At 33.5% G+C, this 57,671-nt stretch carries 39 protein-coding genes and 1 pseudogene (2 of these 40 running past the window's edge); 1 reads left to right on the top strand and 39 read right to left on the bottom strand.

The window, feature by feature from the left end; genetic code table 11:
• From ACN0TY_RS08685 to ACN0TY_RS08515, 35 genes and pseudogenes are all read right to left on the bottom strand, one after another.
• Positions 1 to 332, bottom strand: the 5' portion of a protein-coding gene (locus ACN0TY_RS08685) for a response regulator (protein ID WP_417444174.1). It extends 355 nt beyond the left edge of the window; the window shows 332 of its 687 coding nt (coding positions 1–332); the start codon lies at positions 330 to 332; its stop codon lies off the left edge, out of view.
• Positions 329 to 1,012: a sensor histidine kinase gene (locus ACN0TY_RS08680; RefSeq protein WP_417444173.1), complete on the bottom strand. Its 684-nt coding sequence runs from the start codon at positions 1,010 to 1,012 to the stop codon at positions 329 to 331. The genes ACN0TY_RS08685 and ACN0TY_RS08680 overlap by 4 nt, the downstream gene beginning before the upstream one ends.
• A 708-nt stretch (positions 1,013 to 1,720) precedes the next feature.
• Positions 1,721 to 2,509 carry a hypothetical protein gene (locus ACN0TY_RS08675; protein ID WP_417444172.1) on the bottom strand — a complete coding sequence of 263 codons (789 nt, stop codon included), beginning with the start codon at positions 2,507 to 2,509 and terminating at the stop codon, positions 1,721 to 1,723.
• Positions 2,510 to 3,203: 694 nt separating this feature from the next.
• A complete protein-coding gene (locus ACN0TY_RS08670) occupies positions 3,204 to 3,581 on the bottom strand; it encodes a nuclear transport factor 2 family protein (protein WP_417444171.1) in 378 nt (125 codons plus the stop codon).
• A gap of 18 nt (positions 3,582 to 3,599) precedes the next feature.
• Positions 3,600 to 4,016, bottom strand: a complete 417-nt coding sequence (locus ACN0TY_RS08665; protein ID WP_417444170.1) for a VOC family protein — start codon at positions 4,014 to 4,016, stop codon at positions 3,600 to 3,602.
• Between the two features lie 301 nt (positions 4,017 to 4,317).
• Positions 4,318 to 5,040, bottom strand: coding sequence for an alpha/beta fold hydrolase (locus ACN0TY_RS08660; protein ID WP_417444169.1), 723 nt, complete (start codon positions 5,038 to 5,040; stop codon positions 4,318 to 4,320).
• A 31-nt stretch (positions 5,041 to 5,071) separates the two neighbouring features.
• Complete coding sequence (locus tag ACN0TY_RS08655) at positions 5,072 to 5,470, bottom strand: VOC family protein (RefSeq protein ID WP_417444168.1); 399 nt, start codon at positions 5,468 to 5,470, stop codon at positions 5,072 to 5,074.
• Positions 5,471 to 5,489: 19 nt separating this feature from the next.
• Positions 5,490 to 5,885 carry an SRPBCC family protein gene (locus ACN0TY_RS08650; RefSeq protein ID WP_236960649.1) on the bottom strand — a complete coding sequence of 132 codons (396 nt, stop codon included), beginning with the start codon at positions 5,883 to 5,885 and terminating at the stop codon, positions 5,490 to 5,492.
• A gap of 12 nt (positions 5,886 to 5,897) precedes the next feature.
• The gene (locus tag ACN0TY_RS08645) at positions 5,898 to 6,281 is read right to left on the bottom strand and encodes a VOC family protein (RefSeq protein ID WP_417444167.1); all 384 of its coding nucleotides are present in this window, start codon (positions 6,279 to 6,281) and stop codon (positions 5,898 to 5,900) included.
• Positions 6,282 to 6,357: 76 nt separating this feature from the next.
• Positions 6,358 to 6,939 (bottom strand): Crp/Fnr family transcriptional regulator, encoded by a 582-nt coding sequence (locus ACN0TY_RS08640; protein WP_417444166.1) that lies wholly within the window; start codon positions 6,937 to 6,939, stop codon positions 6,358 to 6,360.
• Between the two features lie 648 nt (positions 6,940 to 7,587).
• Positions 7,588 to 9,006, bottom strand: coding sequence for a purine-cytosine permease family protein (locus tag ACN0TY_RS08635; RefSeq protein WP_417444165.1), 1,419 nt, complete (start codon positions 9,004 to 9,006; stop codon positions 7,588 to 7,590).
• 59 nt (positions 9,007 to 9,065) lie between these two features.
• Complete coding sequence (gene aldA, locus ACN0TY_RS08630) at positions 9,066 to 10,505, bottom strand: aldehyde dehydrogenase (RefSeq protein ID WP_417444164.1); 1,440 nt, start codon at positions 10,503 to 10,505, stop codon at positions 9,066 to 9,068.
• A gap of 21 nt (positions 10,506 to 10,526) precedes the next feature.
• Positions 10,527 to 11,675 carry an alpha-hydroxy acid oxidase gene (locus ACN0TY_RS08625; protein WP_417444163.1) on the bottom strand — a complete coding sequence of 383 codons (1,149 nt, stop codon included), beginning with the start codon at positions 11,673 to 11,675 and terminating at the stop codon, positions 10,527 to 10,529.
• A gap of 10 nt (positions 11,676 to 11,685) precedes the next feature.
• On the bottom strand, positions 11,686 to 12,975 hold the full coding sequence (locus ACN0TY_RS08620; RefSeq protein WP_417444162.1) for a class II aldolase/adducin family protein: 1,290 nt from the start codon (positions 12,973 to 12,975) through the stop codon (positions 11,686 to 11,688).
• 53 nt (positions 12,976 to 13,028) lie between these two features.
• Complete coding sequence (locus ACN0TY_RS08615) at positions 13,029 to 14,402, bottom strand: FGGY-family carbohydrate kinase (RefSeq protein ID WP_417444161.1); 1,374 nt, start codon at positions 14,400 to 14,402, stop codon at positions 13,029 to 13,031.
• 5 nt (positions 14,403 to 14,407) lie between these two features.
• The gene (locus ACN0TY_RS08610; protein ID WP_417444160.1) at positions 14,408 to 15,688 is read right to left on the bottom strand and encodes a sugar isomerase; all 1,281 of its coding nucleotides are present in this window, start codon (positions 15,686 to 15,688) and stop codon (positions 14,408 to 14,410) included.
• Positions 15,689 to 15,819: 131 nt separating this feature from the next.
• The gene (locus ACN0TY_RS08605) at positions 15,820 to 17,925 is read right to left on the bottom strand and encodes a bifunctional aldolase/short-chain dehydrogenase (protein WP_417444159.1); all 2,106 of its coding nucleotides are present in this window, start codon (positions 17,923 to 17,925) and stop codon (positions 15,820 to 15,822) included.
• A 242-nt stretch (positions 17,926 to 18,167) separates the two neighbouring features.
• Positions 18,168 to 18,446: pseudogene (locus ACN0TY_RS08600) on the bottom strand (DUF2264 domain-containing protein); the annotation flags it as partial.
• A gap of 276 nt (positions 18,447 to 18,722) precedes the next feature.
• Positions 18,723 to 20,945: a glycosyl hydrolase gene (locus ACN0TY_RS08595; RefSeq protein ID WP_417444158.1), complete on the bottom strand. Its 2,223-nt coding sequence runs from the start codon at positions 20,943 to 20,945 to the stop codon at positions 18,723 to 18,725.
• A 497-nt stretch (positions 20,946 to 21,442) separates the two neighbouring features.
• Positions 21,443 to 23,899, bottom strand: coding sequence for a hypothetical protein (locus ACN0TY_RS08590; RefSeq protein ID WP_417444157.1), 2,457 nt, complete (start codon positions 23,897 to 23,899; stop codon positions 21,443 to 21,445).
• Positions 23,889 to 25,340 (bottom strand): sulfatase, encoded by a 1,452-nt coding sequence (locus ACN0TY_RS08585; RefSeq protein ID WP_417444156.1) that lies wholly within the window; start codon positions 25,338 to 25,340, stop codon positions 23,889 to 23,891. Before ACN0TY_RS08585 ends, ACN0TY_RS08590 begins: the two co-directional genes overlap by 11 nt.
• A gap of 8 nt (positions 25,341 to 25,348) precedes the next feature.
• Positions 25,349 to 26,797, bottom strand: a complete 1,449-nt coding sequence (locus tag ACN0TY_RS08580) for a sulfatase (protein WP_417444155.1) — start codon at positions 26,795 to 26,797, stop codon at positions 25,349 to 25,351.
• A gap of 47 nt (positions 26,798 to 26,844) precedes the next feature.
• Complete coding sequence (locus ACN0TY_RS08575; RefSeq protein WP_417444154.1) at positions 26,845 to 28,362, bottom strand: sulfatase; 1,518 nt, start codon at positions 28,360 to 28,362, stop codon at positions 26,845 to 26,847.
• Between the two features lie 156 nt (positions 28,363 to 28,518).
• Entirely contained in the window at positions 28,519 to 30,009 is a 1,491-nt protein-coding gene (locus ACN0TY_RS08570) for a sulfatase (RefSeq protein ID WP_417444153.1), read from the bottom strand.
• Between the two features lie 13 nt (positions 30,010 to 30,022).
• Positions 30,023 to 32,713 carry a family 78 glycoside hydrolase catalytic domain gene (locus tag ACN0TY_RS08565; protein ID WP_417444152.1) on the bottom strand — a complete coding sequence of 897 codons (2,691 nt, stop codon included), beginning with the start codon at positions 32,711 to 32,713 and terminating at the stop codon, positions 30,023 to 30,025.
• 383 nt (positions 32,714 to 33,096) lie between these two features.
• On the bottom strand, positions 33,097 to 33,411 hold the full coding sequence (gene rhaM / locus ACN0TY_RS08560; protein WP_417444151.1) for an L-rhamnose mutarotase: 315 nt from the start codon (positions 33,409 to 33,411) through the stop codon (positions 33,097 to 33,099).
• Positions 33,412 to 33,428: 17 nt separating this feature from the next.
• Positions 33,429 to 34,271 carry a hypothetical protein gene (locus ACN0TY_RS08555; RefSeq protein ID WP_417444150.1) on the bottom strand — a complete coding sequence of 281 codons (843 nt, stop codon included), beginning with the start codon at positions 34,269 to 34,271 and terminating at the stop codon, positions 33,429 to 33,431.
• A 73-nt stretch (positions 34,272 to 34,344) separates the two neighbouring features.
• Entirely contained in the window at positions 34,345 to 35,076 is a 732-nt protein-coding gene (locus ACN0TY_RS08550; RefSeq protein ID WP_417444149.1) for a hypothetical protein, read from the bottom strand.
• Between the two features lie 3 nt (positions 35,077 to 35,079).
• Entirely contained in the window at positions 35,080 to 37,236 is a 2,157-nt protein-coding gene (locus tag ACN0TY_RS08545; protein WP_417444148.1) for a beta-xylosidase, read from the bottom strand.
• A gap of 16 nt (positions 37,237 to 37,252) precedes the next feature.
• Positions 37,253 to 38,644, bottom strand: coding sequence for a cellulase family glycosylhydrolase (locus ACN0TY_RS08540; RefSeq protein WP_417444147.1), 1,392 nt, complete (start codon positions 38,642 to 38,644; stop codon positions 37,253 to 37,255).
• Between the two features lie 82 nt (positions 38,645 to 38,726).
• Positions 38,727 to 40,310 carry a RagB/SusD family nutrient uptake outer membrane protein gene (locus ACN0TY_RS08535; RefSeq protein ID WP_417444146.1) on the bottom strand — a complete coding sequence of 528 codons (1,584 nt, stop codon included), beginning with the start codon at positions 40,308 to 40,310 and terminating at the stop codon, positions 38,727 to 38,729.
• A gap of 12 nt (positions 40,311 to 40,322) precedes the next feature.
• Entirely contained in the window at positions 40,323 to 43,298 is a 2,976-nt protein-coding gene (locus tag ACN0TY_RS08530) for a SusC/RagA family TonB-linked outer membrane protein (RefSeq protein WP_417444145.1), read from the bottom strand.
• Between the two features lie 271 nt (positions 43,299 to 43,569).
• A complete protein-coding gene (locus ACN0TY_RS08525) occupies positions 43,570 to 45,168 on the bottom strand; it encodes a GH39 family glycosyl hydrolase (protein WP_417444144.1) in 1,599 nt (532 codons plus the stop codon).
• A gap of 187 nt (positions 45,169 to 45,355) precedes the next feature.
• Entirely contained in the window at positions 45,356 to 47,137 is a 1,782-nt protein-coding gene (locus ACN0TY_RS08520) for a glycoside hydrolase 43 family protein (RefSeq protein ID WP_417444143.1), read from the bottom strand.
• A 14-nt stretch (positions 47,138 to 47,151) separates the two neighbouring features.
• Positions 47,152 to 50,022 carry an alpha-L-rhamnosidase gene (locus tag ACN0TY_RS08515; RefSeq protein ID WP_417444142.1) on the bottom strand — a complete coding sequence of 957 codons (2,871 nt, stop codon included), beginning with the start codon at positions 50,020 to 50,022 and terminating at the stop codon, positions 47,152 to 47,154.
• 414 nt (positions 50,023 to 50,436) lie between these two features.
• Here ACN0TY_RS08515 and ACN0TY_RS08510 point away from each other — a divergent pair, with 414 nt between their 5' ends.
• The gene (locus tag ACN0TY_RS08510) at positions 50,437 to 51,369 is read left to right on the top strand and encodes a hypothetical protein (protein ID WP_417444141.1); all 933 of its coding nucleotides are present in this window, start codon (positions 50,437 to 50,439) and stop codon (positions 51,367 to 51,369) included.
• A gap of 90 nt (positions 51,370 to 51,459) precedes the next feature.
• Here ACN0TY_RS08510 and rhaT read toward each other — a convergent pair whose 3' ends face one another.
• From rhaT to ACN0TY_RS08490, 4 genes are all read right to left on the bottom strand, one after another.
• Positions 51,460 to 52,512: an L-rhamnose/proton symporter RhaT gene (gene rhaT, locus ACN0TY_RS08505; protein ID WP_417444140.1), complete on the bottom strand. Its 1,053-nt coding sequence runs from the start codon at positions 52,510 to 52,512 to the stop codon at positions 51,460 to 51,462.
• Between the two features lie 27 nt (positions 52,513 to 52,539).
• Positions 52,540 to 53,931 carry a sulfatase gene (locus ACN0TY_RS08500; RefSeq protein ID WP_417444139.1) on the bottom strand — a complete coding sequence of 464 codons (1,392 nt, stop codon included), beginning with the start codon at positions 53,929 to 53,931 and terminating at the stop codon, positions 52,540 to 52,542.
• A 98-nt stretch (positions 53,932 to 54,029) separates the two neighbouring features.
• Positions 54,030 to 55,442, bottom strand: coding sequence for a hypothetical protein (locus ACN0TY_RS08495; protein WP_417444138.1), 1,413 nt, complete (start codon positions 55,440 to 55,442; stop codon positions 54,030 to 54,032).
• A 24-nt stretch (positions 55,443 to 55,466) separates the two neighbouring features.
• Positions 55,467 to 57,671: the 3' portion of a hypothetical protein gene (locus ACN0TY_RS08490; RefSeq protein WP_417444137.1), read on the bottom strand. It continues 261 nt past the right edge of the window; only the last 2,205 of its 2,466 coding nucleotides appear in the window; its start codon lies beyond the right edge, outside the window — the gene reads right to left on this strand; it ends in the stop codon at positions 55,467 to 55,469.

The raw sequence follows: 57,671 nt of genomic DNA, 5'->3' as shown, positions 1-57,671 counted from the left end.
TTGGGTAAAAATGCGGAAACTCCCATCTTTATCATATGACCAAAAACATTCTGTTTATAATGGGACGAAAGAATTATAATCTTTAGATGCTCATATATCTTTTTTATTTCTTCTACAAGTTCAAAACCATCCATAGGCTCCATTTGAAGATCAATTAAAACTATATCAGGATGCTCTTCTATGGGTAATTTTGAAAGTCTCTTAAGAAACCTTGTAGCATCAGTTTCAGCAATAGTTACCGAAATATTTTTATGCTCAGAGAATAAGAGTGTAATCCCTTCCACAAAGAGAGATTCATCATCAACAATTGCTATATTTATTAAATCTTTCATGAGTTATAAATCAGTATTATTAAACGTGTTCCTTTTCTTGAATCACTTTTCCATTTCCAGGTTGCTTCAATTGACTTTAATCTTGTCTCTATATTGTTTATTCCCATTCCTCTCTTAATTTCACTTAAGTTAAAGCCTATTCCATTATCCGCTAATACAATTGAAAAGGCGTTCGCTGAATCACGCAGATACAATTTTACTTCAGAGGCTTGAGCATGCTTTACGACATTTGAAATAAATTCTTGAACTATACGATAAATTTGAATTTCAATTAACCGTTCTTTTTTTTGATATGGATATGCTAAAAAAAACTGAATCTTAAAAAATAATTCAATATTTGATAACAGTTCTTCTATGGTAAGTATAAGTCCAAACCTTTCAAGTGATACTGGATAGAGTTCATGTGATATACTTCTTGTTTCGTTTATTAATTTCGGAACTAGATTCTCTATTACTGCTCTAGAATTTTTATTGCTCCAGGTGTCTTCATTGTCAATCCAAAGTGATAAAATATTTAATTTACTACCTATATGATCGTGTAAGAGATTAGCAATTTGTTTACGCTCATTTTCCTGAACTAAACTATATTGAATTCTAAGGTTTTTCTGATGATCCAATTCACTTTGGAACAACTTATTTTTTTCTTTTACAATCCTCCTTAGAAAAACTCTGTATATCAAAAAAAATAATATTAAAACAATTGATAATACTAAAATCAATATGACTAGATGGACTATATTTAGTTCTATTTGTTTAATTTGTAAAAGGCATAAAAGGATGACACATATAATATTGAACTCAATAGATTATTTATACTCCATAGAACATATGAACTATCACCATCGAGTGATGGCAATTGATTTAATACTAGAAATAAAAATAAAGATACAATGTAATAAAACAACAGGGCTTCATATACCAATAAAATTGGATTAGGCGTATTCCTCTTCGCTATTTCTTTCAATAGGATATAACCGCTCCCAATAATAAAAAACATTCGTGAAAAAATAAGGCTAAAACTAGGGCCAAATACCTTATCATATCTCCAAAGTAGTATGCCTTCAACGAAAAATAAAATACAGATTCCTATCAAAATCTTTCTCCAAATTCTAGACAATTTTAATTCCGCGGCTAGCATTTGAGAAAGCGTAAAAAATTCAAGTGCTATATAAAAAGGATATGTAAAACTGGTATCCTGACTTTTAAGAATATAAATTGAAAACTTATTAACTACTTCAACACATAACACGACTGCTAAATATGCTAGTAACCATTTCAAAATAACGCATTCATTCCTTTTATTGCTATAAATCCCATAGACAAAGGACACGAATAGTAGTATATTCGATAAAGTCAGGGAAATGAAAAAAAAATTTCGCATTTTAAAGTTAACTAAACAACCCAAAATCGTCAGATTCTCTACAAAATGGAGGGCATGGTTGTGAGTAATCTTGAGTATTCATTACCTCTGGTGTATCAACAGATATTCCCCGAATGATTCTTGAATCCTTTTTACCAGAACTGTGTGTAGCTACAAAAATTAAGTTAGGAAGTGATTTTTGGTATACTATAGAAAACTTTAATCCAAATAGTATCTTTATTTCATTATATTTACTATCATTAATTAGCATATCTGCATCAGAAAAAGGCACTTTAAAAGCTTTGAAAATGTTTTCTCCATTAGCTTTTTCACATTCATAATAAAACCAATCCATACAGTTATTTTTCCATAATTCAATGTCATTTACGGATGCTCTTTGGCTTATACGTGGTTCATTATTGATTGGTAGATTGTTGTTTTCACAATAACTAATAACATTTAGGTTTTTATCCAAAACTGTTTTTTTAGTAGTCACAAAAGTATCCTCTTCAACCAGTGTCAAATTATTTGCTATTGGTCCATAACTTGAATAGATGAAAAAATCTAACTTCTTTTCTTTTCCTTGGTTATTTAAAGGCACGCTAATTAAAATAAGCTTACTATTATGAATACCTACATAGATATGAAAAAAACTATAATCATTCTTATTCTTGAGCCATAAATAATCCTCCAAACTGAAGCTAAAACTAGAAAATGGAGCTATTAATTTACTTATTTTGGAATAATCGCATCTGGCTTCATTCCAGATTTGAATCGCTTTAATACAATTCTCCTTATTGAGTTTATTTAATGGCATATCGGTAGCTAGATTTGGTTAAACAACAGGTTTTTATATGTATAAAATTAAGAAAAGAAATTTATAGATATGACAGAATCGCCAATTTCTTTTCCACTAAAGCCCATATAAATTCTAATTTAGCTTACTCTCATCTACTTTACCCTATTTATACTATTGATCCTTGTAAAGCTTCATATGTACTTCTATTTAATAACAATTCTTCTTTTATTTAATGGATTGCGCCATTTAATTCTTATTTACTTGCGATACATACGATTTTAATACTTGGATTCTCACCAAAAAAATGTACTTTGTTGGAGTAATACAATTACAATTTGGAACAAGCTTTTGGTAACTAACAATAGTATCCCATACTATAAAAACATTGACAATTTACAATTCAACTTAACATTTTACAAGATAAAGAAGGAGTAGGATACCCTTCTAATAATTCATAATAAAAAATAAAGTTTTGTTTACCACTAATATGATAAAGGTCATAATAAATAATAAAGTAACAGTTATAACATGATTACTATTTAACTATTTTCAAAACTTCCTCTAAAATTTTCACTGTAAACTCAATAAACCTAGGGGAAACTTAAAATGTCGTTTAATCTACAAATAAGTGCAAATTCTTTCATTATGATCATTTTTAATATTCATGTTAAAGACGATTAGGTTTTCAATATGGGTACATAATGAAACGCTTTTATATTTTTATACAATAGGATGTAATAGCTTTTATTTTTTCGCCCTTTACACTTTGAAAAATATAAAAATCTGAAAATGCATAATCCTCTCCATTTTCCATTATCCTTATACCATTTGCCGCTCCTCCTTTGCCGTGAGATAAGATCTGGTCCAATATCAATTCAGCGGTTTTCACACATGGCACTTCTTCTAAAGCCTTTATAAAATTTGCCTTCCCTTCAATTTTTTGGCCTCCAATAATACTCCAAACGATATCATCTGTCACATTTTTAATTAAAAATATAAGATTCACTTCAGCAAAGGCTATGCTAAACTTTTTTAGGAATTCCATTTTGGGCGAATTACCACAATAAGGGCTTGCTATTACTTTGGTCATTTTTTATCATTATTAGCATTACATATTTTCATTATAGAGAAGATTAAATTTATGCCCGTCTGGGTCGACAAAAACACAAACGAAAAATCCATTTTCATCATAGAATTCTTTTCTGTCTACGTTTGAATCGAATAAAATACTGCCGCCTGCCTTACTTATTTGAGTCACCCAACGGTTGTATTCGTCTTTGCTCTCTGCTGCCATGGAAAACATCACTTCATTCCCAATATTTAAGTCAGCAGATTTACCTTCTAGACTCGATTCTAACTTTTCTTTTTTAAAGAAGTGAATTACAAAATTATCTGCTCCAAAAAAGAAACTAACTAAATCATCTGATGGGTTTCCATTTAACTCAAAGCCCAAGGATTGATAAAAAGTTTTAGTGCGGACGATATTTTCCACACCTAAGTTTGCCCATATTTTTTTTGTCAGCATATTATTTTATTTATCTATCTAATTTCATACAACCAAGAATTCTTTTCTAACAAATGTTCTTAATATACTAGAATATTCCAATATCTACATTTCATTCATTGTTTTTGCTATAGTCAGATCGTCTGGTTTGGCTAATATTGAACCATTCATTAATAGTTTTTTCTTACACTTAATCCATCTAGCTGAGCTACTACAAACGCATTTAGTTCAAGATTTACCATCTCTCAGTGAAATCGTGATTTTCTACTTCAACGAATCCATTCAGCGACAACAGATTATAAAAAATCTAAGTATGGCATAACTAGTCATTGCTACTTTTATTCCTTTTTGATATCAATATTTCTACTAGAACAGTTGCCAATTCTTTCGGCTTGGTAAGCATGGGCCAATGTCCCCCATCTAATTTTTCAAAGGTTATTTTCTCAAAATTAGAATTAGTTTTAATACTTTTAGTTAAGAATCCTCCTATATAATAGACAGGCATACTCCTAAGAACATCATTATGTATTTGCACCTTATCCGTTACCGTTCTTCCAGGATGACTCATCATACTATTGACTAAGTAATCTATTTGATCTTTCGATAAATATGATTGAGATTGCAATTCTTTTTTAGTAGGGAATGGCCACCAGCCATTATTTTCCTCAATTGACTTAGTTTCTGATGCCACATCCAGTCCTGCCACTTCTAGCAAGGACTTATTATTTTCAGGCAAAAAAGCTTCAATAAAAACTAAACCTACAACTTTATCTGGAATGCGCTCTGCTGCCAAGTAAGCAACAAATCCTGAATAGCTGTGCCCTACTAAATAAAATTGATCAGTTTTATGAGTTTCAATAAAATTTACAACATTTTGTATGTGAGTCTCTAAATCAATGTGCTTTTCAGTAATCTCTTTATTAAGTCCATCCAAAGTTATCGAATGTGATTCGATCCCTAAATTGTAGAGTTCATTAACGAAAAGCTTCCAAATAGATGCATCTGACCAAGCTCCGGGAATTAAAATGAGTCTTGTATTTTCCATTTCTATCATATGATATCAGAAGTAAAAAGAGCTATGACCAATTCAATTGCCAAGAAACTCCGAACCTATCCTCTACAAAAGTAAATTGTTTACTAAACCCATAGTTATCCATAGGCATTTTTACAACTCCATTTTCTGATAGTCTCACAAAGAGATGTTCAATTTCTTCTTTTGAATTACATTCTACCCAATTCGATACCGCAGGTGTAAAAGTCCATTCGTGTTGAATAAAACTATCGCTACACATAAATTGTTTCCCGTTTAATTCAAAAATTGCTCTAATGATTGTTCCTTTTGTACCAGGGCCATCTTTTCCGTAGCGTTGTATCTCTATTATTTCTGAATTATAGAATAAATCGACATAAAAATTCATTGCTTCTTCAGCGTTGTTTTTTTGGAATGTTAGAAAAGTTGAGATTTGTTGTTTCATAACTTTGCTACTTGTTAATTTATCTTTCGCAGTAGTTCTTTAATCTTAGTAAAAACATGGCCCAATTATAATTGCACCAACCGTAAAACTCCGTGCGAGCTCTCCAGTCAAAATGTTTCAATTTAATGGTTGTGACCTTATTTCTTTCACTAAGTTCAAAAGATACTTTAGTGCCTATCCATTCTTCATCTGATGCAATACATTCCCAAACAATTTTACTGTTTTGAACTAGTTCTACAATCTTAAACTTTGTAAGATAACCTTCATCAAAATCAAACTCATTAACAAAACCTACTTCAGGTTTTACTTTTAGTTTTGTTGTCCAAATATTTCCTAAGCCTTCTTCATGAATAAGTGTTTTATAGACCTTAAAAACAGGAACATTGACGTAATTGATGTGTTCGATGCTTTCCATAAAAATTTATTCTTATTGCAAGGAATGAAATCCAATGGAGTTGCCTTCCGTATCTTTGACTATTGAAACAAAACCGTGTTCACCTATCCCCATTTTTGCTTGAATGATTTCTGCTCCATTTTCTGTTGCTCTATTCTCTAGAACTTTACAATCTTCACAGCCAAAATAAACCAAACTTCCATTAGTAGAAGGCTTTGTAGATTCCATTTTCACCAAAGCACCAGCAGCACCGTAACTTTCCATATCACTCGGGAAGCTTTTCATTTCTACAGAATTATTTGTTGGGTCACTTATATTTTGCATTGTTATTTGAAATACGTTTTCATAAAACTTTGCAGCTCTATCTATATCGTTCACATAAATTTCGAACCACACCACTGGATTAAAATCCTTCATCTTTTATATTCTTTTAATTGTTAGTATCACAAAATTGAAAAAAGAAAATCAATAAAATCTTGTCTTATGGCAAGTTCTATGTTTCAGACAATACTTCTTTTCTTATTCTACTCAAAGAGGTATCAGTAACTCCTAAATAAGTAGCAATGTGTTTTAAGGGTGCCTCTTTAATGATTTGAGGTTTTTCTTGTACTAAGTTTATATAGCGTTGTGAAGCACTTTGTATATGCATATTAACAGCACGGTGTTTTGCCAAAAAAAGTTGGTGAGACATCCAATTACGACCCCACTCAGTAAAACCTTCTATAGTTGTATATAACTTTTGGAAATCGTTGAATGTAATTTTATAAACCTCGCAGTCTGTTAATGCCTGAATGGTTTCTTTTGATGGTATTCGAAGGAATAGTGAAGCTACTTCAATGAGAATATCATTAGGACCAAAAAAATCGGTGGTAATTTCATTTCCTTTATAATCGATCACATATGAACGAAATAAACCTTTTTTTATCAAATAATAAGCATTACTTATTTTATGTTCATTCAGTACAATTTCATTTTTTGAAAATGTAACTTTTATATGGGATTCAATAATGTTCTTGTAATCCCCTTTTTTAATGTTCTGATGATTGTATATATTTTCGAAAAAGGAAGCTTTCATAGACTTATACATTTAGATAAAAATATAATTTATTTTTTATTTAATTTAATTGCTCATGAAATATCAGATTCAAAAATGTCGTCTGTAAATTCTGCACCAAATGCTTAACCTATTTTTAGAAATTTATTACTCACTCATTCCAGAAGTTAAGACTTGTCTATAAATTCATTTTCATTAATGAATGAAAATGACTTCCTTAATGGGATAGACTAATGCTTATAAGTAATTATATTATAGCTTTATACAGGAAAACCATTAAAATATTAAGTTCTCATCGCAAAGAAAAACCATTACGAAAGTTATGTTTTTTTTCGATTCTATATATTTTTTGAATTAAGACTACTTCAAGGATCAGAACATCCCTAATAGGGGTTACGGAATACTTATTTGGATCGTTTTATAGCCAAGTCCCCCTTTCAAACCACTCCATAACCTTATCTACTCCCCCTTTATCTATTTGAGAATTCAATTTACTTAATTGATGTAAAACATAAACTTTTACTAAAAATAGATTAACGGCAAGAAATGTTTTAGCTCCTAGTGTGTAATCTAAGCAGTTGCGAGTGAAAAACTTTAGCCCATTAAAACCCCTAGCTTTTTCTAACTAGGGGTTATTTTATAATTATTTACTAAACACAATTAAGATTTTTATGCAATCGCTTTATTTTGATATATTTTACTAAACATTAAGTAGAGTATCCCACATAAAATCCATGCTGGTAAAGTAACAAAAGATAAAAACACATCAAACTGAATAGAAATAAAATAAAATATTCCAAAGCTTATAGCCCATGCTAAAAAAACAGATTTATTAAATGCTAGGTTCGCAACCTCTGCATAATTTTTAATAATACCTGCCTTTTTATAAAAGAAATGTTCAAAAACTATGATGGCGCCAAATGGTGCTAATATAAATCCATATATTGCTACAAAATCTAGGAGTTTCATTGCAAAAGCTGGAAATAAACCTGCAATTGTAGCTATACTCCCTGCTAAGATGGTAACTTTTGCTGTTGACATCTTGGGTAAAATAGCTTGAAATGCTAATCCAGCTCGATATATTGTAGGATTTGCAGTAGTCCATCCTGCTAAAACTACAGCTATAATACCTAAAATACCAATAGCATTATTAGCTAAAGGTCCTGGTGCTACTGGGGGAGCTTCTCCATTAGAAAGAAAAGATTGCGCTTCAGGTGATTTCAAATAAACTGCATATAATAAAGCTGCAGCTATCCATGCCATATAATGACCTACATACATTCCTGCTGCTGTTGCCCATCCTGCTTTCGCTTCTTTTGCAAATCTAAATACTGATAAATCCGACATTCCAATATGCATGGCGCCATTTGCAAACCATGACCAAAGAACTACATGCCAAAAGGTAAATTTGATCTGACCTGGAAAAGGTTCAGAACCTTCACCCCATATATTCCAAAAATCTGAAAAACTACTAACACCTAATTGATTAAGCGCTACGATACCACTTACAAAAAAAGCTATTACAATTACAGGCGACATCCAATTTGCTGCTTTTGTAACCGTATCATATCCTCTTGCAGCAATTATAGATATTACAGCCCCTATTAAGATTACTATGATAACCCAAGTTAAACCATTTGGCATAGTGTCAGTAAGTTTTGGCATGGGCATATCAAATGGAATCCCAACAGCAGTAGCGGAAACTGTTATCATTGATCCTGCTAAAAAACAAAATAAAATTCCGTTTGCTAAATTGTAACCTGTGACTAATTTCCTGCCACATATTTTTTCTAACTGAAAGTATAAAGTAAATCTATTTTTAACAGCTATTTCCGCTGTAAGATATCGCCAACTTAAAACTGCTAATATATTTCCGATTAATAAGCCAATAATTAAATCAAAGGCACTCACTCCAGCTGTTAAGAATAATGGACCTATCATAAACTCAGTACCAGCAGCATGTTCTCCAGCATACATCCCTATAAAACTCTTCCATCCTTTAAGCTTAGATTCTGGTACCCGTGTTCTTTCAAATTCTCCTCCTGATAATTTTTCAATTACCTCTAGTTCTTGTTGGTTTTGAGACATAATATATTAAGTTAGTTAACAGTCAATAGTATTTTTAATATTACAATCAGTGTAAAATTCTAGTAGTATTTTGCATAAACTACACGGGTTTGCAAGTATTCTTCCATTCCATGTTTTCCATCTGCGCCACCGATTCCAGATTTTTTCCACCCTGCATGAAAACCTTGAATAGCCTCGAAATGCTCTCTATTTACATACGTTTCCCCAAATTGTAAGTTATTGGTAGCTTGCATAATATTGTTGAAGTTTTCCGAAAAGATAGAAGAAGTTAATCCATATTGGCAATCATTAGACATTGCGATAGCTTCATCTAAGGTATTAAACTTCATTACTGGTAAGACTGGTCCAAAAACTTCCTCCTGAATGATTTGCATATCTTGGGTACAGTTGGTCAACAATGTAGGTTCATAAAAGTATCCTTTTGCGAACTTTTCATGACGTTTCCCTCCCACTAAAACTTCTGCTCCTTCTTTTTTTGCAAACGCTACCATTTCAGAAATTTTATCTATTTGCGACTTTGATACTAAGCTACTCATATCAGCATCAATTCCTGTTAATGCATCTTCTACAGTAACTTGTTGCATTTTCACGGTTAGTTTTTCTACAAATTCATCATAGATACTGTCTTCCACATATACACGTTCTGCACAATTACAAACTTGACCGCTAAATATAACTTTGGATGCAACTATAGAATTTAAAGCTAAATCCATATTTGCATCAGCACAAACAATAGCTGGTGCTTTTCCTCCTAATTCCAACGATACTTTAGTAATATTTTCTGCGGCAGCACTAATTATTTGTTGCCCTGCTCCTACACTTCCTGTTAAACTTATAATACCAGTAATAGGGCTTTTACAAAGTGCATTTCCCACCGTTCTACCCGAACCACAAACAAAATTTAAAACTCCAGCAGGTAATTCTATCTTTTGTATGAGATCTGCAAACTCCATAATTGTATTTGGAGCTTCCGAACTTGGTTTTATCACACATGTATTTCCTGTTACAAGAGATGCGGCAACCTTTCTCGCCATTACAAAAAACGGAAAATTCCAAGGACATATCCCCACTGCTACTCCAATAGGAACTTTATGTAAGTAAATATGCTCCTTCTCTCTATCACTCTGAATAATTTCTCCTTCAATACGTCGTGCCCAACCAGCATTATAATCAAAGTAATCCGCTGTCACATCAATTTCTATTTGTGCTAACCCAATTACTTTTGCTTGCTCTTTTGATAAGGTCTCAGCTAAGAAAACTCTATTTTTTCTAATAACAGTAGCCATATTATGTAAAAAAGAAGCTCTTTTAATAGCTGGCAAAGACGCCCATGCAGGTTGTGCTGACTTGGCGGATTCAAGAGCATTATTAGCATCCTCTTCTGTTCCTGTAGGTATGGTACTAATAATTTCTTCGGTACATGGATTTAATATTTCTATTCCTGATGTTGATTTAGAATCTACAAATTGTCCGTTTATAAATTGCTTATAGTGTTTCATTATCTTAAAATTGGTGTATTATTATTTAATTAAGTGATTTTTAAAGTCACTAGTCTTTTCACAACAAAGCTGTTCCATTACTTGTTGTAATTCTGTTTTTAAAAGTGAAATGGTATGATTTCCTCCTTTATGTCCTAATGCAGAGACTCCATACATGAAAGAACGTCCCATGAAAGTGAATTTAGCACCAGTAGCCATTGCCCGAGCCACATCCGGACCAGAACGAATGCCACTATCCATCATTACCTCGATTTGATCACCATACTTGTTAGCAATAGTAGATAAGGGTTTTATAGTGGACTCTCCGGCATCTAGTTGTCGACCTCCATGGTTTGATACTATTATTCCATCTAAGCCTAATTTTATTGCTTCTTCTGCGTCATATTCTGAAGCTACTCCCTTTAGCACAAGTTTCCCCTTCCACATGTCTCTAATGGGCTTTATTTTCTCTTCATTTAATCGTCCATTAAATGTTTGATCCATAAATTTCCCCAATTGTTTTAAATCTAAACCTTTTGGCATATATGGTTTGAGTGTTTCAAAATTCGGCTGTCCATGCTTAAGAGTTTGTAAAGCCCAGTGCGGACTTCCTAAAACCTGTAAGATATTTTGAAGAGACATTTTAGGAGGCATAGCCAGTCCATTACGTATATCTCGAGGCCTAAATCCAAAAGTAGGAACATCGCATAGTATAACTAATACTGGACATTCTGCTGCTGCTGCCCTATTTATAATATCATCTCGTAATCTATTCTCGGTTGGGTGATAAAGTTGAAACCAAGCTTTTCCCTCTGTTAATTTACTTGCACGTTCTATACTAGTGGTGGTAACTGTACTTAAAATAAAAGGAATATTGTGTTGATGTGCTGCTTTGGCTAATATTTCTGGCGAATTTGGCCACATCAGTCCTTGTAAACCCACGGGAGCTATTCCAAAAGGGGCATCATACTCTATCCCAAAAAGATTCGTTTTCAAACTCGATCCCTGATGAGTTCTTAAATAATTAGGCTTCAACTGGACTTCTCTTAATTCAGATGTATTTCTAATTATATTAACATCCTCATTACAACCGCCATCTAAATATTCAAAAGCAAATTTTGGTATTTTCTTTTGAGCTTTAGTTCTTAAGTCGTCAATAGATGGATATCGTGTATCAAAATTCATTGCCATTGTATACTTATTATGCTAAAAACTTTTTTCTTAAGTCTTCCACTTGATTATCATTTATAGGAACCATCTCTCCTAAGGAATTCCCGAGTACTATGGATTTTGCACTAAATTCCGCCACCTCCAAATAATCAAAAGTTTGAAGTAATTTATCACCCGTAATAATAACTGAGTCATTTTCAATTATTAATGCCGTAGCACAATTATCTACTATTTCGGAATTATTACTGTTCCTTAAATGAGATCCATATTTTATAGCGTTAATATCTTGTAAAAAAATCCAACTCTCTGGTATTGTTCTCACATTTAAATAGGTCCCTGTTACTCCAAATGCCATTAAATAAGGTGATTGAGTCATAATAATAGAATTGACATTGGGGTTACGATTATAAATCTCTTGATGAATCCAAGCGGCTCTACTAGGAGTTTTACCTTTTTCGCGATGTCCATCTTTAATTTGCACAATGTCTTCAATACCTAAATCCCATCTATTCATACCCGTTGGGGTTATAAGAAAGTCATTTTCGTTCCATCGCATAGAAACTGTTCCGTAGGTACTTATCATTAACCCTTGTTGACAAGCGCGTTGGACAATATTACATATTTCCAAACGCTTTTCTACTTCATCGGATGGAAACACTGTTTCTTCCATTTCTGGCAAAACTCCAGTGGCTTGGGCTTCAAAATCATTTATCTGCTGATCTGATAAATATTTTGGAGTTCCTATTTGAGATCCATATAGAATAGTCCGTGCACAAAATTCCAAAGTTTCAAAACGTTCAAAAGCATCTGTTAAATCACTACCTCCAAGCACGGTACCATGATTTTCCATAATTACAGCTTTATATCCCTTTTTAAATTCATCTGCAATCACAGCTCCTAACGCTTCACTTCCAGGTAATTTATACTCAGCATATCCAATTGGCCCACATACATGCCTAGCCTGTGAAATAATATTAGTATTAGGAATTTTTCTTACAATACTGAAAGAAACTAATGCTGGTGGATGGGCATGAATTACAGATTTTATATCTGGCCTTGCCTCATAAATTGCTTTATGAAAAGGAAACTCTGATGATGGTTTATGCTTACCAAGTATGGTTCCATCCTTTTTGACACAAATAATATCCGAAGCTCTTAATGAACCTTTATCAATGGCTGAAGGAGTAACCCAAATATCTCCATTATTATCAATTACAGAAATATTTCCTCCAGAGGTAGTTGTCATTCCTCGCTTATATATCCTACTAATAATGGTAGTTATTTCATCTCGAGGATGTATTAATTTTGTTTTTCTTGGCATTTTTTTTGAATGAAAATTTTAAATAAAATAGCTTCAGATTCTAAATGATTGTTTTAAGTTACTATAAATGGTACATGCTTTTTAAGTGCATAATTTCTTTTTAAAAATTTAGAATTTAATTTTGCATCCGATATAGAGATAGCAGCTCCTAAAGCAGAACCTAAAGAAGAATCGGTGGTTCTTAACTTCATACCTCTAAAATAATGTGCTAATAACTTAATATATACATCATTATCACTAAAACCACCATCGACATAAATTCTAGAGATATCATCTGCTCCTATTGCTTTTTTTATACTTTGAATTTGTAGTAAAACTAATTCTGTCATTAATTGATGATATGCCTCTTCATAATTTTCAAAAATCATTTCCGTTTTAACTGGCATATCAACATCATGGATACCTTCCCATTTAAAACAGTATTTAAAATCATCTATAATTTTTAAATACAAATCATAATCAAATCTCACATGACGGTGATATTCATCGGGAACATCAAAAAAGGCATCCAGTTTTTTTACTTGTAGCTTATATTCATTCCCCAAAAATAAACGTGTAGCCTTAACTGGCTTCCCATTTATTCTCATATAATTTATTGCTTCATTATCATTTACCTCAGTAGTTATTGGGTTTTCTGTAAACGGATTAAAAACGATGCTCCAAGTTCCTGTAGAAACCAAAACGAATTTTTTCTTTATACTCCTTACATAAGGTAATAATGCAGCAGAGCTATCGTGAATACCCACTCCTATTTTGATTCGTTTACCGTTATAATTCATATTAATACTTGTTTCAGTTGAAACAATTGGAGGTAAAATCTTATCTAAACCTTCTTGATACACCCAACTATGGTAATCTTTCTGGTTAAAATCCCAAAGAGCAGTATGGCAACCTATACTTGTATATTCACTTAAGGGTATGCCTGTAAAAATATAACTAAGGTATTGTGGGAGATGCAAAGAGTACTTTATCTTGTTGTATATTTCTGGTTTTGTCTTTTTAATCCAATATAACTGTAAACCTGAATTCAACAAACTTAAGTCTGAGCAACCGGTTATTTTTAGAAAATCCTCTTTAGGTCCATATGCTTCAAAAAAAGAATTTATTATCGATTCAGGTAAAGGTTTAGTATAATTAAATAAAGGTGTTAATGGATTTCCATCCTTATCTAAATGAACTAAACTAGCTCCATAAGTAGAGAAGTTTATTGCTTTCACATCAAACTCATCTGCTTTTAGTATACGATTAAAAACCTCTTTCAGCCATTTATGTAATGCTGGAAGATTTTCGGTTGGATGTCCATCTTCATCCAGAATTTCATCAAAAGAGATATACTCTTTATGAACTTCCTTAAAATTCTTATCAAATAAGAAAAACTTCTTATTGGTTTTACCAATATCAAATACTGCTGTTACTTTTTGTTTCATGTATATTATAAACCTGTAGCAATTGTATGCTTTCCTCTTTCTTCAATTAATGTATCTCGTAAATTTAAGGCTCTATACATAGCTAATGGATCTATTGCTCCCCCTGCTACTTTTCTTGCCTGAGCTATTAGTGGGCGTACATCTGTTCTATATGCATTTTGTAAAATCTCTTGGCAAGCAACAACGTCATGAGCGAATTGAGCTTCTTTTAATTTACTTTGATCCACTAGCAAAGCCTTAGCATATGCTTCTTGTATAGCTTCTAAAGACTGAATTAAATCCTCTAATGGATCTTTTATATTATGACTAGCATCAATCATCCATGATAATTCAGGATTTTGAGGATTGTTTTGCATTCCATAAACCAATTCATTAAAAATTAAGAATAAGGCATAGGGCTTAATGCTTCCAACTGTAATATCATCATCTCCATACTTACTATCATTAAAATGGAATCCTCCTAATTTACCCTTATACATCAATGTAGATACAATTTGCTCTATATTGGTATTTGGTAAATGATGTCCTAAGTCTACAAGGGTATAAGCCTTATCCCCACAAGCATTAGCCAACATAAAAGAGGTTCCCCAATCTTGAATTACAGTACTGTAAAAATTAGGTTCATAAGGCTTATACTCAATAAACATTTTCCAATCATCTGGAAGTGTTTTATAAATGGATTTTAAGCTACTTTCTGTATTGGCAAGGGCTGTTTGAAAATTATTTTGACCTGGAAAATTTGCTCCATCAGCTAGCCAAACTGTAAGACTTTTTGACCCCAATCTTTCGCCGATTTTTATAACTTCTTGATTATGCGCAATAGCCTGTTCTCTAACTTCTTTACTAGTGTTACAAAGCGATCCATGTTTATAACTTTCCCTTGATCCCGACTGATCCTGAAAAGTGTTAGAATTTACTGCATCAAATTTTAAACTTAAAGAAGCAGCTTGTTCTTTTATTGCATTATAATCTTCAGGAACATCCCATGGAATATGTAATGATATTGCTCCAGCTGTTTGTGTAAGCGCATGTAGTAAGCCGACGTCTTCCAACTTTTGTGAAAGACTTGCAGGTTCCCCATAGAATGAAAAGCGGCCAAACCGCGTTCCTCCAGCTCCTAAGGCCCAGCTTGGAATCGCTACTTGAAAATTAGAAAGGTTTTTTACAACACTTTCTGTATCTATATTTTTTTTATCCAATGTAGTTGCTAAAAAATCAAATTGATTTTTTAACTCTTCATCAGATTTTTTATTAAAATCGGATATATGTGATTGTGATAATTTCATATTAATTTTGTTTTTTAAGAAAACCTTTCATTGATATATTTCAACCTATGAAAGGTTTTTGCTACAACTACTAAATAACAACTCAAACATGAGTAATAAACTAACCTATTGACTCTTTTTTTAAATTCTACTTATCGAACAAATGCATTAGCCATACCGCCATCTACATTAATTATGTTTCCTGTAGATTTGTCTAATATTCCCACTAATGAGAAAACACCATTCGCAATGTCCTCAGGATAAATAATCTCATTTAATAAATTACGCTTCGCGTAAAAAGCTGGAAGTTCCTCTACCGTAATTCCATTAGCCTTAGCTCTTCCTTCTGCCCAATCTCCTTCCCAGATTTTACTACCTACAATAACACCATCAGGATTAACTGTGTTTACTTTAATTTTATCTTTTGCCAATTCTGCAGCCAATAATCTTGACATATGTTGTTGAGATGCTTTGGCTGTACCATAAGCTACATTATTTGGCCCAGCAACAAGTCCATTTTTACTAGCAATATTTACGATATCTCCTCCTAAATTTTGACTTTTCAAAATAGAAACTCCATGTTGCGCCATTAAAAATTGACCTTTAACCAAGATATTCTGTAATAAGTCCCAATCTTTCTGCGTAGTATTTTCTAATGATTTAGATATTGCTAAACCTGCAGAATGAACAATTATATCTACACCACCAAAAGCAAGAGAAGCTGCTTTATATGCTGCTATTATAGAAGTTTCATTTGTCACATCACAAATAGCTGTCTCAATTTGATCTTTCTTGTAAGTTTTTTTTGCCTCCTCTAAAGACTCTTCACTAATATCGGTTAAAACTACATTAGCTCCTTCTGCTACTAGTTTATCGGCAATCGCTTTTCCTATCCCTCCACCTGCGCCAGTAACAATAGCTACTTTTCTTGATAGTGGTTGTTCAGCTGGCATACGTTGTAACTTTGCTTCTTCTAGCAACCAATATTCAATATCAAATGCTTCCTGTCTAGGCAATGAAGTATATGCTGAAATAGCCTCTGCACCACGCATAACGTTTATCGCATTGATATAAAACTCACTAGCCACTCGCGTAGTTTGCTTATTTTTTGCAAAACTGAACATTCCAACACCTGGATAAATGATTATAACTGGGTTAGGATCTCTCATAGCAGGACTATTATCATGTTTGCATGTGTTATAATAATCTGCATATTCTTGCCTATAAGCTTCAAAAGCAGGCTCTAATTTTTCTAGGACAGCTTTTGATTCCGATAAATCTTCATTAACATCTAAATTAAGAACTAAGGGCTGTATTTTAGTACGTAAGAAATGATCAGGGCAAGAGGTCCCCATGGGCGCTAAACGCTCTAGATCATTACTATTTATATATTCTAAAACTACCTCACTATCTGAGAAATGACCAATCATTCTATTTTCAGAAGAACACAATCCTCGAAGTAGTGGCATTAACTGCGCAGCCTTATCCGATCGTACAGTTTTCGGCAAACTCTTTAGTTTCTGACCTCCAAAAACATTTCCTTTTTCTTTTATTTTCTGTTCTATAAATTCGGAGGCTTTTTCAATAACTTCCAAACTGTTTATATAACAATCGTAAGAAGTATCTCCCCAAGTAAATAAACCATGGCTTCCTAGCACAATTCCTCTAATTCCTGGATTTTCTTTTAAGCATTTTTCTAATTGTAAACCTAAATCAAAACCTGGACGTTGCCAAGGCACCCATGCCATGGTATCACCCCAGATCTCTTTGGTAACTTTCTCACTATCTTTTGCTGCTGCTACAGCAATAAGAGCGTCAGGATGCAAATGATCTATATGCTTAAATGGCAACAAACCGTGTAATGGTGTATCTATAGAAGGAGCTTTACTATTTAAGTCATAAATACAGTGATTAAACAATCCAACCATACGGTCCTCATCTTCTAACCCTCCATAGACTTTTTTTAGGTTTCTTAAGCGTTCTGTATATAGGCCCGCAATACCTTTTCTGGTTAAAGTTCCAATATCCCCTCCAGAACCTTTTACCCACATTACCTCCACATCTTCTCCTGTTAGCGGGTCTTTTTCAATTGTTTTACAACTTGTGTTACCACCTCCGTAATTAGTAATTCTTAAATCTGCTCCTAAAATATTAGAACGATATAAAAATAAAGCAACTTGATCATCACCTAATTCAGCAGCTTTTTCATTATCCCAGAGGTAATCTACATGACTAAATTGTTTAACAGGACTATCCATATCTTTTTTTTATAATTATTTTACGATTGTAAATCTATATTACAAATCATTTTTATCTATCCTGTATTACACTGTATTATAAAAAAAATGCTTTTTAAGCTCGTATTTATATTATTAAAATAATGACATTTTCTCGTTTCAAACTATTCAATGACAAGTATGTAACTAAATAGAAAACCTTAGTACTATGCACTCGAGAGGTACAAAAACTTATTGACTCCATATTTATCTCTGACTCCAACCTACCGACACCTCACACCAAAATGATTATCGGGCTTTAGTCCTAGCACCAAAAAAACTGCTGTATATATGTACAAATTTCCTGTAGATAAATATCGTTCTCCAATCCCTTGTTGATGACCATAGAGGCTTATTTGCAACCATCCATCTGGCGTAAACATTCCTTTTGCTTTCAAATGCGCCTCAATAACTGCTTTTAAAGCACCACGTGCTTGGTTCGGTCTAATGCTCGCAGGAAATTCTTCAAAAAGAGCAATTTGTGATAGAAATTGAAAAGCACCTAAACGATATGCTTAAGAACGTCCTATTAGAGGATAAGTACCATCAGGAGAATATTATGTATTTCTCGCGTAAAACACCCTCCTAATAATTATTAGCCCCTAGTTCTAACCAAGGAGCTATCCCTATAAGGTTCTTCCGAAAGTCTGCAAATAAGTGTATTTAGACTCTATCATTAACACGACTAAAAGAAACTTTTACTGGCATTGTTTTCTTAAGTTTGCTTTTACTTTATTAGTCGAAATCATTATGGGTAATTTTTATTTGACTATTTAAAATCATTTCTCAACATAAAAAGTACTACTAACAGCTTTTAAATTTAAACTGAACTTAGTATAAATATCATTCCCTAATTTATTATTTCCAATAGCTTTTAAAGAAGAAGTTAAGCCACTAGATGGGTTCCATACTTCGATCTGTTTTTTTCCTTTGATATAAACAGTAGTATTTATTTCTTGATCACTAGAGTTTGCAAAATAATAAATATTCTTTCCATTTTTTTCTTTCTGAAGATATGAAAACAGCCCCAATTCACTAGTAACAATAGGATTTTCTTCAAAATAAACTGTTGGGTTTGGAAGGAAACTAGCTAATGCTTTCCTTAAATTTTCTTCTGTAGGATTACTGATAAAAATAGCCTTACCCCCTTTTTTATTTGTTTGTAGCGTAGGATTATCATTAGCATTTTCTCCAAATAATTCTTGAATCAACGCTTTAACTTCTTGATCCCTCCCTAATTCTGAAGATTTTGAAGCTAATAGAGTCGTCGCAATAACCTTTCCTCCTTTGGCATAAAAATCTTTAATTTTCTGAAGTGCATGCAAAGATATAACACTACCCCCAGGGATAATCATTACTTTATATTCTTGATAATTATCATCATTATCCAATACTAATTTATCCCCTCTTATTTTATATTTATCTGTGATTAAAAACTCAGGGTGGATAAATGTAAAATCGTTACGAATCTCATTTGTTAATATCCTACCTACTTCTTGATAATCGGCTTCTGGGTATGCCCAAGTACCCGCACGTTTAGTATTTTCGGGAGCATCAAAATAATAACCTGCCTGTAAACTTGCAATAGGATATAATATTCCTATTTCTGAAATTCGCCTTCCTCCTTGCAACATATAGCAAGAGCGACCAATAAAATCACTAAAATCTGGTAATTCTGGTGCTAGTTTATCGCTTTTTGCTGAAATTAAAGGTGGAATACCTATTTTATCAATATCGTACCACATACCATGAGGCACCATAAAATTCACACCTCGAACCAAAAGCTCCATTGTTGTTCTATACAACATATTGGTGTCTACGATATCTTCTTTAAAGGCGCCAAATACTTCTGTAGCGACTATAGGTCTATCATAATAATCTGCTGCAGAACTTATTAATTTATATCCATCTCTCCCATGACCATAATCAATAATAGCATCCGTTAAAGGATAATCGGTATATCTAAAAAACTTAAATATATCGCCATGCATATCTACTGGTTGGATAGCATAATTTCCTGGGGGATGTCCTGTATTCTTAAGACCATGTTTTTTAGTCCATTCTGTTACTTTTTTCGGATACCCTTCAGCGAGTAACTCAGATCGTGTATTAAAAAAAGCCACTCTTGCCGCCTCTGTGTCTGGTCCTATATCATACCATAATGCAGGATAAAACAACGTAGGAGCATATCCATTTACTGCCTCAAATTTTTCATTGAATTTACCTGTCCATGTACGCTCTCTCCTTAAAAAGCCTACATCATCAAAAAAAGTTAGCTGTATGGTATTTTTAAAATACGATTCGAAACGCTTAGCATATTCTTCATAGGTAAGGTCCATAAAGATATTTACAGCCTCCTCATCTAAATAATCTACTGGCATATGACTTTTCCAAAATGTTCCGGGTCTACACATATAAAATTGCACATGCCAGTCTCCCCGTTTAGGAACACTCCATGACAATAACTTATTCTCTATAAACGGAGCTAAATCTATTCGTTCTTTCGTTTCCATATTCATGGCAACTGCAGAAAGTAAGATACCATCAGGAACAAAACTCTTGAAATATGGCCGTTGTTTTATAGGGATTTCAATTTTCTCTAAGCTTTTACGAACATGTTGCGGATAGTCTTTTTCTATTTTCCCACCAGCATTACCACTTGGAAACCCTGTATCATCATACATAATAATATTCATGTCCAACTCTCTGGCGGTTTCTAATATAAATTTATATCTCTCGAAATAGGAATCACTTAAAAATTCTGGTTCAGTATTATGAACCGGTAAAATTGCCAATCCACTGAAATTCATCTCATGGGCATCTTTCATCTGATTGACAATTTCAGAATTTTTCATCATTCCATTCATATGCCAAAAAGGCATTGGTTTGTATTGTGAGTATGGAGTTTTAAAATCCCCCTTATCAATTATATCTTCAGATTGCGCTAATGATGAAAAGCAAATAAGCACAATAATTATTAAAAGTAGTGTTGTTTTTTTCATTTTATAGATACTGGATTGGTTATTAAGAGAAGTAAATACAAATCTGTGCGTAAAGATTGATTACTAAAACGTATATCACATAGATATGAATTCACTAATTATTAGTTAAAGAGTGCTGCTATTGTAATCTTTAAAATTTATTCTTTTTAAACTATGTACACCTTAGTTACTAGAATTGCCATAGTCAATTATTAATATTGAAATAATTCTAAATTTTATAGATTCAAAATAAATGTAGAAAGTCTACCTTTCCAATTTGGAATAATTCCTATACCTTCAAAGACAAACTGCCCATTTACCAGTTATTGATCAAATAATTCATTCCTTTTTTTACTATTTCATTATCTGTACTTCTCATACGTATAACGAGTGTCTATCTATTAAAAGGAAACTTCATTCGTTGAAACAATAATAAAAAATTTGTAATATTATCATTTTTATAAAATTCATTCTATGTGGTTCTTAAGCTTTATATATTAATTATAAGTTAATTTATTTTAATATTCTTTAAAGACCTTATCGTTATTATCAGCCGCAAGAACGTAAGATTTATATTTTAAAATTTTACCTTCTCCTATATAGATGCTAACTTTCTTCTTTTCATTTTCTTCTACTACCCTAACAATACCTAAACGCCCTTTAAATTCTATTTTTAATTTTTTGTTAGAATAAGAAGCATCTTTATCATCAAGTGATATAATATGATCAGTAATTACCTTTCCATCGGCTTTGGATATAACACTAGCTCCTACCGTTTTTTCTCCATCCTTAAGTGGGCTTACTTTAAGTACACTTGATTGAGATTTAATTGATGGTTCATATACTGTAATAAAAGGTCTATCCCAAGCCTCCCCATTTTGTCTTATTACTAAAACCTTAGTTGGCTTACTATCATAACCGTTTTTAGCTTCTCGAGTAGCTGGAGCTTCAGCAATAGTATAACTACGTTCAATTCCTTTAGGAACAAACATGTTCATGAATTTATTATCATATGTTATCTGAAACTTTGCTGTAATTGCATCTGTTATGAATTCGGTTGCACTTGTGTTTTCAAAGTAACGCCAACCAGGAGACTGTACTGCATCTCCAATATCATTTTGATATCGACTAGTAAAGTGGGTTTGAATCGGTTTATGATTTCCTTTTTCAAGTAGTAACGTATCTCCTAAATTATGATATATGTAATCATGAAATTTATTTTCATCTAATGATTTAGAACGAAAAACGTCCAAATAATAGCCTGTTCTCTCACTAGTTCTAATTGTACTCAACGTACGTTCTTGAATACAATTATTCACAGTATCTCTTAAAAATTGTGTAGCAAAATTAAAATTTTCAGTAATGGGATCTTCTAAGTGTTTTGGCTCTGAGGCGACATTGACTACCCTATTTTGCCAAACATAAGCACCATCTTTCCATGAACCTGGTTGATTACCATGTGAACTCCCATTTACAATTACTGTATTGTTACCTGCGTACAGTCTAAAATAATTTTCGTGTAATGGTATTCTTCGTTCTTTCACTGTGGGTGGTAAACCTGCATTTGGAGCCATTACATAACCTGCTCCATAAAGCTCCATTGTTATTCCTGTTACATGGGAATGAACATAATGGGCTCCTCCAATAATCCCACATAAACCGTATAATTCATTATCCTTTTCAACGTAATTTCTTTGAAGTGCTATACCTGCATGTTCTACTACCACAGTTGGTTTTTTAAAATCTATTTGAGAATTAGTTTCAATAGTAACTGGAACTCCCCAAAACAGTTGTAATGGATCAAAATTATCAAAACCTGAAACTCGTAACTTTGGATTATAGCCGCCTTCTGCGTCATAAGCTTGTCTTAATGCCACTTGAGCTTGGTTCTTTAATTGCTCATACCCTCTACGTTGTGCCATTTCTAATGTATAACGGTACAATTCCTGAGTGCCATCGTGGTTTCTTTTGGAATCTCCGTAACGTACAAATCTGCCATCAGGCATTCTTAGATTATCAAATAAAAAATTCCCATTAAAAACCTTCTTATAATCTTTAGTAACATCCATTTCTGGATAGACACGATCAATAACATTTAAAATTAAGGTTACTATTGGCATAAAACTATAACTTGTAGATTCTGGCCAAACACCTTGTTTTCCAAACATTGGAAGTATTGTGTTTTTAAATGAATTTTGGTGGGCGGTACCTTGCTCCCAAAAAATATTAAACAATCGATTCCGCTCCTGATCGTCTTCAACACATAATATACCAAATAAAACTCCCGGGGCTGTTAAAATAGGGTGGTTTGACACAAACTTTCCATGTTGATCTGGTGGTCCATATTCTTGTAATGTGCTGCCAATCATATTCAAAATTACTTTTTGAAAAACCTCATTATCAACAGGAACTCTTCTTTTTATAGCACTTTTATATACCTTTGTTTTCTTCTCTTTTAAAAAATTATAAATGAAATCGTATGTAATAGCAAACTTAGCATACGTAGTACGTGGATCATAAAATTTATTACCACAAATGGTGGTCATTTTCACATTTCTTTTAACTAAAACATCTGTATAATACCATAATATATCTGCCGAAAATTGTGCGTACTTTTCTTTTTCGGTTAAAAAATATAAAATAGCAGCATATGAAGCTTCTGTTAAAACTTTTGTATGCTGTTCTACTGTTTTTGCCTGAAACTCTGTTAAATTACTATCATCAGAAATTTGTGGTATGGTAAATAAAATAGCATCTGGATCATTTATATGTTTATCAACTTTTTCATCTACAGCCTTATGTAAGTCTTTCACCAAAGAATTAGCCCAATCATATTGATCAATTAACGCTAATACATGTTGCTTTTCGTCTTGGGTAACCCAAATAACTGGGTGCTCTAAAGATTGCGAAAAAGATAAATGTTTCCATAAAAAAAACATTATAACAATTGTTATTCTACCATAGCTACTGCTCATCTGTTATGTATTTTTGAGTTAAGTAATCACTTCCCCACTTCTGTCTTAATTCTGTTGCTAGTTCTTTAACTAACTCTTTATTTTCAGGATTTTCAGCCATATTATTTAATTCAAGAGCGTCTACTTTATGATCAAACAACATACGCTCGTAGGCAACACCTTTATCATCAGTCCATTCCGTATAAAACAAATCACCTTTTATTAACGTAACACCATCTTTAAACTTACTAACAGCCCAATTTTTAGTATTCTCCTCACCATTAATAATGGGTAAAAAACTCACACCTTCAGTCGTATTTGGTACTTCTAATCCTGTCAAATCACATAGAGTTGGATATATATCAATAAATTCGGTAATAGCGTTACTATGCTTTCCATGGGTTTTACCTGGTACTTTAACCACTAAAGGAGCTCTAAGAGCTGTTTCAAAATTAACATGTTTACACCATAGCTTATGATCTCCTAAATTCCACCCATGATCTCCCCATAAAACCACAATTGTATTTTCTGCTAAACCTGTTTTTTCTAATTCATCGAGCACAAGACCAATTTGTGCATCTACATAACTCACACAGGCATAATAACCATGTATTAATTCTTTTGCTAAACCTTCTGGAAGATCTCCTTTTCTGGGAATATTTCCATAATTACGTAATTCTCCATAATTAGGAAATGCTTTGTTAGGAGTAGACTTTGGTTGCAAATAAGTTTTTGGTAAATCTATTTTACTTCTATCATATAAATCCCAATACTTTTTAGGAGCATTAAATGGTAAATGAGGCTTCATAAAACCCATGGCCAAAAAAAATGGTTCCTTGGAGTTTTTAAGCTTTTTCAAGTCTTCTATTCCTTTTCTAGCAATTTCTCCATCAAAATAAGCTTCGTCACTTACTTGTGCCATTTCAAAAGCGCTTGCACCTCCCATAGCTAAATCTGCATTACCATTTTGTTTAATATTCTTTTCTAATTGATAATTTCGAATATTTCCTTTTGGGAACCATATTTTATCCCAAGCTAAGCTATCATCATCTATATTATGGTATATTTTACCATTTGAAATGGTTTTATATCCATTTTTTTTAAACGTCATGGGCAAAGAAATGGCATTCGGAGCATCTGTATCGGCTCTTGCTTTATAATCAAAAAAGCGATGTCGTGAAGGCCGTGTTCCTGTTAATAAACTTGCTCTCGATGCACCACATACGGGAACATTACAATATGCACGTTCAAAAACTAAACTTTGGCTAGCTAATTTATCTAAGTTTGGTGATTTTATATGGGTAGCTCCGTAAAAATTAAGTTCAGGACGTAAATCATCTACAGCTATAAACAAAACATTCATTGGTTTTTTCTCCGGTCTAACTGTTGATTTTTCCTTCACTTCTTGACAGGATGATAAAGCTGTTAATAAACCCAAGGTGTATATACATAGTCTTTTCATGTTCTAATTTATTTCCAATGTTCAATAACAATATAATCGTCAGTTGTTAATGTGTTTTTTCTATCTTCTGGTATTTTTCGTCTTGGTGTATCTTGATCTAATTCAAATCCTCTATTTCCTTTTGGAGTAATAATAGGAATTCCAACCATATTTTCACTTAAAATATCTCCTTGCCTTTTCATCCAGCTGAACATATCTTTTGTTAACTTTTCTTTGATTGATTTATAAACTGGATTCTTAGCTAAATTATGTTGTTCAAAAGGATCGTTTTGAATGTCGTATAATTCTTCAAAAGGCACATTTTCATAAGCATTTGCTCCTCTTTCTATAAAATAATCCACATTTGGTTTTCCAGTTAAATTTTTTTCAACAATTTCTTTTGAATTAAAATTCCTAATATATTTATAACGCTTATCCCGAATCATTCTAGAAGGAAATATTTCAGAATATAGAATATTCTGATTGGTACTTACCCCATATACATATTTATTTACTTCAACATCTTTCCCTTCAAACAAGGGGAAAAGACTTTTTCCATCCATATCTTCTGTGTCTTTAGCTCCCGCAATAGCCATAAATGTGGGCAATACATCTGTATAATGAATTAATTGGTTAGAAATAGTTCCTGGTTTTATTACTTTTGGCCATCGCGCTACAAAAGGCACTTTTAGTCCTATATCTTTTACAGTAAACTTTCCTGAAACACCATGATCCGCACTATAAATGAAAAGCGTATTGTCTGTTAAATAAGTATCAACTAGTTTTAAAACTTCTTCTAATTGTGTATTATCTTCTTCGATACTTCTATAATAACCTGCCTTTGTTTTCACATAAGCCTTGTCATTCTTTTTACTCTCATTAAAGGGATAAAATTTGATATCTTCAGCTTGTGGATTTTCAATATCAAAATACTCACTATGTGGGTACTTTGATGTGATAAACATACAAAACGGCTTTTTTGCATTTTCTAAATAAGTTGCAATACTATCTAAGGGAATATAATCTCGAGGCACCCCTTTTATAGGTATAGGCTCCCATTCTCTATCCCATTGGTACACACTATGAGGTTTTACATGACTTTTCCCTGCCAATACAACCTCGTATCCTAATTTTTTCATGTGTGTGGTGATACTCTCTATATCGGTTTTGGTGGCTGTATGATTAGCAAAACAGCCATTCTTTAAAGGGTATTTACCTGTAAAAAGTTGAGATCTACTTGGAGCACAGATCGCTTGTGCGGTAAATGCATTTGTAAATAACATTCCATCTTCCGCCAAACGATCTACCGCTGGTGTAGCTACTTTTTCATTACCATAACAACCATAATCATACACATCTTGATCATCTGCTAAGTAGAATATGATATTAGGTTTTACTTCTTCATATTTAATTTGAGCACAAGCATATGATGTTGTTAATAACAAACAAAATAGTACTATTTCTGAAATTAATTTCATTTTTTATTTATATTATTGAATACTATTACCTTAAAAATATCCATTCATTATTCTGAATCAATTACTTCTAGATCTTTAACAGATTTACCATTTACACGAACTTTTTGCTCCACAAAATAGGGTTGAAAAGTATAGTTAGTTTCTAAATCCCACTCTGAATTTACTTTTGGCAACAACTTCTTTAATCTCTTCTTTTTTTCCTTATAAATTGGATTGTCTGCTTCATTATACCATTCATTTGGATCTGATTCATGATCGTAAAATTCTTCAGTACCATCTTCATATTGAATATACCTGTAACCATCTACTTTAACTGCATGATTGTTCATTCCATAGGTAGTAATAGCATAGGACTCTTTTAAACCTTGGTTATTTAGCATCAACTTGACCAAACTCTTACCTTCATTTTTAGAGTATTCTGGTAATCCACTCAACTCTAACAAGGTTGGGTAGATAGATAACATCTCTACAGGAACATCTATTTTTTTCCCTTTTGGCAAATTTGATCCAGCAAACATTAGCGGTGCCTTTGTAGCCGTTTCCCATAGCGCATGTTTAGCAAAAGTTCCCTTTTCACCTAAACGATATCCATGGTCGGACCACAACACGATAATCGTATTTTCTGAATGTTTACTATTTTCTAAGGCATCTAATACGCGCCCTAATTGATAATCTACAAAACTGATACACGCCAAATACGCCTGTACTATATTTTTCCACTCTCCCGTTTTAATTGCCCATTCTGTTGAAGGCATCATGGGTAAATCGTTTATTTTTAAACCAACGGGCGGAATATCCTCTAAATCATCTGCATAATATGGCGGCGTTTGTATACTTTCAATTGGATATAGGTCGAACCATTTTTGAGGTACATATAAAGGTACATGTGGCCTTTGAAAGCCTAAGGCTAAGAAGAAAGGTTGTTGGTAATTTTTAGTTAAGCGCTCTATAACCCAATTAACCGACTGATGATCGGGCATAAGAGAATCTTGTTCTGGAAAAGCACCCCAATCGGTATTAGTTCTACCATGGATACCTTTAACACCTTTTCCAAATCCATCCCAAACAAATCGCTTGTCGGGATATGGACCAAAACCTTTTCTACGGCCTCCAGATTCATCAAAAACACTATCTGGTGCATGATGGTGAAAAAGTTTCCCAATTCCCATTGTATGGTACCCATTATCTTTGAAGTACTCCGGTAAAAAGACTATATCTTTTGTAGCTAAATTTTCCTCACGACGAATTTTATTATCGGGTATCATTCCGTAGATACCTGTTGTTGAAGGGCGCAATCCAGTCATTACTGAAGCTCTAGACGGTCCACATAATGGCGCTTGAACATGAGCATTTGTAAATGTGACTCCCATAGCAGCCAATCTATCAAAGTTAGGCGTTTTAGCATTTGAAAAACCTTCAATGTTTGATACCCAGTTATTTAAATCATCAACCGATATAAATAAGATATTGGGCTTAGCTAGCTCTTCTTTATCAACTTTTTTCTTAGCATTACACGAAAAAATAACTATTGAAATCCCTAGTAAAATAAAATATCTTGCTTTCATGTTTTTAGTTAAAAGGCCTTATTTACGTCAAATAAACAATTACTTAACGAGGTTAAAACCTTGATTGACTTCTCTCTAAATATCCACTTCACTTACACTGACATGATAACTTTTAACATCTTTCAAAAAGGGCTATATAACAATTTCTATAAATTATTATTTATTGATAGGCTTTGGAGACTGTACTACTCCTTTTCCTTGGTCAAATTTCCAATAAGGAACAGCAGGTTTATCATTATCAAAAACATAATTATACTTTTTAAGATAATATTCCCTAGGCTTAAACTCATCTCCTATTGATGCTAGCTGCTTAATTAATTTATTTTCTAATTCCTTTTGAATGGTACTATACTCTGGTATATCTAATAAATTATTCATTTGGTATGGATCTGAGATATTATCAAAAAACATACTAGCCCCATCTATTGTTCGTATATAGGAATACTGCTTAGTTCGAATAGCGCGATAAGGTAAATTATGATAACTCCCCGCAAAAGGAGCAACATTCATAACTAATGCGGTTCTGTCGACATTTGGATCCGGATTTTTCATTAATTCTGATAAATCATCCCCTTCGATTCCTTCTGGAATTTTAATATTGGATAAACTAAGTAGCGATGGCAATATATCAGGGGTATTCAAAGGCGCATTTACAACTGTCCCCTTTTGATGACTCATTCCGGGATATTTCACTAAAAATGGTACTCGAATAGATTCATCCCAAGCAACCTGCTTTTGAAAAGGCTTTACATCATGTGCTCCCATCATTTCACCATGGTCTGAAGAAAAGACTACTATGGTATTATCTGACAAGCCTAAATCGTCTATTTTTTTTAACAATTTCCCTATGGCTTCATCGGTAGCAGTTGCATGCGCATAATAACCTTGTAATTCTTTTCTAACACGATTTTCTAAACTTGAATTGACATTTGGATTAAGCGATAAAGATTCTGGTGGATACATATCCTTATATCTTTGGGGGGCAGAATTATGAGGGAAATGTGGTGTAGCAATGGATACTACTGCTAAAAAAGGCTGTTGTTCTTTTGCATGAGATTCAATATACTTATTAGCATCCTCCACAATAGCAAATGGGGAATATTGATCCCAAAATTTTAATTCAGGATTGTCATTATCGTAATAGGGCATTTTATTATAATCGTGTGAACATTCTAATGCTTTCCAATATTCAAATCCTTGACGTCTTTCTTTAGGAATATATGTAGAACGTCCATGACCATCTAAATGCCATTTTCCCCAATAAGCAGTATTATAACCTTCTGCCTTAAAAATTTCAGCCATGGTTAATTCTTCTTCTGGTAAATACACATCATTGACAATCATTCCTGTTGTTGTTGGGTACTTACCAGTAAATAATGCAGCACGGTGTGGAGTACAAACGGGTGTAACAGAAACTGCATTAGTAAAGTTGACTGACTCCTTTGCGAATGCATCTAAGTATGGTGTTTTTACATCTGAATTACCAGCATAGCCAAGGGCAGAACCTCTCCACTGATCGGTAAGTATGTATACTATATTAGGTTTATTTTGATGTACTTCGTTACGCTTAATTGACTGCTCTTTTTTGCAACCAATAAAGATAAAACAAGTAATTAGGCCTAAATAAATTGTATTTTTGGTTTTCATCTTCCTATTATATTTACTTTTCTATATAGTTAGTCTCAAATTTATAAGTCCCTGCTTCTACATGAATTTCAAAAGAACTGGAAGTAGTATTTACTAATTTGACTTTTGAACTATCCTTAAAAACCTGTCCATTTAACACTAATCCTTTAGAAGAATTAGCAGGAATAATTACATTCCCTGAAGTATTTGGAGGAATAACAACTTCAAGTATAAAGTTGTCGTTTTTAATCTCCCATGCACTAGAAACCTCACCGTAAGGGGTATTTAATTTAGCTGAAGCTGAGGTTAATGGTTGATGAGGCTGTGGAGCTATTTTTATTACTTTATACCCTGCTTCTAACGGTGCAATTCCTGCAATACGTTCATACATCCATTGGCCTATAGCTCCATATGCGTAATGGTTTAAACTATTCATATTTTGAGGATTAAATCCTTCCTCTTTGCTATAACTATTCCAACGCTCCCAAATAGTAGTGGCTCCTTGATTAATTGAATAAAACCAGGAAGGATACGTTTCATTAAATAGTAATTTATACATCAAATCAATCTCTCCCATTTCATCTAAAACTTTAGATAATAATGGTGTTCCTAAAAACCCAGTACGTAAATGATCGTCTGCCTCATGAATTTTTTCTAGAAGATGCTTTTGGGCATTTGGTTTAATTTCGTCGTTTATTAAATCAAAGGCTAAGGCTAATAAATAGGAAGTTTGCGTTTCCGTTACATTTTTTACTTTACCAGTTTCATCAAAATATTCATTCTCAAATGCTTTTGCTACATCTTTGTAAAGTTGCTCATATTTCTTGGCTTCGCCCATTTTCCCTATAACTTCTGCACTTAAAGCAGTAAGTTTTGCTGAGCGCGCAAAAAAAGCAGTTCCTATTAAATTTCGGGAGGTATCTCCTCTAGTATTATCATTTTTTGAAAATGGTTGAAGCCAATCGGAAAATGACATCATATTTGAAATATAATTCTCAGACATCTGTTTATGATGAGCTACCCAACGCTTCATCATTTCATAATTATCCTCTAAAAATCCACTATCACCAGTTCGCCTATATATTTCCCAGGGTATGATAACGCATACATCACCCCATCCTGAACTGGCTATTTTGTTCTTAGTTGCATCGGGTACAGTCCAAGGAATCGCTCCATTTTCTAATTGAGCCTCCCGAACACTTTGCATCCAACTTGCCCAAAATTTATATACATCTGCATTAAACATAGAAGTAGGCCCAAAAACTTGAGCATCTCCTGTCCATCCCAATCTTTCATCACGTTGAGGACAATCTGTAGGAATATCAAAAAAGTTCCCCCTCAATCCCCAAACAATATTACTTTGCAGTTGGTTTAATTTGTCGTGAGAAGAAACGAAAGTACCATTATCATCAAAATCTGAATATTGAACTATACCTGTAACCCAGTTCTTTCTCGGTTCCTGTGTACTGTCAAACCCACTAAGCTCAACATATCTAAATCCATGAAATGTAAACTTGGGCATATAAGAAACAACTCCATCTTTTGAGGCTATATAATAATCTGTAGACCTGGCCGAACGGTAATTTTTTGTATAAAATGAACCATCTGGTGCAAGCATTTCAGCAAATCTTATTTTAAGCGTATCCCCTTTTTTCATAGGTACGTTAACCAAAGGAACTCCAACCATGTTTTGTTCTAAATCAAAAATTAAAGTTTCCTCTCGTTTTATTATTTCTTTTGGTGATAGTTTAATTTTATCCTTAACAGTATTATGTCGCTTCGGTTCTAAATTAACTTTCTCTTCTAGATTTTCAACCTGAACTACTTTCCAAGCACTATCATTGAAACTATTAGTGGCCCAGTTTGGCATTTCTAAATTTGCATTATATATCTCACCATCATATATTTCTGAAAATTGAAGTGGTCCATTAGTCATTGCCTTCCAAGATTTATCAGTTACAATAAATTTCCTTGAACCATCTTCCATTATCATTTCTAACTGACATAAAACTTTAGGAGAAACAGTATTATTCCATGGAGTGTTACCCCATAACAATCTACCTGAATGCCAACCAGAAGCTAGTTCTATACCAATGGTGGTTTCTTCAGGTTCTATTAAATTGGTAACATCATAAGTAATAGTTTCGATACGTTTATCATAGGTAGTAAAACCTGGGGGCATTACGTCATCACTAACATCTTGCCCATTTATGGATACATCAAATACTCCTTTAGCAGTTATATATAACCTGGCGGAAACAACATCATTTGAAAGTTTAAACTTTTTCCTTAAATACTGAGGTTTATGAATAAGTGTTCCCCCTTTACCTTTAATACTATCTTTTGCAGTATCTAAACCAATCCATTGTGCTTTCCAATCAGAATTATTCAAAAGACCTAGTTCAAATGAATTTACTTCACTCCATTGTGAAACTTTACCATCTTGATTCCAAAACCTAACTTGCCAATATACTTTTTGACGCGATTCTAGTGCTTTTCCTTGATACTTAATCCAGTTAGAAGTATCTGTATCTTGTTTACCTGAATCCCATAAATCTCCTTGATTTGGTAAATTATCTTTTCTACTAGCTACCACCACTTGATATGCGGACTGCTTTTTAATATTTTCAGAAACTGGTAGTTTCCATGAAAATGTAGGTTCAGGATTATAAAACCCTAATGGATTTTTAAAACCTTCAGAAATAGTTAAATCAACTGCTGGCATCAATTGTTGTTTATTAGAACAGGAAACCTGGCTTGAAAAAACAAAACAAACTAATAATAGTGAGAGATATTTCAGTGTATTTTTCTTTAACATTTGTTAGAAATTAATATTGATATTGCTTTTAAGAAACAACTATAAAAACTATTATAATTTTAAATCATTGACTAAAATTCGTATCATAATACCACGTATCATATAGAATACTGTACCAATGAATTTTTGAAACTTTACGTGGAATTTAAGCATAAGTAGTTGAAAGTCGTCAACTAATAGCTTTAATCCGGATGCTAAATTTAGTTAATGAATATTTTGTTTTTATACTGCTTTGTAGGGGTGTTATTAAAAACTGTAAATAAGAATATAATAATTAAATTTAACGTTATCTATTCCATATAAAACACTTCTTCTAAAGGGATGGAAACGGGTGAATTATCCAAATTTACTTCCATTATATCTGCCATATAATCCCACCATTTTCTTACAATATCTACATTAGATAAATTTTGAGAACTTCCACTACCTTGAACTTTTTGATATCCGAAAAGGGTATTTGTTTCCTCATCAAGAAATATAGAATACTCGCTTACACCATTATCTTTTAATAATTTTTTAAGTTCGGGCCATATCTTGTCATGACGGTCTTTATAAGCTTGTTTTTGATCCTCTTTTAGTTTCATTTTAAAGGCTATTCGTTGCATAAAACTATTTTTTTAATCTAATTATTATGTATATAATTTTCTAATAAAGCTTTCACTTCATTTACACTTCCATTTTTAAGTCCGCCACTGGTTGCCCCTGTAATCCAATAAAGTACCATTCCTGCATCTGAGCAATCCCATTTTCCTTTTTGGAAATTAACGACATCATCTATTTCAGCCATCTTTCCCATTAACCAAACAAATTTTATACGGTCATCAGAATGATTCTTTGCCCAATCCCATTGATGCTCATCAACTTTTAAATTAATGTTTTGGTCTGGAATACGCACTTCCTCAACACCAAAATCTATTATTTCTTTCCATTTATAAAAATCTCCCGCATCATCGTTAGCTGGGTGGTGGGTTATGACTTTAACAAATTGATGTTTTTGCTTATTAGAAGCTTCCAAAGCAAAACCTATAATGTCTGGTTCTCCTGCCTCAATAATCCATAAAGGGTCTTCTTTTGATGAATTATTTATTGCTTTACTCAAATCTTTGATTGTTTCATCTAATTGCCATTTGGCATCATAAAAAGTTAAGTTCTCAAAACCACCCCATCGCCTTGCTGTACCATTACAGGCAGTTTGCATCATAGCATGTCTTTCATATTCTGCTGCTTCAGATATTCTATTTACACGAACTAAATCACAACTATGTGAATAATGCACTAATCTATTTTCTAATCCTACAGCACGAAGTAATGCAATAGAAATGGCAGTACCTCCCAAATCATCTGGATCTGGAGAATTCCCATCAGCAATAATTGCTATTCTCCCTTTTGGTGCATTAACTTTTGATTGAGCTCCTGTTATATTAAAAACCATACAAACAGCAACTGTATATATTAAATTTTTCATCATCATTTATTTTTAAAAAAACATTTGATTTTATACTAAAATCGGATTTTAAATTTTTTATAGTTATAGAAAGTTACTTATCACTGCGAAAGTTGATTTCTTTTGGTCCCATAGCAACTGGAGTATAATTAATGTCTTTTGTTAATATGAATTTATCAAATTCAAAACCGTCCTCTCTCATACTAAATTGTACATCATGAAATCCTTTATTTTTAACATCTAAATATATAAAATGAGGTACTCCACAATGCTGATCTCTTGTTCGTTGCCTACTTGCCCAAGTCCATTTATTTTTTCCGTCGCACCATTGCATTCTATTACCGTGTTCAGGCCAAGAATTATTTAAACCTACATGAATACCATTATCCTCACTCCCTGCACTAAAGGCACGTACCCATACATAATAACGTCCAGGTGAATTAAACTTTACGCTGTAACTCACAATTGCAACTTTTCCCGCTTCATTAGAGAAATTTTGACCATGAATTAATGTATCTGAATGTGTAACCCTAGTATCTGGCAGTACCTTTAGGTAAGAATCATTACTAGCTCCAGAACAGTGCTTTTCAATAGTACCTAACTCTAAAGGCACTGTTTGATCTTTGACAATTTTGTACCATTGTCTTACCTCTGAATTTGTTTGTTTATAAAAATTTTCAGCTTCTACTACTACTAAACCTTGTTTTTCTTCAAAATAAAACTCTTTAGAAACTTCTGATTCAACTAAACTGCTGGTTTGGGCAGTCATATGTAAGCTTAGAAACAATATAAAACTTCCCCATAGATAACTTATTCCAATATCCATACATTAGGGTTTTACTCTCAAGGTCACTGTCTTTAAATCTTCTTTTTTAGAAGATGTCCCTATAGAAATAGTAAAAGTTCCGGGCTCTATTACCTTTTTCAAATCTTGATTTAAAATATTAAGCTCCTCAAACCCTAATTTAAATGTCACCGTTTTAGTTTCTCCAGGTTTTAAAGAAACGCGTTCAAACCCTTTAAGCATTTTAAGATAACGTCCTACGGAGGCATAGTCATCACGAACATACATTTGTACTATTTCATCTCCATATCGATTTCCCGTGTTTGTGACTTCTACAGAAATGGTTGTTTCTTCCCCAACTTTGATATTAGCTTTTTCTAATTTTGGAGCACCATATTCAAAAGTGGTATAACTTAAACCATAACCAAAAGGAAATAATGGACTTTTATCTTCATCTTTATATAGTCCCTTTCCAGATCCTATAAAGTCAGGGCGTTCTAAATATGTTACAGGAAGTTGATTGACAGATCTTGGAAAAGAAACAGTTAATTTCGCCCCTGGGTTGATATCTCCAAAAATAGCATCTGCTATTGCATCTCCAGAATGCATTCCTAAATACCATGTTTCTAAAATGGAAGGAATATTTTCAACCATGTAATTAATAGCTAATGGACGTCCATTAATTAGAACAACGATAACGGGTTTTCCTGTATTATGAATAGCTTCCACTAATTCTTTTTGTACACCATACAGATCCAAACTGGCACGGTCGGCACCTTCTCCACCTGTACGACGTGACCCTCCAACCACCAGTACAACTGCATCAGATTTGTTTGCCATAGCGACAGCTTCTGGAATAGATTCTTTTGAATCATTTAATAGATCGCATCCTTTAGCATAGTTTATTTTAATATCATTCCCTACTTTATTTTTAATACCATCTAGTACAGAAACATAAAATGGTGGTAGTCCTGAATAACCTCCAAGCAAAGAATAAGAACCTTTATTTGGTCGTGTCTCGTGAGCATTAGGCCCAATTATAGCCAACGAATTAATCTTAGCTTTTTCTAAGGGTAATAAATCATTATCATTTTTTAATAAGATGATTGCTTTTTGAGCCATCTCATGAGCAAATCTTTGATGTTCCTTTCTGCTAACAATAGTATCTGCTTTAACATCTTTCAAATTAGAACCAAAAAGCCCCAACTTATATTTTGCTTTTAAAATACGTGAGGTAGCCTTATCTATATACTTTACTAATTCTGGATTTTTAGTAATTGTATCTTTTAAAACATTTTCGTGATAGGTATAAAGGTCTAATGGCTTCCCTAAAACCAAGTCCATATCTACTCCTGCTTGTAGTCCTAATAATGCAGCTTCAGCTCTCGTTTCAGTAATATAATGCATCGTCTGCAATCGTCCAACATCATTATTATCTGACACAATAAATCCGTTAAAACCTAACTCTTCCCTTAAAACATCCTGCAATAACCACTTATTCATATGGCATGGTACACCATTAAAATCTTGATGACCTGGCATAATACAGGCTACTTCGGCTTCTTTGACTGCAGCTTCAAAGGGAGGTAAAAAAACTTCTCTTAATCTACGTTCAGACATATCACTGAAACCCCCATTAATTCCTCTTCGATTTTCGGGATATCCAACAAAATGTTTTGCAGTAGCCATCACATGATTTTCATCAAACTGTTCTTCTCCCATGCCTTGCATCCCTTGAATAAAGGCAACCCCCATCCTAGATACTAAATATGGGTCTTCTCCATAAGACTCTTCTACTCTTCCATATCTAGGATCTCCAGAAATAACATCTAAATTAGGAGAATAAATATGAGTGATGTTTAAAGCTCGGGCTTCTATTGCTGTTTGCGCTGCCATTTTTTTTATTAATGCAGGTTCCCACGTGGACCCAGCTGCTATTGCCTGCGGATAAACAGTAACACCATCGTACCATAAACCATGTAGCCCTTCTCCAAATTTCATGAAAGGGATGCCTAATCGATCATTTGCAGGAGCATCTTGCGTCATTTCAGCAATCTTCTCTTCTAAGGCCATTTTATTAATTAAACTTGATACCTTTTTATCAATTTCTTTATCTGATAAAGGTTTTGAGTGTTCATTATTTTGTGCTTCAACATTGAAGTAAGAGATAATTAATACACTTATTAACCATAGTTTTTTCATCAATAATAAATTTTTGTTATTTATAATTACGTAATCCGGGAAGTACTTTAACAGATAATTCATGATTATCTTTAGGCCATCGTAAAATTGTTAATTTCTGAGTATTTGAATCCCAAATAAAATCTGATGGAGTAACGTTTTGTGGACACTTATAGGTTTCTAGTCCTACATTTTTCAATGGATTATAAAATAGTACTACATCATTCTCTATAATTACCGAAAAACCGTCGGGATAATGTCGATTAGCGCCGATAAAAATTTTAGATGCTCCTTTACTGTTATCACTTTGAACCTTTAAATTTAAAGTTCTAGTAGCATGATTAAATAAAAAGTTTTGGATGTCTCCCGCAATTATTTGAGGATACGGACGTGCTATAACATCGGTTATATATTTTCTTTCAACTGTACCCACAGCAGTACTATCACTATAAATCGCCCAGGTGGATGGGCCACCAGGTAAAAAATTTTGCATACTACGATTCCCTAAAAACCATGCTTTTATTGACCCAACACCCATCTTATCGAATACCTCTGCTGTTCTAATATATAATTCTTGATATGATAATTGCCCAAGTTTGCCATCTATAATGGTATCAGTAGTAGCAAAAGTAGGAAAGCCCCACTCACCTATTAAAATTGGAGCATTTAGCATGGCAGATTCTTTATCAAACCTATCCATCACAGGTTTTATAAAATCAATGTTATTTTGATAAATGTGGGGTGCAAAAACAATATTTTTCCTATTTATCGGTGAAGTTATTTCGGCATATTGATTGTTATCAATTCCTTCCCCCTTGTTCATAAAAATGGATTGAACAAGAATCTTTTTGTTTGGATTTATTTTTTGACTTTCATCTATTATCTTTTGATAAAGTGGAATAAGATAATCTTTTGTTAATCTTGAGTATGATATTTCCATTGTTAACTTTCTTGGTTCATTAACAATATCATAGCCCAAAACAGAAGGATAATCAGAAAATCTTTTCCAAATAACTTTCCAAGCGTTAATATAAGTTAGATATTCATTATTACTATTACGCCAGAATTCCTCCCATTTAAAATCTTTAACCCCATAAACAGTCATTTTAAAAACCGTTTTTATTCCAACATTTTTTCCTAAATTAACTAATGTATCTAATTTTCTAAGGTAATTTTCATCCAATTTCCCTCCAGGAAAAGTACTAAGCTTCCCCAATTCTAATCTAATAACTTGAGTATTTGCTCCCAATCTTACCATTCTAAAATAATCGTCACTATCAAAATAAACTTCACCTTTATGGTCATTTGTATTTACAACAAATCCCCTTGGAATTATATGCCTCCCTTGTTCGTCTCTTAACCCATGTTTAATCTGAGAAAAAATGGCTGAATGTATTATTACAAAAAAAAGTAACGTAATTATTTTCATAGTAAACTGTTTGAAGGAATTAAAAATATTAAGGTCGAAATGAAGATGTTTCGACCTTAATAAAAGCTAACTAAAAACTAAACTACCTATATCCATTATTTGTTGGATCTGACTCTAATAAATTAGGATTGGTTTGTAACTCTTGAAGTGGTATAGGCAACTTAACATGCCATGGTTTGATATTTTTATCAGGATTCCAAAATCTATACTCTAGGTTCTGAACTACGTCAAGTAAAATCCCCCATCTTATTAAGTCGTAACGTCTCATACACTCTCCTGCCAACTCCCATTTACGCTCATCGTATATTGCTTCTCTAAATTGCTGCTGACTAAGTCCTGAAAGTTCTGCTTCTGCAGTGGTTTCAAAAGCACGCTCACGTACTTCATTGATATATTGATATGCATTACCTGGTCCATTAATTTCATTTTCACACTCTGCTGCCATTAAGTATACATCGGCTAAACGAAATATCAACCTATTATCACTATGATTAAATCGCGGAGAATCATCTACATCTAGATTCCAAACTTTCCCCATGTATGGGAAATTTAATTCAAAACCTAAATAATTATCAACTATATTTATTGATCTTCTTAAATCATTTTCTGGAAATTTTTCTGCAAAATCTTTAGATGCTACTTGCAAACCTGTTCCATTAAATGCCTCTCCTCTTTCTGAAAGTGCATTTTCTAAAGCACTTCTCTCACTAGAATTTTTAGGTTCATCTCTCAAGCGCGGGGCAAACATACTTGGTCTCCAGTTACCATTTCCAAATACAGTTGGATAACTCCCATCCGCACCTAACGTACCTTCTTCAAACTGCCCTCTGATATCTTTAGCAAAGTCTAAAGACCATATAATTTCATCATTATATTCGTTTTTCGGATCAAAGACATCCGCATAATTTGATAATAGCCTATGCGGAGATTCATTTATTATCTCTAGACATTTATCTAACGCAGATTGCCATTGTTGCTCCTGCATATATACTTTAGCCTCTACAATTGCTGCTGCCCATTTAGAAGCTCTCCCTCTTTGTTCTTCAGAATAGGTAGATTTCAAATATTTTTGTGCAAATTGTAAATCAGTTAGAACAGTAGCTATAATTAGGTCTTCATCTGTTCTATCTAAAATTCGAATCTCTTCTAATTCTAGATCTTCTGTATAAAATGGCGCATCTCCCCATAGGTTTACAATATGCCAATAACACAAAGCACGGATAAATCGAACTTCACCTATTATTTCTAGTTGAGCATCTGCAGCTATTGCATCATTACCATCTACCCGGTTTATAATAATATTAGCGTTATAAATAACTCGGTATAAATCTCTCCAAGTATCAGAAACACTCATTTTTTGCGCTGAAACATCAGCAATAGCCTCGTTCAAAGAATAATTGCCTATCGGTTCTATAATGTCCGCAGCCCTATTTGGTTCTAAAATATCAGCTCCGTTGTCATAAAAAAGATCTAAACCTAACTGTCCGTAAATAGAGTTATTCTTTAAAATACTATATAAACCAACCACAGCTTGACGTACATCTGACTCTGATTCATAAAATGTTTCTGGAGCAATTAATGCTTTAGGATCTTCCTCTAAAAAACTCTCACAACTAATGCATGAGCAAATTGCAAAAACGTATAGAAATATATTTTTAATTTTCATTGTTGTAAATTTTTAAAATGTTACGTTTAAACCAAGGGTTATAGTTCTAGGGTTTGGATAAGCACCATCATTATACCCTTGTGCTATGTTCCCTAAACCACTTCTACCAAACTTGCTACCTTCAGGATCAATTAGTCTAAAATCTGACCATAGGAATAAGTTTGTTCCGGTTAAATAAATGGATGCATTTTTTAAACCATCAAGTCCCATTTTCTCTACTGGCATATTGTAAGTCAATCTTACATTTTTAAGCCTTATATGAGAACCGTCTTCTACATATGCTGAGTTAGGTGGTGTTGAAGTTACAGCGTCACCGCCTGCTCGTGGAATGTCTGAGGTAGGGTTATCTGGAGTCCAACGGTCTGCAACTTCAGCGAATTTTGTAGTTTCTCCACGATTAAAAAAATGATTTTGCATTCTTAAATTATATACTTCATTTCCTTCTGTTCCTTGCAAGTAGATTGAAAAATCGAAGTTTTTATAACTAAAGGTATTTTCAAATCCAAAGATGATATCTGGCAAAGGACTTCCTAATACTACTGCATCTTCTCTTGAGATAATCCCATCTCCATTTTCATCATGATATTTAGCACCACCAACAACCTGTGGATCCGTTAATCCTGAGGCATCTATCTCTTCTTGACTTTTCCATGTTCCTAAGAATTTAACTCCTGTAAATACGGGTACCGATTCACCGACCATAAGTCTTGTATTTCCTGAACCCAATATTTCATCTACTACTACGTCAATATAGTCTACATCCCCTAAATCTAGAATCTTGTTTTTATTGGAAGACAACATAAGGGTTGATTTCCAGTTAAAGTTCTCATTAGTTATATTGATCGTATTTAAACTAAATTCCCATCCTTTATTTTCTAAGGATCCAACATTTTGTAATTGGCTCGTAAAACCTGTTTGTTTTGGAATGGTCACATCCAATAGTAAATCATTCGTTTTTTTATAGTAATAATTCAACTCGGTGAATATTCTACCATTGAATAACGAAGCTTCTAATGCGATATCCAATGAATTTGTTGTTTCCCATTTTAAATTAGGATTGGAAGGTCTTCCTAATGTTAAACCTGTTTGTTGAATTCCATTTAAAGTTGTATTGGCTTCCACTAAAATTCCTTTAGTTCTATAAGGATCGATTGCTTGATTACCCGATTTACCATAACTCGCACGTAATTTCAACTCTTTAAAAACCTCCTGATTTCTCATAAATGGTTCTTCTGTAATTTTCCACGCTGCAGCTACAGAAGGATAAAATTCATACTTATTATCTTCCGCAAATACAGAACTTCCATCTGTTCTTCCCACTAAGGTTAATAAATATTTATCTTTAAATGAATAATTTAATCTTCCAAAGAAAGAGGCGATTTGAAAACCATTGTAATCGCTAGTTACGATACTTCTTACAGGATCTGAATTGCTTAGGTTATTGAAACCTGTAGCATCATTGGTAATTCCATAAGCTTCGGACTCTGCAATTTCAGTTTTAACTTTCTGAAAAGAAGCTCCAGCTAGTGCTGTAATATTATGATTCTCTCCTATATCAGTTTGATATTGAACTGTATTTTCATTGTTCCAGCCTTTGGTTGCAACTGTTCTAACACTTGCACTTCCGCCTTCCCCCAAGTACAATAGATTTGGACTTTGACTAGATGTAAATCTATTTTGTTTTGAATTATCAAATTCTGGACTAAAAGTAGAACGGATAATCCATTTTGGGGAAGGACTAAAGTCAATATAAAAAGATCCTAAAAAATTATTTCTAAATGTTTCATTTGTATTCAATGCTATATTAGCAATTGGATTGGACCACGGTGAACCCACCACTTCATCAAAGCCATTATAGGTTCCATCGTCATTATATATGGCTTGGGTTGGAAGTGTTGCTATTGCGTTTCCGAAATTAGCAAGTCCATTTTGTTGATCTATATAAGAATAGTTCACCCTAAACCCTGTTTTTAACTTATCACTTAATCTAATATCAATGTTGGATCTAAATATGTACTTTTCTATACCTGTACTTTTAATTATTCCTTCCTGATTAAAGTAGTTTAAAGATGTATAATAATTTACATGATCATTAGATCCAGTTAAAGACATATCCGCATTATAGATTGGTGCTGGACCTAATAACAAATCAAACCAATCATTATTTGGATAAGTTGATGGATCATCTGGAAAAGGTATTGCTGCTCCTCTGAAAGCTGCACTCTCATTGGTGTAAGCAATTTGTTCTGGCTGAGATAACATCTTAGGTAACTCTGGAACCATCTGCATGCTCGTATAAACATTAGCACTTACTTCAGGCTTTCCTACTCCGGCTCCTGTACCTGTTTTGGTTGTAACTAATACAACTCCATTTGCTCCCCTTGAACCATAAATGGCAATAGAGGAAGCATCTTTTAAAATCTCAATAGATTTAATATCATTACTACTAATATTATTTAAATTAAAGTTAGTTCCTACCACAATACCGTCAATTACCCATAAAGGCTCGTTACTTCCAGTGATAGAATTTCCTCCTCGAACCCTAATTACCGAACCAGCACCAGGCGCTCCACTCGTTTGCGTTACTTGAACCCCTGCAGCTCGTCCTTGTAATGCTTGATCTACTCGTGATACTGGATTCACATTGACATCCTCTGCACTAACACTTGAAACTGATCCTGTTAAATCGGATTTTCTTTGTGTTCCATATCCAATTACAACAACTTCATCCAAAGTATTATCTGCTTCCAAAGTCACATCAATTTCTGTTTGACTCCCTACCAAAACTTCTTTTTTTGCGAAGCCTACATAAGAAAAAATAAGGGCTTCATCAGCGGATGCTTCAATCGTATAAAAACCATCAAAATCGGTGGTAGTCCCTTTGCTAGTTCCTTTAATGATTACTGTTGCCCCTGGCAATGGTTGCCCATCAGCAGACACAGTTCCTTTTACTATTTGGGCTTGTAAAGAAGAATAACAAAACATCATAAGAATTATTCCAAAAAATGAACTGTTATACCGCAATAAAAATTTAGCTTTTGATTTCATATAATTTTTAATGTTAGTTAGAATACCTCAAAATAATCGTTAAATAATTTAATTCTTGTCCTGTTTTATCCTGTTAAATTATTATTTAATAAATATTGACATCTTTTATAGTCTATTCTATAGAATCTATTACTAAAAAAAGCTGTCCCATATGGGACAGCTTTTTGGTTCTGATATGACAAAAAATAATTTACAATTGTAATTGGTTGATTTATTCTGGCACAAGTTTAATTAATTTTACAGCATGTGCTTCCAAATCTACTTTTAAGGTAAGTTTTCCATCCTTTTTATCTATGATAGAATCTGTAATAGTTTGAGGCAACGCTGCCATTTCTTGATATTTAGTAAAATTAGCGTTAAATACATTTTTCCATCCATCTTCAAAACGGTCCGATGCTCTATTGCCGTATATACGCCCATTAGTTTTTTCACTAACTCCAGCAGCTCTGATATCTTTATAGAGCTCATGGATAAAGACACCATGGTTTTTATCTACAGTCCACTCATTCATTTTCCATTTAGAATCACCATTTATAAAACCTCCCTCTAATTGAGGGTATAGCGTTCTTTTTGAACTACTATTTCTAGAAGTATTATGGTTGTACACCAATAAATAAATCGCATCACCCTTAACTACCGGTACTACGCCTGCATGCTCATTTATGTGATCAATAGCGGCTACTCTACTACCTCCTTGCATCATTAAAAACATTTCGGTAACATTTTTTCTTGCTTGTGGTAAATTACCTAACTCAAACTCTTGACCCCAATCATAAATTTCTGCCAATCTATAATCGTAAGCAAGATCAGCTATCCTGGCATACCAACTAGCACCTAACTCTGTTGCGTCGTTTAAACTAAGACCTCTAACTTTATTTTCATCACGCAAAATTCCAAATTCTTGAATATCAAATGGAATATCCCTAAACTGAGGATAACTATCGAGTTTATCCCTGTACTGTTCAACTGTATTTTTAAATCGCACAGTATTTTCATCAATTTTCTCATAGTAAGAAATACAAAAGAAATCCATTTGTGTCCCCTTTTCTCCTGTAGCATAATTAACCCCATTGGCACAGTGATCTATAATTTCTGTAGTAAATGTGGCGTTCCCCTCTGTTAAATTATTTCCTGGACCAATAATAGCATCTGGTATTACCTTTAAAACCTCATCTACAGTGATGTCGTAATGTTTAAAAAAGTCTTCCTTGGTACCATTCCAATGTTCTGGTACATAATTTGGTTCTGTGGCTACTCTAAATCGCCAAGTTTTTACTTCTTCGAAACCAAATTCATTAATTAATGCCATTAAAAAAGCACTTATATATTGCCTCCATATATTGTAATCATCTGGTGGGTTGGTATTCCCATAGGTATTAATTTCTTGTTCAGCATTCATTGCCCAGGGTACATTGTCCAATACAATACGAGGTTTTAATCCAGTTAGCATAAAACCTTGCATACTACTTATCAAATCACTGAAATCTGTAATGATATTTCCATTGCTGTCCACACCTTTATAAAAGTTATTTAAATCATCTGTTCTTCCTCCAAGCACTCGAACTAAATTGAAACTTTTCACATATGACTTTACATCTTCTACAGAAGCTCTAAATCCTGCGCTATTAAATCTAGTTTGATTAATCATCGGTCGTGTAGACCAAAAATTATAAAATGATCCCACAGTTGCACCTGTATTTATACTTACGATTTTATCAGGATCTAGAGCTGTTTCTTCAGGGTTTTCTATATCTGGATTATCTATTATCTCTGTGATTTTCTCCGTATTAGAGCAAGAAAATTGTAGCATCGTGACCATAAAAATTGTCACGATGAAATTGATTTTTTTTGGGGTCATCATATTTTAAAAAGGTTGAATCGTATATAATTTATTTAAAGGAAAATATATAATAACTTTATTATCCACGCAAAAAAATGTATTTTTCATCAGGATTAAATACCATTAAATTGCTAAAATAAGCCTTCCAATATTATTTTTATTCATTCATAACGGCCTTAGGTCCGTCATAGTCGTAAGTAAACCAATCAACATCAATATAACCAGAGTCTTCTTTTTCATTCCAAGAAAAGAACCCTAATCTATCCCCTGTCCATTTACCAAAAGCTATGGTGAAAGTAGGTCCAAATTTCTTAAAAGTATTTCCGTCCAAACTATATTCATACGTGGCTTGATTACTTTTATTCGAAGTACGAATATATAACTCATTACTGGTTATTTCAGGACCCATTATTTTTTTAGACAGCGGATTCATATAGAACAAGTGTTTTTTACCATTTGTATCTACTTCTATTCCTAATAAATTAAACACGCCCCCAAAACGCACAAAACCAGCTAATTGATGAGGTTTCATTCCTGAAACATCAAACTTAGCTATTGCAGTGCCAGTAGTTACCCCCATGATTCTTTGACTTAACGTATTATTCGCTCTCCAAAAATCTGAATCTGAGCCATCATTATTAGTCCACTCATTAATGTTTGGTCCAAAGCCCTTATCATTTGGTAATACTTTACTCGCCTTCAATCTTAACCAGCCCGTTCTCTCGGTTAAAGACCAGTGACTATTTCTAGGGTTATGATTCCATTCCCATTGCATTCCTAATTTTGCATTGGAAAAATCATCATCAGTACTTGGTGCCTCTATAGGGAATCCTTTAATTGGTTTTTTATGCTGTTTAACAGGTTCTCCTACACCATCATTATCTTCATCTATTCCAATTATAGGCCAACCATCTATCCATTCAACTGGCTCTAAACACTGTGGCCTCCCTTGAAACGGAATATCATCATTTTGAATTAATTGATGCATATACCACCACGATTCATCTGGAGCTTGTATTAACGCTCCTTGACTAGCACTTCTATTATTAAAGACAGATCCTTTTTCCAGTACCGTTTTTACCTCATATGGTCCATATATACTCTCTTTTGAACGTAGTACAATTTGTTTACGATCATTTTTAGGATTTTTCACTCCAGGTTTAGTAGAGGTATCACCCATTGTCCACTGTGCGATAAATATATACCACGTGCCATCGATTTTATATATTTTAGCTGCTTCTGCACCCATTCCAGTATATACTAATCTACCTTCATCTAGAATCTCGGTACCATCCCAACTCATTTCATAAATCCGATTCTCATTCCCTTCTATAGTATTACTTTCACTTTTTTGCTTTCCACCAGTATTAATAATTACATAAGCTTTATGTGCTTCTTCATCCCAATATACTGCAGGATCATCTAAAACTTTTTCTTTTGGAAGCATCATAGTTGGTTTACTCCATGGCCCTTTTATATTATTTGCTGTAGTAACCATTAATCCATGTTGATAATCTATTTGATAACAATACCATCTACCTTCGTGATATGCTAAATCTCCTGCCCAAACCCCAAAAGAGTACCCATTCATTCTATCCCAATTATACTCTGCTGCCCATGATAAACTATCAAAAACATGTCCTACATTTTTCCAATTCACCATGTCTTTTGACTCTAATATCGGCATCCCTGGAGACATATGTTGTTTGGAAGTAATCATATAATACGTATCGCCAACTTGTTCAATATCAGAATCTGGGTAATCGGCATTTAATACAGGGTTTTTATAAGTTCCATCACCTTGATCTCCCCAACTTCCTGTATGAGCTTGCAATTCTTCATTAGGATTAATTTCTTTATTTTCTGTTTTTGATTTACAACCAAAAAAAATAATACCTGAAATTAAAAAGAGTACTTTATAAACAGTTGAATATGACATCTTAATTTAAATATTTATTGTTTTTTGTTATACATTATTTTATAATTTCCTGAACCTATAAGCACCTTAGATTCTTCTTGTACTGTTACTTGATTTTCTTTTTTAAACTCTTCTAACGAACTTCCATTAATTGTAAGCGATTTTAATTCATTCGGACTTAATAGAAGTTTACCATTAGTATTAAATGGAACTTCAAGATTCATCGACAAAACACCTTCTTTGAAAGTCCAGTTGTTATTAATATTACCATATGGCGTTGGTACACTAATCTTCGTTTGTGTTATCTCTATTGGAAATTCAGGATTTACAGTAAATACTTTATAACCAGGTTTACTTACTGAAGATTTTATCCCTCCTAAAGACTCAAAAAAGTAAGCTGAGAAACCACTATGCATCGGATGATTTAATGAATTTGTTGGCCCCTCCATTTTTTCCCATTCAAATTGACGTTCAGGCCAAGTAGTAAAACCAGAATTCATAATATATGTTTGACTCGGGAAATCGGGTGTTGTAAGAATTTGATATGCTAAATCAGATTTCCCATATTTCGATAATACTGTATAAATATATCGATTGCCATGAATACCTGTAGAATGATGGCCGCCTTTTACTTTTATAATATCATATACGAGACCATCAACCACATCATTTATGTCGATTTCTGGAACCATACCAAATTGAAGCGCTTGTACGGTAGCCGTTTGACTTTGGTACCATTTATGTTTTGTATTAGGGATCTTTACTAAAAATTCTTTGTTAAATGCGGCCCTTAGCGCTTCTTTCTCTTCCTTCATTTTTGTCTCATAAGGAGCGTCGTTATTTATTTTAGCAAATCGTTCCATTACACCTAAAACATCATAAAAATAGGCATTGGCAGAAATAATAGGATCACATTCCATGGCGGATGGATTTAGTCTTCTATCCCAACGTGGTGGACACCAATCTCCCATTCCGTCTTGCATAATTCCATTATCTCCTCTGAAAGACAAATAAAAATTCGTCAACTCTTTCATTTCACTATAATAATCTTTGACAATAGTATCGTCACCATAATATAAATAATTATACCACGGCAAGTACATAGTTGCAACACCCCAATCTATTTTAGCATACGTCGAGGTACGCTTTCCTGGTGCAATCATAGTTGGTACTTGGTATTTTATCTCCGGATTATTATGTCCTTTTGTTGGACGCATTTGCGTACGAATATCTTCCATATATTTTTTATAGAAATCGTACATGTCATAATTATATAAAGCATATTCACAAAATGCATGTGCATCCCCAAGCCAACCACATTTTTCACGATGTGGACAATCTTCAGGGATTCCATGTACGTTATCAACAATTGTCCATTTACTAATACTATGCATTTTATTGAATAGCTCTTCTGAGCATTCAAAACTTCCTGTTTCTTTAATATCTGTAGCTACTAGTACAGCCTTTATCATATTAGCATCAGGTTTCTTAGATACCCCTTTAATCTTAGCATAGCGAAAACCATGATAACTAAACTTTGGCTCCCATGATTCAATTTCATTTCCTTTACAGATATAGTTATAAATCTGAGGCATTCCATTTGCACCTCCTCCAGTTGCACCTTCAAATATGTCTTTCCCACTTGTTAATAAAGCCTCGGTTGTAATTACTTCTATTCTCTGTCCCTCTTTTTCCTTAACATTTAGTTTGACCCAACCTGCTAGGTTTTGTCCAAAATCAACAATCCATTCACCATCAGAACCTTTGAATACATTTTGCGGTTCAAATTCTTTTAACCTTTTAATTGCTGGAATTTGTTGTACACTTATTTTATTTACTTTGGGGGAAACTTGCTTTACACTTCCCCAAGTACTATCATCATAACCTGCAGTTGTCCAATTACCTAATTCATAACGAGCATCATAGGTATCGCCTCCATAAATATTATTAAATACTATTGGACCAGTAGATTCTTTCCATGTTTCATCGGTATAAAAATCTGATGAAGTCCCATCAGCATAGTTCAACTTTACCAAACAACGAACAGTAGGTTGGCCATAGGACACCCCTTCTTTATGCGACTCTGGATCTTGATTCCATGAAATGTTTTGTCCATAAAACCCATTTCCTAGTATGATTCCAATGGCATTTTTACCTGTTTTTAATTGTTCTGTAATGTCATAATTTACATAATAAGCTTGTTTATCATAGTTAGATGGCGCAGGATCCAGTACATGGTCACCTACTTTTTCGCCGTTTAAATACAATTCGTAGTAACCTAATCCACAAATATATACTTGTGCATTTTCAATCTCCTTTTTAAGATCTAACTCATTCCTAAAATAACTAGCAGCAAATCCTTCCACTGGCATTGCCTTTTTCATTTTACCTGTTTTGTAATCTCTATAACGATACGGAGATGTTCGTGTATCCTTATTCAGTGCAATCCATTTTGATGCCCCCCAGTTAGCTTCATTCATGAGGCCCATTCCAAATTGCTGCACTTCAGACCACTCAGATGTATGTTCATTTTCATCCCATATCTTAACCTTCCAATAATAAGTTTGTAATGCTTCTAAAGTTTGACCTTTATATTTCACAAAAGAAGATTTGCTACTATTTACCTTATCAGAATTCCATATATCTGCATCCTCTTCATTTAATTTATCTTTTGTAGTGGCTATTAAAATGTGATAAGCAGATTGTGATTTATTATATCCTTTAGCCTTAATAGTCCATGAAAAAAGTGGATTATCACTTTCTATAGCAGTTGGATTTTCTTTGGAATTACATGTCAACATTTTAAATGACAATTCCGAGGTTAATGATTTTGAATCATCTTGATTACAAGATATATTTAACAAAAAGAATCCTAAAAGGATTATCAATACACTGTTTTTTGACATTAGATCAAATTAAATTAATAGTAAGTTTATCAAATTTAACTACTCATCACTTAAGCGCTATCCTGTATTGTTATGGTAGTATTAAAAAAATAATCTTTTTATTATATTATTGAACATTCCTTATTTGCCTTTAATTGATAATCAAACACATTTTCGTCATTATTAATATATAAATGTCAATATCTTGATTCTTCTATGAGCGGTCACAGTCATCCATTTTTTAACTCATAATAAATCTTATTAAAAAAGAGGAAAACAACCTATCGGATATAGTTTCATCAAGCTAAAATATCACCTCTAAGCAATTACTCCACAGCATTTCATAACCATATAATACAGGATAGATTTGTGGTTATAAAAAAGTACCTTAATGCAATCAATGAAAAATATATAAATCTTTTAAATTTCATAAAAATGAAAAACAAACCCAACTTATTAGGTAGCACCTTACTTACCCTCATTTTATTTTCCATCTTAAACATTTCATGTAGCTCAGAAAATGAAATTAATGAATTAGAATTCCAGAATGAAGCAAATAAAACTTCAACAGATTTCCTAGTTGTTAAGGCAACAAATGATTCTAAATGTTATGATATTTTTAAAAACCCTAACAGAGAATATAAATATTCCAGTGGAAACGATGTAAACAAAGCAGTAAATGATATTATTGATGACCGAACTTGTTTTGCAGATTATTCTCAAACCACATTTAATGGTCGAACTTATGGTATCTATCAAATTGCTTCGGGAACTAATCATATAGATGATTTGCAACCTAGGATGGAGCGATCTACTCCAGCAATTAATACTGGAGATTTAGGAGATGGCAGTTTTGTACGTTTTACAGGATATGTAACTATAAAAAGAGCGGGGCATGTAAGTGATTCATTCGAACGTGACGATATGAGAGATAAGGCAGGTACCTACATAGCACAAGCAAAAGGCAAACATTCTGGTGGTGGTGGATCTGCAGATCCTGCTATATGTTTAATCGTTGCAAAGCCTCGATTTTCAGGAACAAAACAAGTGTCATTTGATATCTATAGAGAAGAAATTAAAGAAAGAGGAGGCTCAGGTGTAACAGGAAGACAATTGGTTTTCCTTACAAATATACCTGCCAATACCAGAAAATTTTTTAGAATGGAAAATGGTTTTAAAGGAACTGGTAATAATAGAAAGCACTATGTTAATGTTCGGATTGGAGGTACAGATTATAATTGGAATGTTCCAAGTCCTAATCGTGCTCTACAAGCTAAAATTAGATTTGGTGCTTATCGTTGTCATGGGGGTGAAGCAGAGATACTTTGGGATAATGTAAATAAAATATTAAAAAAAGTGCCAGAATAAAATTTGTTTGGAGACTATTTAAATACGTACTAAAATTATGAAATAAGCTAATCGAAAAATTGATTATTTATTTTTAAGCTCAAAACATACCTACATAGTATTACCTATTCCAACTAAGACTACTGACAACAAAATAATCGCTATTCCCACCGTAATTGTAAATTTTGTCTTTTTAGTTACCCCTTGCCATTCTTTGCGATAGATCCCCCAAAGATTAGCTGTTAAAATAATAGTTGACATGTGAAGAATCCACGAACTGGCACCATTTCCTAATTTACTTTCCCCCATACCATAGAAGAAAAACTGCAAAAACCAGATGGTGCCTGCCAATGCTGAAAATAAGATGTTTTTTGAAATGGGCGTGTCTGTATTGGTTAGGTCGTTGTAGGATTTATTTTTAATACTTAAGAAAGTGGTCCAGACAAAATTGGTAAGTAAACCGCCCCAAAGAATCACCACAAAAGTAACGTTATTAGCATACAAATGGTCATATCCAGCTGTTACAGCAGCATCGGCCAGAGGTTTTCCGCCTTCTATTCCGAAGCTAAAAAAAGAACTTAAAATACCAGATAAAATAGCGACTACCAATCCTTTTACGAGATTAAATTCTGAAACGCTTTTCATTTTTTCTTCATCGGAAAGCTCCTTTTCTTTTAGCATACCGGCCTTACCGCAAATAGCAATCCCCAGTAAACAAACAAATACGCCAAAAAGTACCAATTGTCCTCCCGATGAAGCCAACATATCGGAAAAAGTCTCTTTTCCTTCCGTCTTGTTTAAATTGTAATATATGGGAGGCACTAAAGCACCGAAGGCCGAACAAAACCCCAATACTACAGAATTACCTAAAGACATACCCAAATACCGGATGCCAAGCCCGTAAGTTAAACCACCTACACCCCACAGCAAGCCCATTAAAAAGACAAAACTTAAAATGGACTGGGAACCAGAAGCAATAATATCAAGAAAACCGGGAACCGTTAACCAAGCGGCTATTGGAGGTACGATTAACCAAGAGACTACACCACCAACCATCCAGTAAGTTTCCCAAGACCAACCTTTTACTTTATTATAGGGCATGTAAAAACTACCTGCTGCCACACCTCCTAAAGAATGAAATAGTACACCTAAAATTGCTTGCATGATTTTTTAAATATGAAATTTATAAATTTAAATCTTATTGATATATTCTGGGTTTTTAGTTGTTGGAATAGGCGCATTGGTATCTTTCCACCATGTTTTTAATAGCTTTAAAAGCTCCTCTGTTTTTTCAGGGCATGTTTCTGCAAGATTATTTCTTTCCTCAATATCTTCAGATAAGTTATACAACTCTACTCCATTATCTTCAAAATAATAATGTAATTTCCAATCTCCTTTTCTTATTACAGACCCTGGTCGTGTTCTAAACAACACATCCCTTGTTTCATTATCCTTAACATTATAAGCCTCCAGATAAATCGGGAAATGCCAGTACAACGAACGGTCTAATATTTCAGTTTTTTCTTGGAGTATTGGTTTTAAACTCTGCCCATCTAATTTTAATTGATCATCTGTAATTCCAGCATAATCTAAAATGGTTGGGAAAACATCTAAATTGCTTATAGGCGTGTCGCTTTTTAAATTCGGATTAATCTTTTTATTAAGCACAAAGAAAAAAGGTACTCGAATACCACCTTCATAATAACTTCCCTTTCCTGCTCTTAATGGTTTTTGTTTGGTAATACCATACAAACCACCATTATCAGAAGTAAAAACAATTAATGTATTATCAAAAAGTTTTCTTGCTTTCAGTTTATCTATTAACAAACCAATGTTTCTATCCAAATTGTCGACCATAGAAGCATACTTGGCATTTCCTTGTCCTTTCCAGGATGATTTTTTTTCATATTTAGGAACAATACTGTCCACCGGCATAATAGGTACATGAACAGCGTAAGGGGAGTAATTGAGGTAAAATGGTTTTTGAACTGTATCTACAAACTTTAAAGCATTTTCCATAACCAAATCAGTCAAATATTGGCTATTACCTTTTTCTATCTTAACGTTCTTATAAGGCGGATAATAACTTTTAGGAAGCCCATTGTGCCCTCCTCCTATATTAACATCAAACCCATATTCTATAGGGTTATCGCTTAAATGCCACTTTCCAGCATGACAGGTAACATAGCCATTCTCCTGTAAAACTTGAGGTAAAATTTTATGTTCTGGAGACAAGGTATGCGTGTTTTTAGTAGGAATTAATTTCCGGTCTTTTGAATTTCCTCGTGTGGAAGGAGTCACTGTATAAACCCCATGTCGTGGTGTCCATTGCCCTGTCATTAAACACGCTCTACTTGGTGCACAGTTCGATGCAGAAGCATAGCCATTAGAAAAGACCATACCTAAATTAGATAGATAATCGATATTGGGCGTTTCGTAATATTTGCTCCCCATAAAACCAACATCCTTCCACCCCATATCGTCAATATTTATGACGATTATGTTTGGTACTATCGGTTCCAGTTTAGCCTCACAAGACCAACTTAGCAATACTACTAAAAATACAGTTATAAGTTTTTTCATAATGTTCTAAAAGTTTATCCTTAATAATAATAAACAAAAATAGCACGGACATTTCTTTTTAATATCCTGTTCTGTCCTCCTAATAACAAATTATGAAACTAACAAATCTTCACCACCCTTAAGTTTAATAAACTACCAAGCTTTTCTATTTTATTAGCAATATGCCCAACGCCAATAGCACAATGGTGTGATGGTCCTTGTTTAGACCACTCGTTCATAAAAGCTCTAGCACCAATAGAAAAACGATAGCGACTGTTGGTATTTCCTATATGCAATACAGGCCCTTCAACAGATTCGCCTTCTGCGACTAGTAAAAATACATCGTCTTTCCCTTCTACTACTGAAAGTAAAGTTACAGGACCGTGTTTTACTGTCATTTGAATAGATAAACCTTTACCTGGTTTTCCATGATATACAGGTAATGGTACCAATTGTACATTGCCTTCTGCAATGGCAAAATGTGCTGGACCATCATGACCGAGCATAACGATATCATCATTAAAATCCATAGCATAGAATTCTGAAAACGATCCACCAACCCCAAAAGCATCCATAATTTTCATGGCTTGGGCGTTCTTCACTTCATATTCGCCGGCAACAGGTACATTTTTACCCGTTAACAACGTGTTTCCTGCGATGACTGAGGTAACAATATTTTCATATTCGTTAGCTGTCTCTCCCTCATAATAATAGGCCATTGATCCTAAGTTGTGATTTTCTACCAACTTATCTAAAGCAATTGAAGTTTTTGCGGCTCGCACCAATTCCTCTTGTTCACAAGTGTCAATAACTTCAAAAGATGCTTTAAACTCTTCTATTTTATTTTCAATTTCGGCCGAAGTCACAGCATCTCTGTATTTTTTCACTTCGCACATTTCTACAATTTCTATATGTGTGCCAAATGCCGAAGCTTGTTTGGTTAAATCGGAATATACATCTAGCATACCACAGTAATAATGTCCTAAAACTCCAAGTCTGTTATTACGCATTACGGCAGCTACATTTGCGGCATCAATCCAATCTTGAATGTCTTCCCAAACGGCTTGCTCATCCAAATAACCGGTTATAAATTCGTAATCAATTCCCGAACGGTTAAAAACATTGGCCAATTCTGGTACTGAACAGGCCTGACAATGCGCCAACCATTCTCCGGTCATTTTACCTCGGTCTCCTAGCCTATTAAAACTATCATAATCAATCGCTGCCACCGGTTGAATATTTAAAATAATTGTAGGACATTTTAATTTTTGAACCACAGGCAATACGGTTGACGATAATGCATATGTAGACACATATAAAAACAAGATATCAATATCTTCCGATTTTAAAAATTCAGCTTTTTCTCTTGCTTTTATAGGAGAATCTATCAAACCAACATTAATTACATTAGCTCCAAAACTCTCTATCTTATCTGCAACTTGATTTTGATAGCCTTCCAAACGTTCTAAAAGACCGATAAATTGTGGCCAATAAGTATCTAAACCAATACCAAATAATCCTGCTTTTATCATCTCTATTATTTTATTAGTGTTTTATTAATTATTGATAATATGTAAATTATCGAAAAGGTTTTGGTCATAAGAGCTGGCAATCAACACATAACCTTTAGTTTTTAAATGTGAGGTTTTCGCTACAGACACCCCATCAACATAGACCTCTAACTCCGATTGATGAAACCTAAGCTTCAGTTCATGCCATTTATTTCCATCAAAATTCGCTATCATTCCCTTTTTCAATACCTCTTGACTATACATAAGTTTCCAACTACCATTTTTTTCAATCTGCAATCGATAACCATTTAAATAACTACCTTTTACGCGTCCTCCTAATTCGACATTCCCATTTTTAACAAAAACATCAATACTGCAGGTATAGTCTGTCCAATCTACATCCCCTATAATGGTATGGGGTTTTATATTGGACTTTCGGTATATCCTCATCCAATCATAACCCGCTTCTGGACTAATTTGCTTTAAACATTTTGTTCCATCATCTCTTAAGGCTATTTCAAAACTACCTTTCTGATCTGAATGATACTTAGGCATATCTCCGACTTTTTTATTTTCATAATCTTCCTTATAAGGAATTGGAAACGGCTTATCTTTTGGAACAACATATTTTCCTTTTCGTTGCCCCGTTGTAGTGGTTAAAGAATAAATACTTTTGGAATCAAGATTAATCTTAAACAAACCGTTTTCAGGGGAAATACTTTCTTGCTTTATGAACTGATTATTTGAATCAGATTTCCAAACGTGTACTTCACCTCTCGACAACCCTTTATTAACAAAAACTTCTAAATTTTCTGAGTTTTCAGTACAAATAATCATACTCCAATTAGAACTATTGTTATCTTTAAGAGTAACGACACTTCCTTTGTAAGTTGATGCATCAAACAATCCACAACTATTATCTAAATACTGCCATTGAAGTGGTACTGCAAATTGACAAGTATGGGCTGTTGCCCAAATCGTGGGCCAAACTTCATAATAACCGCTCCAAGGAGAATTTGCTTTCATAGCTCCAGTTTTATCCCAAATAACGGAATCATAAACAGATCCAATAGGAGACCAAATTAAGGTTTTTGTTATACGGTCACGTATGTAAAACTTATTATAAATACGTGCCAAGTTTAAAGCTCCTGCACCATCCCAATCTTTACCTGTCCAACTCCAATCCTCGCTTGCCCATAAAGCTTTTGATGATTCTTTTGCTTTTTCTGTGGTAGGACGCCCACGACCGTCTACCATATCTTCGGTAAATTCCCGTCCCGTAACATAATGATAACCTACCGCTTCTACCACTTCATTAAAAGCTGAATCATTTTCAAAATCATCAAATATCTTCCAATCTCCACTATTGTCATCAGGCCCCTGAATCTTAACGTTTTCATATCCTTTAGCATCAAGAGTAGGTCTCATAATATTTACTAGCCAGTCTCTATCGGTTCCATTTTCATTTTCTGCAGCGGCCACCCAATCGATATCTAATCCCCATTGTTTTTTTGCTACATCTAAAAAAGCCACAAAATAATCGGCAGACTCTTGGCTGAATATATTTGGTTTAAGCCAACCGGGGAAACTCCATGGCAAATATTCTAGAATGATATTGGGATTTCTATTTTTAGCTTCTCTCATTAGCCAAAATTCATAGCCACGAGATACTGGATTATATAATTCACTTTTACTGATGGCATGTGAAGGCTCTGAGCCACAGGTAGAATTTTCCCCACCTCCCATTTCTACTTTAAGGTGTTGAAAACCTGCTCCAAATTTAGGTTTAAACAAATAATCAAGTATTTGACTCTGTACTGGATTGTCATAATCATATAATAAATCAGATGAAGCTCCTGCACTAACGGCTCCGATACCTTCGAACATCCGACCAGAATCATTTCCATCAATTTCTATCCTTGTTACTCCATTATTTGATTTATTAAATACGTGAGGTTGAAATGGTTTTTTGGGGTTAGTCATCTTACCCATTTCAAACCAAGAAGGCTCGCTATGAGCCACTCCTCTGTTGTTTCCCCAAACAGTAACTTTCCAATAAACCCTCTGTTTAGGTCTAAGAGGTTCCCCTGAATATTCAATTCCCTCAGATTGAGAAGAGCTTGTAGGACCCGAATCCCAAAGGTCTGGATAATTTAACTTTTCTATAGAAGTAGCCATCATAATACGATACCCCCCTTGTTCCGGGCTCTTCTCATTCCCTAAGTAAGTCCAACTAAATCGAGGACTATT

Source organism: Joostella sp. (genome assembly GCF_048266025.1).
Classification (GTDB): domain Bacteria; phylum Bacteroidota; class Bacteroidia; order Flavobacteriales; family Flavobacteriaceae; genus Galbibacter; species Galbibacter atrarenae.
The sequence above is the reverse complement of the archived record's forward strand: the minus strand, read 5'-3'. Positions and strand labels throughout refer to the sequence as shown.

Excerpts from the sequence above, each read along its gene's own strand:
- ACN0TY_RS08675 (WP_417444172.1), bottom strand. The coding sequence starts at position 2,509 with ATGCCATTAAATAAACTCAATAAGGAGAATTGTATTAAAGCGATTCAA.
- ACN0TY_RS08670 (WP_417444171.1), bottom strand. The coding sequence starts at position 3,581 with ATGACCAAAGTAATAGCAAGCCCTTATTGTGGTAATTCGCCCAAAATG.
- ACN0TY_RS08665 (WP_417444170.1), bottom strand. The coding sequence starts at position 4,016 with ATGCTGACAAAAAAAATATGGGCAAACTTAGGTGTGGAAAATATCGTC.
- ACN0TY_RS08660 (WP_417444169.1), bottom strand. The coding sequence starts at position 5,040 with ATGGAAAATACAAGACTCATTTTAATTCCCGGAGCTTGGTCAGATGCA.
- ACN0TY_RS08655 (WP_417444168.1), bottom strand. The coding sequence starts at position 5,470 with ATGAAACAACAAATCTCAACTTTTCTAACATTCCAAAAAAACAACGCT.
- ACN0TY_RS08650 (WP_236960649.1), bottom strand. The coding sequence starts at position 5,885 with ATGGAAAGCATCGAACACATCAATTACGTCAATGTTCCTGTTTTTAAG.
- ACN0TY_RS08645 (WP_417444167.1), bottom strand. The coding sequence starts at position 6,281 with ATGAAGGATTTTAATCCAGTGGTGTGGTTCGAAATTTATGTGAACGAT.
- ACN0TY_RS08640 (WP_417444166.1), bottom strand. The coding sequence starts at position 6,939 with ATGAAAGCTTCCTTTTTCGAAAATATATACAATCATCAGAACATTAAA.
- ACN0TY_RS08635 (WP_417444165.1), bottom strand. The coding sequence starts at position 9,006 with ATGTCTCAAAACCAACAAGAACTAGAGGTAATTGAAAAATTATCAGGA.
- aldA (WP_417444164.1), bottom strand. The coding sequence starts at position 10,505 with ATGAAACACTATAAGCAATTTATAAACGGACAATTTGTAGATTCTAAA.
- ACN0TY_RS08625 (WP_417444163.1), bottom strand. The coding sequence starts at position 11,675 with ATGGCAATGAATTTTGATACACGATATCCATCTATTGACGACTTAAGA.
- ACN0TY_RS08620 (WP_417444162.1), bottom strand. The coding sequence starts at position 12,975 with ATGCCAAGAAAAACAAAATTAATACATCCTCGAGATGAAATAACTACC.
- ACN0TY_RS08615 (WP_417444161.1), bottom strand. The coding sequence starts at position 14,402 with ATGAAACAAAAAGTAACAGCAGTATTTGATATTGGTAAAACCAATAAG.
- ACN0TY_RS08610 (WP_417444160.1), bottom strand. The coding sequence starts at position 15,688 with ATGAAATTATCACAATCACATATATCCGATTTTAATAAAAAATCTGAT.
- ACN0TY_RS08605 (WP_417444159.1), bottom strand. The coding sequence starts at position 17,925 with ATGGATAGTCCTGTTAAACAATTTAGTCATGTAGATTACCTCTGGGAT.
- ACN0TY_RS08595 (WP_417444158.1), bottom strand. The coding sequence starts at position 20,945 with ATGAAAAAAACAACACTACTTTTAATAATTATTGTGCTTATTTGCTTT.
- ACN0TY_RS08590 (WP_417444157.1), bottom strand. The coding sequence starts at position 23,899 with ATGAGCAGTAGCTATGGTAGAATAACAATTGTTATAATGTTTTTTTTA.
- ACN0TY_RS08585 (WP_417444156.1), bottom strand. The coding sequence starts at position 25,340 with ATGAAAAGACTATGTATATACACCTTGGGTTTATTAACAGCTTTATCA.
- ACN0TY_RS08580 (WP_417444155.1), bottom strand. The coding sequence starts at position 26,797 with ATGAAATTAATTTCAGAAATAGTACTATTTTGTTTGTTATTAACAACA.
- ACN0TY_RS08575 (WP_417444154.1), bottom strand. The coding sequence starts at position 28,362 with ATGAAAGCAAGATATTTTATTTTACTAGGGATTTCAATAGTTATTTTT.
- ACN0TY_RS08570 (WP_417444153.1), bottom strand. The coding sequence starts at position 30,009 with ATGAAAACCAAAAATACAATTTATTTAGGCCTAATTACTTGTTTTATC.
- ACN0TY_RS08565 (WP_417444152.1), bottom strand. The coding sequence starts at position 32,713 with ATGCCAGCAGTTGATTTAACTATTTCTGAAGGTTTTAAAAATCCATTA.
- rhaM (WP_417444151.1), bottom strand. The coding sequence starts at position 33,411 with ATGCAACGAATAGCCTTTAAAATGAAACTAAAAGAGGATCAAAAACAA.
- ACN0TY_RS08555 (WP_417444150.1), bottom strand. The coding sequence starts at position 34,271 with ATGAAAAATTTAATATATACAGTTGCTGTTTGTATGGTTTTTAATATA.
- ACN0TY_RS08550 (WP_417444149.1), bottom strand. The coding sequence starts at position 35,076 with ATGGATATTGGAATAAGTTATCTATGGGGAAGTTTTATATTGTTTCTA.
- ACN0TY_RS08545 (WP_417444148.1), bottom strand. The coding sequence starts at position 37,236 with ATGAAAAAACTATGGTTAATAAGTGTATTAATTATCTCTTACTTCAAT.
- ACN0TY_RS08540 (WP_417444147.1), bottom strand. The coding sequence starts at position 38,644 with ATGAAAATAATTACGTTACTTTTTTTTGTAATAATACATTCAGCCATT.
- ACN0TY_RS08535 (WP_417444146.1), bottom strand. The coding sequence starts at position 40,310 with ATGAAAATTAAAAATATATTTCTATACGTTTTTGCAATTTGCTCATGC.
- ACN0TY_RS08530 (WP_417444145.1), bottom strand. The coding sequence starts at position 43,298 with ATGATGTTTTGTTATTCTTCTTTACAAGCCCAAATAGTAAAAGGAACT.
- ACN0TY_RS08525 (WP_417444144.1), bottom strand. The coding sequence starts at position 45,168 with ATGCTACAATTTTCTTGCTCTAATACGGAGAAAATCACAGAGATAATA.
- ACN0TY_RS08520 (WP_417444143.1), bottom strand. The coding sequence starts at position 47,137 with ATGTCATATTCAACTGTTTATAAAGTACTCTTTTTAATTTCAGGTATT.
- ACN0TY_RS08515 (WP_417444142.1), bottom strand. The coding sequence starts at position 50,022 with ATGTCAAAAAACAGTGTATTGATAATCCTTTTAGGATTCTTTTTGTTA.
- ACN0TY_RS08510 (WP_417444141.1), top strand. The coding sequence starts at position 50,437 with ATGAAAAACAAACCCAACTTATTAGGTAGCACCTTACTTACCCTCATT.
- rhaT (WP_417444140.1), bottom strand. The coding sequence starts at position 52,512 with ATGCAAGCAATTTTAGGTGTACTATTTCATTCTTTAGGAGGTGTGGCA.
- ACN0TY_RS08500 (WP_417444139.1), bottom strand. The coding sequence starts at position 53,931 with ATGAAAAAACTTATAACTGTATTTTTAGTAGTATTGCTAAGTTGGTCT.
- ACN0TY_RS08495 (WP_417444138.1), bottom strand. The coding sequence starts at position 55,442 with ATGATAAAAGCAGGATTATTTGGTATTGGTTTAGATACTTATTGGCCA.